Origin of the sequence: Nonomuraea sp. MG754425 (assembly GCF_021699195.1) — a bacterium.
In the GTDB taxonomy this organism is placed as follows: Bacteria; Actinomycetota; Actinomycetes; order Streptosporangiales; family Streptosporangiaceae; genus Nonomuraea.
Map to the genome: position 1 here is coordinate 1 of NZ_SSXE01000061.1, position 46855 is coordinate 46855.

Here is a 46855-nt window from a genome sequence, read left to right on the forward strand (position 1 = left end):
GACCGGCACCAACCTGTCGTACAACGGCAGCCTGGCCACCGGCGCGTCCGTCTCCGTCGGCTTCAACGGCACCTGGACCGGCACCAACCCGAACCCGACGGCCTTCTCCGTCAACAACACCACCTGCGGCGGCGGCACCGGCCCGGTCACCCCTTCGGTGATCACCTCCTCCAGCGCGATCGCGGTGAACGAGGGCGGCACCGCCTCGTTCACGGTCCGGCTCTCCTCCGCGCCCAGCTCGAACGTCACCGTCACCACCGCCCGCACCAGCGGTGACACCGACCTGACCGTCAGCTCGGGCGGCTCGCTCACCTTCACCCCGAGCAACTGGAGCACCGCGCAGACCGTCACCCTGGCCGCGGCCCAGGACGCCGACACCACCGCGGGCACCGCCGCCTTCAGCGTCGGCGGCACCGGGGTCACCGGCGTCACGGTCAACGCCACCGAGGTGGACGACGACGCGACCGTCGAGCAGTCGATCATCGTCTCGCCCACGTCGGTGACCGTGCCCGAAGGCTCGACCGGCACGTACACCGTGCGCCTGGCCGCCCAGCCCAGCTCCAACGTGACCGTCACCTCGACGGCGGGCAGCGGCGACACCAGCATCACGGTCTCCTCCGGCGCCAGCCTCACCTTCACCTCGGCGAACTGGAACACCCCGCAGACGGTCACCCTGGCCGCCGCGCAGGACTCCGACACGACGAACGGCAGCCGCACCATCACCGTGGCCGCCACCGGCCTGACCTCGCGCACGGTCACCGCCACCGAGGCCGACGACGACGGCGGCAGCACGCCCACCCACGTCGAGAACCCGTACGCCGGCGCCACCGGCTACGTGAACCCGAACTGGAGCGCCAAGGCCGCGGCCGAGCCCGGCGGCTCGGCGGTCGCCAACACCTCCACCGCCGTGTGGATGGACCGCATCGCCGCCATCGCCGGCTCCTCCTCCGCCATGGGCCTGCGCGCCCACCTGGACGAGGCCGTCAGGCAGGACGCCGCCAACGGCTCCGCGCCGCTGTCCATCCAGATCGTCATCTACAACCTGCCCAACCGGGACTGCTCGGCGCTGGCCTCCAACGGCGAGCTGCTCATCTCGCAGGACGGCTTCAACCGCTACAAGGCCGAGTACATCGACCCGATCGCGGCCATGATGCGCGAGTCCGCGTACGCGAACCTGCGCATCGTCACGATCATCGAGCCCGACTCGCTGCCGAACCTCGTCACCAACCTCAACAGCTTCGACAAGTGCCGTGAGGCCAACGGCGCCGGCGGCTACCGCGACGGTGTGCGCTACGCGCTCAACGCGCTGCACGCCATCCCGAACGTCTACACCTACGTGGACGCCGCCCACCACGCGTGGCTGGGCTGGGACTCGAACTTCGCCCCGTCCGTGAACCTCTTCTACGAGACCGTCGCCGGCACCACCGCCGGCGTGGACAGCGTGGACGGCTTCATCGTCAACACCGCCAACTACTCGGCCACCACCGAGCCGTACTTCACCATCAACAGCACGGTGAACGGCCAGTCGGTCCGGCAGTCGAAGTGGGTGGACTGGAACTACTACGTCGACGAGCAGACCTTCGCCACGGCCCTGCGCAACGCGCTGGTCGCCAAGGGCTTCCGGTCGGGGCTCGGCATGCTGATCGACACCTCGCGCAACGGCTGGGGCGGCAGCGCCCGTCCGAGCGGGCCGAGCACCTCGACCGTCATGGACGACTTCGTCAACCAGTCGCGCGTCGACCGCCGTATCCACGCCGGCAACTGGTGCAACCAGGACGGCGCCGGCCTGGGCACCCGCCCGACCGCGAGCCCGGCCGCCGGCTTCGACGCCTACGTCTGGATCAAGCCTCCGGGCGAGTCCGACGGCGCCAGCCGGGACATCCCGAACGACGAGGGCAAGAAGTTCGACCGGATGTGCGACCCGACATACACCGGCAACAGCCTGAACGGCAACAACATGTCGGGGGCCAAGGCCGACTCGCCGCTGTCCGGCCAGTGGTTCTCCGCCCAGTTCCGTCAGCTTCTCGCCAACGCCTACCCGCCCGTCAACTGATTGGACCCGGCCGTCCGGGGACCCGCCTGACCCGGGCCCCCGGCCGGCCAGGAGAGGCCCGCCTGACCCGGGCCTCTCGGCTACCGGGAGGGGGTCCGGGCCGCGTGCCCGGGCTCCCTCCTCCGCGTTCCCGGCCGGGTGGCGGGTCCATTAGCGGCGGTCGCGCCGCCACTGCGAGACCACCTCGTCGGCGTCGAACGGCATCAGGTTGAGCGGCGGCCCCGGCAGCCCCGTGCGGATCGCCTCGCGAATCCGGTGGTTGATCTCCTCGACGATGCGCCGGGCCTCGGTCTCGGAACGCGCCCCGCGCGCCTCGGCCAGGGCTGCCTCGGCGTCCCTGCGCAGGGCGAGGGTGGGCGGCAGGGGCATCGACAGCCCCTCGCTCTCGATCTTCTGCCTGAGCCACCACATCTCGTCGAGCGGCCGGCCCTCGCCCGACAGCGGCTTGCCCTTGCCCGGCAGGTCGTCGAACTCGCCGCGCTCCTCCGCCTCCCGGATCTGCCGGTCGATCCAGCTCTCGAAGGGCATCCCGATGGGCTTACGGTCGGTCAAGGATCCTCCTCACGCCAGGTTGTGGCGGGGCGCCGCGGGCTCGCGCCACCCCAGCACGGCCTCCACCATGCGGACGGACGCCACCGTGGCCGCCACGTCGTGCACGCGCAGGATGCGGGCCCCCTTGAGGACGGAGATCACGTTGGCCGCGATCGTCCCCTCCGTGCGCTCCCCCTGGGGCCGGTCGAGCGTCTCGCCGATGAAGTCCTTGTTGGACAGCGCCACCAGGGTCGGATAGCCGATGGCGGTGATCTCCTCCAGCCGCCGCGTCAGCTCCAGCGAGTGGAAGGTGTTCTTGTTGAGGTCGTGCCCGGGATCGATGATGATCTTGTCGGGGGCGATGCCGGCCTTCAGCGCGGCGGACACGCGCTCGCGCAGGAAGTCGGCCACCTCCGAGACCACGTCGGCGTAGCTGGGCCGGAAGACGCGCCGGCCGGGGCCGCCCAGGCTGTGGGTGACCACGACGGACACGCCGGCCTCGGCCGCGAACTCGGCCATGCCCGGCTCGCGCAGCCCGTTGGTGTCGTTGATGACGTCGGCGCCCGCCCCGACGGCCGCCGCGGCCACCTCGGGCCGGTGGGTGTCGACGGAGATCACGGCGTCGGTGGCGGCTCTGACCCTGGCGATGACCGGGACCACCCGGTCGATCTCCTCGGCCGCCTCGATCCGCGACTGGGCGGCGCTGAAGGCGAAGCCGCCGATGTCGACCCAGTCGGCGCCCGCGGCCACGGCCCGCGTCGCCGCGGCGACGGCGCTGTCGAGCTCGAACGTACGGCCCTGGTCGTGGAAGGAGTTGGGCGTCCTGTTGACGATGGCCATGATGGCGACCTGGCGCCCGAAGTCGAACTCCCGCCGCCCGATGCGCCGGACGGGCGAGATGATCTGAGGGGGAAGCTGTTCGCCGCTCACACCTGGAGCCTACCCGGCGGCCCTGGTCAGGCGGTGAAGTGACCGAACGGGCGGCCACCTGGGGCGGTCACCCGGATGCGCCGCAGGCTGTCGGGGGTCTGCGTGCCCGGCCGGCGCGGTAACCGCATGGTGAGCAGGACGGTGGTGCCGCCGGGCCCGGTGCGGAAGTCGGCCACGTCGCACAGCCGGCGGATCAGGTAGATCCCCCGCCCCGTGTACGACGAGTCGGACGGCCGCTCGTCGCCGTTGACGTAGCTCTCGGGGATGCCCGACCCCCGGTCGCTCGTCTCGGAGCGGATGACGCCGTCGATCGTCCACAGCTTGAACCGCCCCCACCCGCCCGCGTGCTCGACGGCGTTGACCACGCTCTCGTGCACGGCGAGCACGAAGTCGTCGAGCCGGGGCCCGCGCAGCCCGCAGTCGGCCGCCTGCTCGGCCACCACGTGGCGCAGCGGGGTCACGTCCTGGAGGGTGAACATCTGGGCGATCAAGGTGGGCATGCGCTTCCTCCGTGTCGTCTCCTCGACACGCAGGCCGCGCTTCTGGACCTCGCGTGGTCATCCTGTTCCCCGAGCGACAGGACCTTACACGCAGTCAACTCATTACGGACGTCCGCCGATGCCCGCGGCCAGTTCCCGTACGCGGGCGACCGGGCCAGCTCTCTCCGGAGCCAGCGGCGCGGTCTCCATGCCCGCGCCCTCGCGCAGCCCGTCCAGCAGCTCTCTGACGGCCTCCTCGGAGGAGTGCCGCGGACGCCAGCCGAGCACCTCCCTGGCCCGTTCGGTCTTCATGACCGGGATGCGCAGGGCGAGTTCCAGCAGTCCCGGCGCGGCGGGCACGAGCCGCAGGTGCCAGCCGGCGGCCATGGCGGCGGTGGCCAGGCCGCGCGGGACCCTGACCGTCCGCGCGCCCACCATCCTGGCCAGGTCGTTCGCGTCGAGCACGGGCTCGGCGGCGATGTTGAACGCGCCCCGCACGGGCTCGGTGACGGCCAGCCGGTACGCCTGCGCCGCGTCGTCGGCGTGCACCACCTGCAACCGCAGCCCGGGAACGTCGGGCACGAACGGGATGCGGCCCGTCCTGAACAGCCGCCGCGGCACCAGCGGCCCGGCGAACAGCCTGCGCTGCTCGCTGGCCGCGGCCCGCTGGAAGACGAACCCGGGCCGCATGCGGACGACCCGGACGGCGGGGTGATCGTGCTCGAAGACGTCGAGCACCCGTTCGACGTACGCCTTCTCCCGCCCGTACGCGGCCCCGGGCCAGCCGTGCGTGGGCCAGCTCTCGTCCACGGGCCGGTCCCTGGGCCCCGGCGAGTACGCCCCCACGGAGGAGGCGTGCACCAGGGCGGGCACCCCGGCCTCGGCGGCGGCGCGGAAGACGCGCATGCTGCCGAGCACGTTCGCCCGCCAGGTGACCGCGGGGTCCCTGGTCGGCTGGAACAGCCAGGCCAGGTGCACCACGGCGTCGGCGCCGTCGAAGATGCGGGTCAGGTCGGCGGTGGCGACGTCGGCCTGCCGCCAGTCGGTGCGGTCGATCCGCCAGCCGGGCAACCGGCGGGCGACCCCGACGATCGAGGTCACTCCGCTGTCGGCGGCCAGCGCGCGTACCAGGCTGGTGCCGACATTGCCGGTTGCCCCCACCACCACGACTCTCATGGCTGCTCCGCTGCCCTGGCCGCCGGTGGTGAAACCCCGCGGATCTCAGGGCCGGAGCAGGATCTTCACGGCCCCGTCCCGCTTCTTCTGGAACATCTCGTACGCCTGGGGCGCCTGGTCCAGCGACAGCCGGTGCGTGGTGAGGTCCATGACCCCGAGCGGGTCGGAGTCGTCGGTCACCAGCGGCATCAGCGCCGGGATCCACCGTTTGACGTGGGCCTGCCCCATGCGCAGCGAGACGCCCTTGTCGAACAGGCGCAGCATCGGCATCGGGTCGGTCATGCCGCCGTACACGCCGATGATCGAGATGACGCCACCGCGCCGGACGGAGTCGATGGCCTGGTTGAGCGCCGCCAGCCGGTCGATCCCGGCGTTCGACATGAGCGGCGCGGCCATCGCGTCGGGCAGCAGCCCGGTGAGCGTCTGGGCGATCTTGGCGGCGGGCGAGCCGTGGGCCTCCATGCCGACGGCGTCGATGACGGAGTCGGTGCCGCGCCCCGAGGTGCGCTGCCTGATCTCCTCGGGCACGTCGTGGACCTCGCTGGCGTCGATGACCTCGATGCCGTGGCGGCGGGCCATCTCCAGGCGGGCGGTGACGCCGTCCACGCCGATCACGCGGTAGCCGAGGTGGTGGGCGATGCGGGCGCTCATCTGGCCGATGGGCCCGAGGCCGAAGACGGCGACGCTGCCGCCCTCGGGGATCTCCGCGTACGCGACGGCCTGCCAGGCGGTCGGCAGCACGTCGGACAGGTAGAGGAAGCGCTCGTCGGGCGGCCCCTCGGGCACCTTGATCGGGCCGAACTGGGCCTCGGGCACCCGCAGGTACTCGGCCTGCCCGCCGGGCACCCGGCCGTAGAGCTTGGTGTAGCCGAACAGGGCGGCGCCCATGCCCTGCTCGCGTACCTGGGTGGTCTCGCACTGCGCGTAGAGCTGCATCCCGCACATGTGGCAGTGGCCACACGAGATGGTGAACGGAATGACCACGCGGTCGCCGGGTTTGAGGTCGCCGACACCGGCCCCGACCTCCTCGACGACGCCCATGGGCTCGTGGCCGAGGATGTCGCCCTCGGCCATGAACGGTCCGAGCACCTCGTACAGGTGCAGGTCGGAGCCGCAGATCCCGGTGCTGGTCACCCTGATGATCGCGTCGTTGGGCTCCTTGACTGCCGGGTCGGGGACCTCCTCGACCCGGACGTCCCGCTTGCCGTGCCAGGTGACTGCCTTCATAAATGCCGCATACCCCCACATAGCGCAACAAACAGGTCGGGGCGTGGTGCCCGTCCTAGACTGCGCTGCATGGAACGCAGAGAGCCCACGCCGCTCACCCCCGACGAAAAGGCGCGCTTCCTCGTCACCATGAGCGAATGGCTGGCCAGGGAACTGCTCGAGAAGGGCTCGGTGCGCCTGGCCGCCGTCGACACCCCCGGTGGCCAGCGCGACTTCCAGGACGTCGCCACCCACGTGAGCGCCCTGTTGCGGCGGCGCGTGATCACCGTGACCAGCAGCCACGGCATGACGTTCGAGCTCCCCGACGAGCAACTGCCTGACCAGGAGCGATCCGCCATAACACCGTGATAGGTGGTTTTTGACACGACCACTCCTCGTATCGGGTCTCGTACGGTGACGACACCCCCCAGTACGAGGAGAGTCGTCAATGCTCCCCAGAAAGACCCTGACGGCGGGCATCACGCTGGCCGCCGTCGCCCTGATCACCGTCCCCGCCGTCGCGCTGGCCGCCGGAGGCGGCCCTGACGGCACCCTGTTCGCCGCGGCCAGGGCGAGCGCGTCCATCACCGCCGACCCCCCGCCCGGCCTCGTCGGCGCGCTCGCCCGCGACCTGGGCGTCACCGCCGAGCAGGCCACCGAACGCCTGGCGAACGAGGCCGCCGCGGCCGGCATCGAGCCCGCGCTCAGGTCGCTGCTCGGCCCGTCGTACGCGGGCACCTGGGTCACCGGCCCCACCTCCACCCCGGTCGCCGCCACCACCGACCCGTCGAAGTCGGCCGCCCTCACGGCCGCCGGCGTCGAGGCCCGCGTGGTCACCCGCTCGCTCGACCGGCTCGACCAGGCCAAGGCCGCCCTCGACCGTGCCGCGGCCAAGGCCCCGGCCACCGCGCCCGTCTGGTACGTGGACGTCGTCGACAACACCGTGGTCGTCCTGACCTCCACCCCCGCCAAGGCCGCCGCCTGGGCACGGGCCGCCGGCGCCGACCCCTCCGCCGTGCGCGTGCTGCGCTCGGACGAGCGTCCGCTCCCCTACTACGACGTACGCGGCGGCGACGCCTACTACATCGGCACCGGCTCGCGCTGCTCGGTCGGCTTCCCGGTGACCAGGGCCGGCTCCCAGGGCGGCTTCGTCACCGCGGGCCACTGCGGCACCACGGGTGCCACCACGTCCGGCGCCAACCAGGTGGCGCAGGGCACCTTCCGCGGCTCCTCCTTCCCGGGCAACGACTACGCCTGGGTCGAGGTCAACACGCAGTGGACGCCCACCGGCGTGGTGAACGGCTACTCCGCCGGCCTGCTGCCGGTGCGCGGCTCGACCGTGACCCAGCCGGGCTCGTCGGTCTGCCGCTCGGGCTCGACCACCCAGTGGCACTGCGGCTCGGTGCAGCAGCTCAACACCAGCGTCACCTACCCGCAGGGCACGGTCAGCGGGGTCACCAGGACCAGCGTGTGCGCCGAGCCCGGCGACTCGGGCGGCTCGTTCATCTCCGGCGACCAGGCCCAGGGCGTGACGTCCGGCGGCTCGGGCAACTGCAGTTCGGGCGGCACGACGTACTTCCAGCCGGTCAACGAGATCCTGTCCACCTACGGGCTGACCCTGGCCACACAGGGCGGCGGTGAGCCGACCGGCTCGCCGACCGTCCCGGGCGGCACGTGGGCCGCCGGCACCGCGTACGCGGCGGGCGCCACCGTCACCTACGGCGGGGCGACGTACCGGTGCCTGCAGGGCCACACCGCGCAGGCGGGCTGGGAGCCGCCGAACGTGCCGGCGCTCTGGCAGCGCGTCTGACGGGATCCGGGCCGGGGAGCCCTCTCCCCGGCCCGGGAATCACCCGCGCTCGTGTTCCTCGGCGATGCGCATGGCCTCCTCGACCAGCGTCTCCACGATCTGCGACTCGGGAACCGTCTTGACCACCTCGCCCTTGACGAAGATCTGGCCCTTGCCGTTGCCCGAGGCCACGCCCAGATCGGCCTCCCTGGCCTCGCCCGGCCCGTTGACCACGCAGCCCATCACCGCCACCCGCAGCGGGTACGGGAACCCGTCGAGCGCCGCGCTCACCCGGTCGGTGAGCGTGTAGACGTCGACCTGGGCCCGCCCGCACGACGGGCAGGAGACGATCTCCAGCCGCCGCTCCCGCAGCCCGAGCGACTCCAGGATCCCGATGCCGACCTTGACCTCCTCCACCGGAGGCGCCGACAGCGACACCCTGATCGTGTCGCCGATCCCCTCGTCGAGCAGCACCCCGAAGGCCACCGCCGACTTGACCGTGCCCTGCATGAGCGGCCCGGCCTCGGTCACGCCCAGGTGCAGCGGGTAGTCGCAGCGCGCGGCCAGCAGCCGGTAGGCGGCGATCATCACCTGCGGGTCGTGGTGCTTGACCGAGATCTTGATGTCGCGGAAGCCGTGCTCCTCGAACAGCGAGCACTCCCACAGCGCCGACTCCACCAGCGCCTGCGGCGTGGCCCTGCCGTGCCTGGCCAGCAGCCGCGGGTCGAGCGAGCCGGCGTTGACCCCGATCCGGACGGACACGCCGCTGCCGGCCGCCGCCCGCGCGATCTCACCCACCCGGTCGTCGAACTTCTTGATGTTGCCGGGGTTGACCCGCACCGCCGCGCAGCCGGCGTCGATCGCGGCGAAGACGTACTTCGGCTGGAAATGGATGTCGGCGATGACCGGGATCTGCGACTTGCGCGCGATGTCGGCGAGCGCGTCGGCGTCGTCCTGCGACGGCACCGCCACCCGGACGATCTGGCATCCGGCCGCGGTCAGCTCGGCGATCTGCCGCAGCGTGGCGTCGACGTCGGCCGTGACGGTGGTGGTCATCGACTGCACGGAGACCGGGGCGTCGCCGCCGACCGGCACGTCCCCCACCATGACCTGCCGGCAGGCGCGCCTCGAACGGCGGGCGGCGGGAAGACCGAGCTCTACAGCGGCCATCGGTTCAGTTCCTTTCTGACGGCGTACGCGATGCCCTGGCCGGTCAGCCCGGCCTCGGCGAGCAGCTCCGAGCGGCTGCCCTGGGGGATGAACTCGCACGGCAGGCCCAGGTTGAGCACGTGCTGACCCGGCGCGCAGACCTGCCGGACCAGGGCGCCGGCCCCGGAGGCGGCGATGCCGTCCTCGACCGTCACGACCAGGCGGCTGCCGCAGACCGCGCGGCGCAGGTCGGCGGAGACCGGGATGACCCAGCGCGGATCGACCACGGTCACGCCGAGGCCCGCGGCCGACAACGTCTCGGCGGCGCTCAGGCACGGCCCGGCCATCGGCCCGACGGCCACGACCAGCACGTCCTGGCCGGTGGCGGAGAGCACGTCCACCTGGCCGATGTTGCCCGCGGGCGGGATCTCCGGCCCGGCCGCGGCCTTGGGGAAGCGCAGCGCCGTGGGGCCGTGGTGCTCCACGGCCTCCTCCAGCAGCTCGGACAGGCGGACCGCGTCGCGCGGTGCGGCCACCCGCATGCCGGGCACGACGGACAGCGCCGCGAGGTCCCACATGCCGTGGTGGCTGGGCCCGTCGGGACCGGTGATCCCGGCCCGGTCGAGCACCAGCGTGACGGGCAGGCGGTGCAGGGCGATGTCCATCAGCACCTGGTCGACCGCGCGGTTGAGGAACGTGGCGTAGACGGCGACCACCGGATGCAGGCCGCTCATGGCCAGGCCCGCGGCCGAGGCCATGGCGTGCTGCTCGGCGATGCCGACGTCGAACATGCGCTCGGGGAAGCGCCGGCCGAACTCGGCCAGCCCGGTCGGGCCCGGCATCGCAGCGGTGACGGCGACCAGGTCGTGGCGGCGCTCGCCCAGCGCGCACAGGTGGCGGGCGAAGGCGTGCGTCCAGGTGTCCCTGGGCACGGCCAGCGGCCGGCCGGTCTCCGGGTCGGTGACCGGGATCGCGTGCAGGTGCTCGTCGAGGTCCCGCTCGGCGGGCTCGTAGCCGAACCCCTTGCGGGTCAGGCAGTGGATCACCACGGGCGCGCGCAGCTCGCGGGCCGCCCGCATGGCACGTTCCAGGGCCTCGATGTCGTGCCCGTCGACCGGGCCGAGGTAACGCAGGCCGAGGTTGTCGAAGACGGTGACACCTGAGGAGGTGCGCAGCCGGCCGAGATGGTCGGCGCAGCCCCCGACCGTCGGCGCGTACGAGCGGCCGTTGTCGTTGAGCACGACGATGACCGGCCGGTGCCGGGCCGCGCCGAGGTTGTTGAGCGCCTCCCAGGCGACCCCGCCGGTGAGCGCGCCGTCGCCGATCACCGCGACCACCGCCCTGGCGTCGCCGCCGGCGATGCCGCGCGCCTTGGCCATGCCGTCGGCGTAGGCGAGCGCGGTGGAGGCGTGGGAGCTGTCCATGTGGTCGTGGACGGACTCCTCGCGGCTGGGGTAGCCGCTCAGGCCGCCCCGGAGGCGCAACCGGTCGAAGGCGTCGCGGCGGCCGGTGAGGATCTTGTGGACGTACGCCTGGTGGCCGGTGTCGAACACGATCGCGTCGCCGGGCGAGTCGAAGACCCGGTGCAGCGCGATCGTGATCTCCACGATGCCGAGGTTGGAGCCGAGGTGACCGCCTCGGGCGCTCACCTTGTCGATGAGGAATTCTCGGATCTCACGGGCCAGCCCCGCAAGCAGCTCGGCGGGGAGTGCGCGCAGGTCATCGGGGGTGGCGAGGTGGGTCAGCAGGGTCTTCATGACATCCCCAGACAGTGGGACTGCTGTGGCAAAAGAAAGCTTGAGCGGCAAAAGACACTTTACACTGTGTGTATTCAGTGAGTAACTAGGGGTAGTGACGGACTGACAGAAGGAGCCGCGCGTATGCCGGTTGGCTTCACCCAGCACTCCCTCGGTTCACGGATCGACCGGAGGCTGAGCGGGTTCCTCGACTCCTGGCGTAACCCCGTATCCGATCCGGGCGTCGAGGCCGCCTTCGGGTTGCTGGCCGAGTTCATCCTCGGCGGCGGCAAGCGCGTACGTCCGCAGCTCTGTTACTGGGGCTGGCGCGGCGCGGGCGGCGACGACTGCGAGGAGATCATCAGCGCCGCCGCGTCCCTGGAGCTGTGCCACGCGGGCCTGCTGATCCACGACGACATCATGGACGGCAGCAACCTGCGCCGCGGCCAGGCCACCGTGCACAGGAGCCTGACGGACCTGCACCAGGGTCCGGGCGCGGAGGCGTTCGGGCGGGCGGGCGGCATCCTGCTCGGCACGCTCGCGCTGGCCTGGTCCGACGCGCTGCTGTCGTCGTGCGGTGTGCTGGCGCCCCGGCTGCGGGCCGCCCACCACCTGTTCGACGCCATGCGCACCGAGGTCATCAGCGGCCAGTACCTCGACGTCCTGGCCCAGCTCCGCGCGGGCGCCACGGAGTCCGAGGCGCTGATGGTGATCCGCTACAAGAGCGCCAAGTACACCGTCGAACGGCCGCTGCAGATCGGCGGCGCGCTGGCCGGCGCCCCGATGGACCTGCTGGACTCGTACTCCGGGTTCGGGGTGCCGCTGGGCGAGGCGTTCCAGCTCCGCGACGACGTGCTCGGCACGTTCGGCTCGTCGTCGGAGACCGGCAAGTCGGCGCTCGACGACCTGCGCGAGGGCAAGCAGACCGTGATGTACGCCTACGCCGTGCAGAGCGCCTCCCCCGCCCAGCTCGGCCACCTCAGGTCCTGGCACGGCAACCCCGCGCTGACCGAGGAGCGCGCGGCCGAGGTGCGGCAGATCCTGATCGACACCGGCGCGCTGGCCCGCGTCGAGGCAATGATCGAAACCCGCGTGCGCGAGGCCATGACGGCGCTGGGCGAGGCCCAGATCAAGCCGGAGGCCGCAGGCGTGCTGGCGCAGATGGCCGACCAGCTCGCGCACCGCACCAAGTAAGGGGCATCCCACCATGGGCCGGGTACTACTCGCGGCCCCGCGCGGCTACTGCGCGGGCGTCGAGCGCGCGATCCTCACCGTGGAAGAGGCGCTCAAGCGCTTCGGAGCACCGGTGTACGTGCGTAAACAGATCGTGCACAACACCTTCGTGGTGGACGACCTGAGCCATCGCGGCGCGGTCTTCGTCGAGGAACTCGACGAGGTCCCCGACGGGGCGCTGGTCGTCTTCTCCGCCCACGGTGTCGCGCCGGCGGTGAAACAGGCGGCGTCGGAGCGCGGGCTGCGCACGATCGACGCCACCTGCCCGCTGGTCACCAAGGTGCACAAAGAGGCCGTGCGGATGGCCGAGGCGGGCTACGAGATCGTCCTCATCGGCCACGCCGAGCACGAGGAGGTCGAGGGCACGCTCGGCGAGGCCCCCGAGCACATCCACGTCATGGACCCGGCCAGGCCCGAGGAGCTGACGGCCGGCGGCTCGGGGCGGGTGAGCTGGCTGTCGCAGACCACCCTGTCCGTGAACGAGGCCATGCGGGCCGTCGGCGAACTGCGCAAGCGCTTCCCCGACCTGGTCGATCCGCCGAGCGACGACATCTGCTACGCCAGCCAGAACCGCCAGGAGGCCATCACCGCGATCGCCCCGCACTGCGAACTGGTGATCGTCGTCGGCTCGGCGAACTCCTCCAACTCCCAGCGGCTGGTCGAGGTCGCGCTGAACGCGGGCGCGGGCGCGGCCCACCTGGTCGACCGGGCGGCCCACGCCGACGAGCGGTGGCTCGACGGCGTGCGGACCGTCGGGGTGAGCTCCGGCGCCTCGGTGCCGGAGGGGCTGGTCTCCGAGTTACTGGACTGGCTCTCCGCCCGCGGCTACGCCGACGTGGAGTCGGTGACCCTGACCGAGGAGACCCTCACCTTCTCGCTCCCACTGGAACTCCGTTCCGACCGCAACCCGGGCTAGAGCCCACATCCGAGAATGGCGGTGCAACAGCATGACCGAAACGACCCACTCGGCGACGCCCGAGAACGGTAACGGGCAGGGGCAGCTCAGCCTCAGCACCGATGCCGCCAAGCAGCTCGCGACGACCACCAAGACGCCGCCGCAGATGCAGGAGATCACCACCCGGTGGCTGCTGAAGCTGCTGCCGTGGGTGCAGTGCTCCGGCGGCGTGTTCCGGGTGAACCGGCGACTGACGTACACGCTGGGCGACGGCCGCATCACCTTCAGCACCACCGGCTCCGAGGTGCGGGTCATCCCCGCCGAGCTGACCGAGCTGCCCATGTTGCGCGGGTTCGACGACATGGAGGTGCTCGAAGCGCTGGCCGGCCGCTTCACCCAGCGTGAGCTGGAGGCGGGCGAGGAGATCGTCGCCGAGGGCGGCGAGGTGAACCAGCTCGTGCTGATCGCGCACGGCCGCGTCGGCAAGGTGGGGCAGGGCGCGTACGGCGACGACCAGAACCTCGGCGTGCTGGCCGACGGCGACTACTTCGGCGAGCAGACGCTGGCGCAGGGCGGCACCCACGACTTCAGCGCGCGGGCCAGGACCGCCACGACCGTGCTCACCCTGTCCAAGCAGGACTTCGACCGCATCGCCGAGCAGTCGCCGACGCTGCGCGAGCACATCGAGAACTGGCGCACCAGCGGCGACCACGAGCAGAACGACTACGGCGAGGCGGCGATCAACCTGTCGTCCGGCCACGTCGGCGAGGCCGTGCTGCCCGGCACGTTCGTGGACTACGAGCAGAGCCCGCGCGAGTACGAGCTGAGCGTGGCCCAGACGGTGCTGCGCGTGCACAGCCGGGTCTCCGACCTGTACAACCAGCCGATGAGCCAGCTCGACCAGCAGCTCCGCCTCACGATCGAGGCCCTGCGCGAGCGGCAGGAGGACGAGCTGGTCAACAACAAGGACTTCGGCCTGCTCTCGAACGCCGACTTCGGCCAGCGCATCCGCACCCGCTCCGGCCCGCCCACCCCCGACGACCTCGACGACCTGCTGGCCAAGGTGTGGAAGGACCCGTCGTTCTTCCTGGCGCACCCGCAGGCCATCGCCGCCTTCGGCCGCGAGTGCAGCAAGCGCGGCGTCTACCCGCAGTCCATCGAGGTCGGCGGGCATCAGGTGCCGGCGTGGCGAGGCGTGCCGATCTTCCCGAGCAACAAGATCCCGGTGTCCGGCACGCGGACGACGTCGATGCTGCTCATGCGGACCGGGCAGGAGAACCAGGGTGTGGTCGGCCTGCACCAGACCGGCATCCCCGACGAGTACCAGCCCGGCTTGTCGGTGCGTTTCATGAACATCAATGAGAAGGCCGTCATCTCCTACCTGGTCAGCGCCTACTACTCGGCCGCCGTCCTGGTGCCCGACGCGCTCGGCGTGCTGGAGGACGTCGAGCTCGGCAGGAACGGCTGACCCGTCCGCTTGCCTGTCGCAGGCCGGCACCGCGAGTTCGTCGGTGCCGGCCCTGCTGTGGGAGGGGGTTCCGCGCGACCGTACCTGTGGAGGAGTGACGATGACCCAGCCGTTCGAACTGCCGGACTTCTACCTGCCGTATCCGGCCCGGCTCAACCCGCATCTCGAAGAGGCCCGCGCGCACTCCAAGCGGTGGGCGCGCGACATGGGCATGCTCGAAGGCTCCGGCGTCTGGGCGGAGGCCGATCTCGACGCCCACGACTACGCGCTGCTGTGCGCCTACACCCATCCCGACTGCGACGGCGCCGAGCTCAGCCTGATCACCGACTGGTACGTGTGGGTGTTCTTCTTCGACGATCACTTCCTGGAGGTCTTCAAGCGCACCGGCGACCTGCGGGGCGGTAAGGAGTACCTCGACCGGCTGGCCGGCTTCATGCCCATGGACTCCGACCTGACCGTGCCCGAGCCGGTGAACCCGGTCGAGGCGGGCCTGGCCGACCTGTGGCCGCGTACGGTGCCCGGCATGTCGCCTGACTGGCGCGCCCGGTTCGCGGAGAGCACCCGCAACCTGCTGAACGAGTCGATGTGGGAGCTGGCCAACATCAACAGCGGCCGGGTGGCCAACCCGGTCGAGTACATCGAGATGCGCCGCAAGGTCGGCGGCGCGCCCTGGTCGGCGGGGCTCGTCGAGCACGCGGTGCGGGCCGAAGTACCGGCCAGGCTGGCGCGTACCCGGCCGATGCGGGTGCTGCGCGACTCCTTCTCCGACGCCGTGCACCTGCGTAACGACCTGTTCTCCTACCAGCGCGAGGTCGGCGACGAGGGTGAGCTGAGCAACGGGGTGCTGGTGCTGGAGCGTTTCCTCGGGTGCGGCACGCAGGAGGCCGCGAACGCGGTCAACGACCTGCTGACCTCGCGGTTGCAGCAGTTCGAGCACACGACGGTCTTCGAGCTGGGGCCGCTGTTCGCGGCGCACGCCATCGACCCGGTCAGCGCGGCCGGGGTGCTGGCGTACGTGAAGGGGTTGCAGGACTGGCAGTCGGGCGGGCACGAGTGGCACATGCGCTCCAGCCGCTACATGAACGAGCGGGCCCGCTCCGGCCGGCCGCTCGGCATGCCGGCGCCGGTGGAGGTGCCGGGGGCCAAGCGGCTGCGCGGCCTGGCGCACGTGCCGTACCAGCGGGTGGGGCCGTCGCGGGTCCCCGAGCTGTACATGCCGTTCGACCTGAGGCTCTCGCCGCACCTGGACGCGGCCCGGCGCGACACCGTGGCCTGGTGCACGGCGATGGGCATGCTCGAACCGCAGCACGGCGTGGTGGGCTCGGCGGTGTGGGACGAGGCCAGGCTGATCGACAACGACCTGCCGCTGTGCGCGGCCGGGCAGCACCCCGACGCCACGCCCGAGGAACTGAACGTGACCTCGTTCTGGCTGGCCTGGGGGACCTACAGCGACGACTACTTCTCCGCCGTCTACGCCCGGTCGCGGAACCTGGCGGCGGCCACGCTGGCGGTGGCCAGGTTGGGGCAGTTCATGCCGCTCGACGGCACGCCCGCACCGCAGCCGGCCAACGCGGTCGAGCGCGGGCTGGGGGACGTGTGGGCGCGCACGATCGGCCCGCTGCCGCCCGGCGACCGGCGCAGGCTGCGCACGGCGGTCGAGGAGATGCTGGAGGGCTGGTTGTGGAAGCTGGCCGCCGAGGTCGCCCGCCACATCCCCGACCCGGTCGACTGCGTGGAGATGCGCAGGACGGGCTTCGGCGCCCCGCTGACGACGATCCTGTCGCGGCTGCGCCGCCCCGAGAGCATCCCGGCCGCGTTCTACGACAGCGGGCCGGTGGTGGCGCTGCGGAACGCGCTGATCGACGCCGGGACGCTGCTCAACGACATGTTCTCCTACCAGAAGGAGGTCGAGTTCGCGGGCGAGGTGCACAACGGCGTCCTGGTGGTGCGCAGCTTCTTCGACTGCGACTACCCGACGGCGGTGAAGATCGTCAACGACCTGTGCGCCTCGCGGGTGCGGCAGTTCGAGCACATCGTCGAGCACGAGGTGCCGATCGTCTGCGACGACCTCGGTCTCGACTCCGACGCGCGCCGCGACGTGGACGCGTTCGTGGCGGGGTTGCGTGACTGGCTGGCCGCGACCCTGAACTGGCATCGGGGCTGCTTCCGCTACGACGAGGCGTCGCTGCTGCGTCACCACCGCCCGGCTCGGTGGCGGCTGGGCGGGCCGAGCGGGCTCGGCACCTCGGCCGCGATCGTCGGCGCTACAGGGGCGCGTGGTGGACCTGGGGCTGGTAGAACCAGCCCATCATGCGCAGCAGCCTCCGCTGGTCCGGCGTGACGTTGTGCAGGCGGATCCAGCGTTGTGAGGGCGGCAGGGTGGGCATGACGAGCACGCGCAGCCCGGAGACGTCGATGAAGGAGAGGGATCCGGTGTCGACCACGATGTAGGTGCCCTGTCGGCAGCTCGCCAGCGTGCTGGCCAGCGCGGGGCTGTTGGAGGCGTCGATCTCGCCGATGAGCGTGACGGCCGGTACCCCCGGCGTCGTCGCCATCGTGATCGTCAGTTGCTCGTCCTGGTAGAGCAGCCGCTCCTGGACGCTCATGCTCCTCGCACCCCCCACACGCGCTCTGGGGGTCGTCTTGCCGGTCAGGGCCGGTCACCGCGGCGATTGACCCGAAAACAAGGCTACACGAGGGATGTATGGTGTTGTAATTTTCGTCGGGAAATGACCGAATTGCGGGGAAAATATGGCGGGCAGCGCTTTCCGAACAGGCCGGCCGTACCCGCGCCGGCTGCGGGCTTGACCGGCGCCGGCCTGTTCGGAAGAGGCGTTCTGCCGCGGGCGGGACGCGCGATGCTCAGGTCCGTCCTGGGGAGTGCTCCGGCAAGGTGCCGCCACGAGGGGTCGTGGCTACCGGGGCGCTCTCAGGCCGGACGCGGGCGGGCGTCGTCCCGCGCCGGACGGGTCAGTTGTTGTCGCCCACGTTCTCCAGGTTGCTGAGGAGACCGAGGTCGATGTCCTGCAGGTGCAGGGCCGAGATGACGTCGATGTACTTCACCGAGTCGTTGAGCGCGTCGTTCAGCAGCGTGGCGTCGTCCAGGAGGCTGAACTGGCTCAGGATCTGGCTGTGCTTGTTGAAGGCGTTGGGGCCGACGTCGGCGGAGGCGGCCGTGGCCGAGAACCCGAACAGGCAGCCCGCGATCGCTGCACCGGCCAGAATGCGACGGATCATTTTTCTACTTCTCCTTCGTCGGAATCAGCGCGGGATGCGCTCGTCGTGAATCACTCGCACAGAGCTGCGGGATTCCATGAATAACAATGTCGTGGGCTGTCGGCGGGCCGCAACCCGAGTGCGCTAAGTCAAAGTCAAATACCCGCCCGAATTTCTTGGTCACCGATTACCGCTGGTCCGGATACGTCCGAATGGCCCGGATTTGTCCGGAGTGGCATGACGGCACATTCTCAGCTTATGGCCATACGCACATCCCGCATCGCCAAAGGGCGTTTTATCCCCATAGAGAAGGAGGAATGTAAGCCACAGGACGACGGGGTTGCGCGCCGCGGCGAGTTCTCGGCGCGGACAGGTGCGGGGAGCGCTGAATATGCCATGAATGGACTACGGCCACTGCTGCTAATAGCTCTCGCGCACGCGATTCTGAGCACACCGCATTCCGCCGCGACGACAGCGGTCAAAACCTGCCCGGGGCAGATGTGCCGGCCGATGCTGGCTCGATCGGCGGCCGGGGCCATCGCGGCGCGGGCGGCCGTCGAGATGATCGGCGTCCCGTACTCGTGGGGCGGCGGCGGGGTGCGCGGGCCCGGGTACGGGATCGGGAAAGGCGCCAAGACCTGGGGCTTCGACTGCTCCGGCCTGAGCGAGTACGCGTGGGCGCGGGCCGGGGTGCTCATCGGCACCACCACCCAGGAGCAGTGGCGTGCGGGCATCCGCGTCGAGAAGGAGCAGATAGCACCCGGGGACCTGGTCTTCTACGACAACGACAGGAACAGCCCGGGGCCGGAGCACGTGGGTGTCGCGGTGGACGCGACGCACATGGTGAACGCCCCTTACACGGGGCAGGCGGTCCGCGTGGAACCGCTGGACCGGCAGACGTTCATGGGGGCGGTACGGCCGAGCGAGAGCGCGGCCAACCTCGATCCGCCCGCGTATTCCACGGGCGCGACAGGCAGGGGATGAACTTCCCGGGGGCCGGCCCCGGGGGACGAACGCCGCCACGCGACCCAGGTCGTCCTGCAGTGATCGACCTGGGCCGCGCGGCGCTTGGGGCTCGGTGCGCACTGAGCCCGAACCGCGGATTCGCGAATTCCGCGGTCGTTGTTGCGGTTCACCTCAAGGCACCAGGAAGGGCGATCTTGGCCGGGCGGGCTCCCGTCATTGCCCGGAAGCCGCCGATCGTCTTTCCTGCCTACGCCACGCGAGGAGTCGTCAGTTGTTGTCGCCCGTGCCTTCCTCGTTGTTCAGGACGTGGGCGTCGATGTCGTTCAGGTGCAGCAGCGTGATGATGTCGATGTACTTGACCGAGTCGTTGAGGACGTCGTTCAGAGCGGTCAGGTCGTCGAGGGCGCTGAGCTGGCTCAGGATGCTCTGCCCGCTGTTGTGCGGGTTGGGGCCGACGTCGGCGGAGGCTCCGGTGGCGGAGAAGCCGAAGGCGACGGCCGCGATTGCTGCACCGGCCAGAATGCGACGGATCATGTTTTCTTTCCTCCATGGATCGGCGCGGAAAACCGGCGCCATAGTCGTTTGTGCAGGGCTGTGAGGTGCCGCAAATAACAATCGCGGCAGGCAGCGGAATCCGCAACTCAGAACGGCATCTTCGCGGTCCATGAGGAACCCCGGTCTCTTGACACTGCGTTTTAACACCCGTGCACGGCGCACGACGCACGGACCAGGCCGACGGCCCGGCGGACCACATTCATTTGGCCAGAACCCGAGAATGGCGGCGTAATCGCCTACCGCCGTTTGGCGGACGATCACCCGAAACTTGGGAATCGCCGGTGCGCCTCCCGGCGTGCCCGGACGGCCGTCCTGAGGCCGATGTCCGGGCCGAACAAAGCAGCGAGATGGCCGCCGGAGTTCCGAGAAAGGAGGTGCTCGGGATGCGACCGCGTATCCGCAAGACGATCGTGGTTATCCACGTCATCGTGCCGGTCTCGCTGCTCGGTGAGGTGGGGGGGCCGGTCGTGCTGAATACGGTGGCGGCCCTGACAAAGGACCTGGCGCCGGCGCACGCGGCCTATCGCCTGATGCCGCTCCTGGTGTTCGCGGGCGGGATCCTCGCATTGACCACCGGCGTCCTGCCGGCCCCGACCCGCCATTGCGGCATTACCGGGTGGCGGCCGACATGGTGCCCGCGCCTGGCACGGAGTGGGACGCCGGGTTCGCCGCCAGGCAGGAGGCGGTACGCCGCACCCTGCTGACCCACGAGCGACTGGTGGCCGTACTGCCTGCCCACGGCTCCGGCTTCATCCTGGCCACCGCCCGCTGAGCCGCAGGCGGGCACCGGATCAAAAGGGGCGCCGCGGGACGGGCGGGCAGGGTTGTGCGCAGGTGCCCGGTGGCGGGACCGGGCCGTCATGGAAGGATAGACGGCATGGCAGAGATCGTCGGCGGGGGACGTCCGGTCAACGACGCCGAACGGCGCGTGATCGCGTATCTCCGTGACCACGCGCCCGCCGACTGGCTGCTGCTGCACAACGTCGAGGTGCCACGCGGCAACGACATCTTCGAGGTCGACCTGATCGTGCTCACCGGCCACGCGCTCGTGGTGGTCGACGTGAAGGGCACCCGGGGGCGCATCGAGGTGTCGGGCACGCGCTGGTTCCCGCCGCGCAGGGAGGCGTTCGGGTCGCCGGTGACCAAGCTGCGGGGCACCGCGAAGGCGCTCAAGGGGCTGCTGGTGTCCAGGGCCACCCAGCTCGAACGCGTCTACGTCGACAGCCTGGTCGTGCTCACCTCGCCCGACGCCTCGCTGGTCGACCCGGTGGGGCGCGACGCGGCCCACGTCACCGACCTGCCGGGGCTGCTGGCCACGCTGGGCGACGTCTCGCGGGTCAGGCGCGGGTGCAGCCCCGACGTCAGGCCGTACCTCACCGCGATCCTCGACGCGCTCAACCAGGCCGTGCGCCGCAGCACCGCGCCGCCCAGGTTCGGCAACTGGGAGGTCGAGGAGCAACTCGGCGGCGACTCCAAGGTCACCGAATACCGCGCGTTCAACGCCACGCTGCCGGGCAGCGAGACCGTGCTGCTGCGGGTCTACCAGGCCGACCCGCTGGCCGACCACGAGTCGCGGGCGGCCGAGCGGCAGCGCATCGCCAACGCGTACCAGACGCTGGCCCGCATCCCGCCGCACCCGTGCGTGGTGCGCTCGCGCGACTTCTTCGCCATCGACGACGAGAGCCGGTTCGTGCTGGTGCTCGACGACGTGCACGGCGAGGCGCTGCACCTGGCGCTGGGCAAGGGCGCGCCGCTCGGCGTGATCCAGGACCTGCTGCGCGGGCTGGCGCACGCGCACGCCAACGGCGTGGTGCACCGGGCGCTCACCCCGGCCGCCGTGCTGGTCACCGACGGCGGCCACGCGGTGCTGACCGGCTTCGACTACGCCAAGCCGGGGCCGCGCAACTACACGGTGGCCCACGAACTGGGCAACGTGCTCGACGCCGCGTACGTGGCGCCCGAGTGCCACGAGCGCCCCGGCCAGATGACGACGGCCTCCGACGTGTACGCGGCCGGGGTCATCTCCTACCAGCTCCTGACCGGGCAGTTGCCGACCAGCGGCGACGCCCAGGGGCCCGAGGTGCCGGAGGTGGTGCGGCACATGCTCGACCACTCCCCCGCCAAGCGGCCCTCGGCGGCCGAGGCGCTCGACATGCTGCGGGCCGCGCCCGTCCAGGTGTCGCGGCTGCGGCGGTTCGTCCGCCGCATCGTGTCGCGGCCGTGATCGTCCGGCCGGGTGCCGGACGGCGCGCGGGCCACCCGGCCTACGCGGGCGTGATCGTGTCGAGGATGTCGATCACGTACAACGTCGGCCGCTCGCCGGGCGACGGCACCGCCACCCGGCTGCCGACCCGCCGACCGGCCAGCTCGACGACCCAGGCCGCCGGCACCGACCCCGCTTCGAGGGTGAACGCGCTGGGGCCGCCTCTCCGGTAGGAGGAGTCCACGACGGTCCGCGCCGGCCAGGACTCGGCCACGTACTGGATGACCACCTTCGACCCCGCGACGACCTCGGGGCCCGACCCGTCGATCAGGGTGCGCGCGGGCCCGGCGGGGGTGAGGTCGGCCGGGACGACGGGCAGCGTGCGGCCGACGAGGCGGGCGTCGGGCGGGTAGCCGCCCAGGATGTCGAAGACGAGCACCAGCGTGTCGGCGGGCGCCAGGCCGGTCAGCGGCACGTTCGGCCCCGTGGCCTCCCTGGCCGGGCTGACCAGCATGACGCGGGTGCCGGCCGGCCGCCCGATGAGCGACTGCCGCCACGTCTCCGACACCTGCCGCCCGTCGAAGACGACCGTCGTGGGCTGGTTGCCGTCGTAGGTGCTCAGGTACGGCCGGTTGCCCGACCAGCGCCGGATGTCCACGTCGGCGAGCACCACGTCGCCGGGCACCGTACGCCGTCCGCTGCCCATCGACAGCACCGTGATGCGCGGTGTGTGCCCCGGCCGGCCGTTGGGAATGGCGACGGTCGGCCTGCTGCCGAATCTTCCCGTCACGACGGGTTGCGTGCCCTCCTCCGCCACCCCGCACGAGGCGGTGAGCAGGAGCAGGGCAGGCCAGAAGAGACGCACGATGTCCTCCAGGGCGATGTCCAGAGGTGTTACTTGCCACAAGAGGCAAAAGGAAAGCGTCCGGACGTGCCATCTCACGACAAACTTGGGACCGTGAGTAAGCCCAACCTGGCGCGTCGGGTCGCGGAGGCGGCCGAGATCGCGCTGACCACCCGCAAGTACGTGACCTTCATCGACGTGGTGACCGGCCTGCGCTGGCTGCACTCCCGGCACGTGGACACCTGGCGGCAGGGCCGGGCGGCCACGCTGTCCGAACTGGCGGCCGTGGACGAGGACCGCCTGCTCGCCGCGGCCGGCCTGCTGCGCGACTGGGCGCGGGACAAGGGGCTCCGGCCGGTGGACACCCCCTACGTGGCCGGCACCCGCGACCGCCGCGAGCTGCGTTTCACGGCCGGGCACGGGCAGGAGCCGTTCCGGATGCACTGGTTGTCGCCCGACCTGAGCGAGGCCAGGGTGCGCCGGCTCACCGAGGCGCAGAGCAAGGCGCCCGACCTGGTGGCGGTGGCCCCGCTGGACGCGTGGACGTGCGCGTCCTGCGGCGACACCGGGCCGTACCTGATCATGGAGGACGACCGGCCCCACTGCCTGACCTGCGCGGACCTGGACCACCTGGTGTTCCTGCCGTCGGGCAACGCGGCGCTCAGCCGCCGGGCCAAGCAGGAGAGCGGGCTGGCTGCCGTGGTCGTGCGGTACAACCGGCGGCGCAAGGTCTACCAGCGGATGGGCCTGCTGGTGGAGGACGCCGCGCTGGCCGCGGCCGAGGAGCGCTGCCTGGCCGACGAGGACGTGCGGGAGTTGCGCCGCGAGCGCGACCGCGTACGCCGGGCGGAGCAGGACGTCGAGTACCAGGCCGCGATGGCCGCGCAGATCGCCCGGCTGTTCCCCGGCTGCCCCGAGCCGCGCGCGCGGGAGATCGCCGAGCACGCCGGCCAGCGCGGCAGCGGCCGGGTGGGCAGGACGGCGGCGGCCAGGGCGCTCGACGAGAACGCCATCACGCTCGCCGTGATCGCCTCGATCCGGCACCTCGACACCGACTACGACAACCTGCTCATGTCCGGCGTCCCGCGGATGGAGGCCCGCGAACGCATCAAGGCCACTATCGAACGCAAGCTCGAAGAGTTCCGCCGGCCGGGTTAGGGTCGGAGGCATGAGCGACTGGCACGACGTGAGGGAAGAGCTGCGCACGTTCGCGCTCGGCCTGCCCGAGACCCACCAGGACCACCCCTGGGGCGAGACGGTCATCAAGGTCGGCAAGAAGGTCTTCCTGTTCCTCGGCCTCGACGAGCCGACCGAGAAGTGGGATCCCACGTTCGGCGTGAAGCTGCTGTCGGAGGCGCACGGCCACGCGCTGACCGTCGAGGGCGCCCGGCCCAGCGGCCACGGGCTGGGGCGGGCGGGCTGGGTGACCGTGCCGCTGGTGTCGGAGCTGCCGGAGACCGAGGTGCTGCTCGACTGGGTCGAGGAGAGCTACCGGGCCATCGCCCCGAAACGAGCGATCAACCAACTCGACCTCACCTGACGGCTCCGACGGTTCTGGCGGCTCAGGTGACGGCTCAGGTGACGGCTCAGGTGACGGCCAGGCGGGTGGTGTAGCGCTCGTCCCGCCACAGCTCCTTGTCCAGCACCTCCAGCAGCGTGGCCGCGGCGTCGTACACGTCGGTGTAGCCGATGTAGAGCGGCGCGAAGCCGAACCTGAGGATGTCGGGCGCGCGGAAGTCCCCGTGCACGCCCCGGTCGATCAGCGCCCGCATCACGGGGTAGCCGTCGGGGTGGCGCAGGGAGAGCTGGCTGCCACGGGCCGCCGGGTCGGCGGGCGAGGCCAGCTCCAGCCGGTCGCCCACCAGCTCCGCGAACAGCTCGCCCAGCGCCATGCTCTTGGCCCTGACCTGCGCCATCGGCACCCGCTCCCACACGTCGAGCGCGGCCTCCAGCGCCGCGAACGACAACACGTGCGGGGTGCCCACCGCGAAGCGCCGCACCCCTTCGGCCGGACGGTAACCCGTCTCGAATGCGAACGGCTCGGCGTGGCCGTGCCAGCCGGGCAGCACGTTCGCGGCGGCGGCCTGGTGGCGCGGGTTGACGTAGAGGAACGCGGGCGCCCCCGGCCCGGCGTTCAGATACTTGTACGTGCACCCGACCGCGAAGTCCGCCCCCGAGACGTCCACCTCCATGGCCCCCACGCTGTGGCACACGTCCCACACGATGAGCGCCCCCGCCGCGTGCGCCGCGGCGGTGACGGCGGGCACGTCCTGGCGGGCTCCGGTGCGGTAGTCCACCTCCGACAGCAGCACCACGGCCGCGTCGTCGAAGCGCCGCTCGGCCAGGTCGCGCAGTTCGTAGTCGCCGAGCAGCCCGGCCAGCCCCTGCACCATGTAGTGGTCGGTGGGGAAGTTGCGGGTGTCGGAGACGATCACGCGCCGCTCCGGCCGCAGCCGCAGCGCCGCGGCCACAGCCTGGAAGACCGCGATCGAGGTGGTGTTGCCCACCACGACCTGGCCGGGGCCCGCGCCGATCAGCGGGGCGATCCGGTCGCCGGCGGTGAGCGGCTGGTCGTACCAGCCCGCGTGGTTCCAGCCGCCGACGAGCTGTCTGCCCCACTCGTCCTCGACGGTCCGGCGCACCCGCTCGGCGGTGCGGCGGGGCAGCGCGCCGAGCGAGTTGCCGACGAGGTAGATCACGCCCTCCGGCAGCTCGAACTCGTCCTTGAACTCCCGCAGCGGGTCCTCGGCGTCGAGGGCTGCGCACTGGTCGCGATCCAAGGTCGGCTCCCGTTCACGGAGGGATGGCTCACGCCATTGTCGTACCCCTGGGCATACCGGTCCCGCACCGGGGGGATCAGGATCGTTCCTGCGGATGGTAGGCGACGGCCTGCATCTCGATGAGGAGGTGCGGGTGCGGGAGCTGGTGCACCGCCACCGTGGCCCTGGTGGGGCCCTCCTCGTCGAAGAACTCGGCGTAGACCTCGTTGTAGCCCTTGAAGTCGTTCATGCTCACCAGGTAAGCGGTGATCTGCACCAGATCGGCCAGCGAGCCGCCGGCGGCCTTGAGGATGTCGCCGATGTTCTCGATGACCGCCCTGGTCTGGGCGCGGATGTCCAGGCTCGGCACGCCGTACGGGTCCACCTCGACGCCCACGAACGTGTCGTCGGTGCGGCGGCAACTCGTGCCCGAGACGTACAGGAAGTCACCGGCCCGCTTGACGTGCGGGAACCTCCCCCTCGGTACGGCCTTGCCGGGCACGCGCATGGCCCTGGGCCTCACTTCCCGAACACCGCCCGCACCGAGCCGAGGCCCTCGATCCGCGCCTCGAACTCGTCACCCGGCTCGACGGGCACCACCGGGCCGAGCGCGCCGGTCAGCACCACGTCGCCGGCCCGCAGCGCGTACTGTGTGCGGCCCAGCCGGGTGGCCAGCCAGACGGCGGCGTTGAGCGGGTGGCCCAGGCACGCCTCGCCCGAACCGGTCGAGACCTCCTCCCCGCCGCGGGTCATCGTCATCCGCGCCGCCCGCAGGTCGAGCCCGGCCAGTGGCACGGGGGTGCCGCCGAGCACGTACGCGCCGGCCGAGGCGTTGTCGGCGATCGTGTCGGTCAGCGTGATGTCCCAGCCGGCGATCCGCGAGTCGGCGATCTCGATGGCCGGCAGCGCGAACTCCACCGCCCTGATCACGTCGGCCACCGTGAACGGCCCGCCCTCCAGGTCGTGGCCGAGCACGAGCGCGATCTCGGCCTCGGCCCGCGGCTGGAGGAGCCGGTCGAGCGGGATCGGCAGCCCGTCGCCGTGGCAGGCGTCGGCGAACAACATGCCGAAGTCCGGCTGGTCGACGCCGAGTTGCCGCTGAACCGCCGGGTTGGTCAGGCCGATCTTCCGGCCGGCGAGCCGCCGCCCGGCGTCGATCGCCGCTCTCGTGTTGATCTCCTGCACGGCGTACGCGTCGGCGACCGTGCCCACCAGGTCCCTGATCGGCGCGCAGGGCCGGCCCGAACGCGCCGCCGTGGCCAGCCGGTCGGCCGCCTGGGCACGCGCGTCCACTGCCTGGGACCATTCGTCATACATCGGGTTGCTCCAGTTTGATGGTGATCGTGGTGGGCTCGGAGTAGAAGTCGAGCGAGCGGGCGCCGCCCTCCCTGCCGATCCCCGACAGTTTCATGCCGCCGAACGGGGTTCGCAGATCCCGCAGGTACCACGTGTTGACCCAGACGAGCCCGGCCTCCAGCCGCTGCGCCACCCGGTGGGCGCGGTCGAGGTTCGTGGTCCACAACGTGGCGGCCAGGCCGTAGTCGCTGCCGTTGGCCAGGTCGAGGGCCTCGGCCTCGCTGTCGAAGGGCGTGACATGGCACACGGGACCGAAAATCTCTTCTCTATTGAACCTCGACCATTCCGACAAGCCTGTCACTACTGTCGGTTCCACGAAATATCCAGAATCGCGATGGTCACCGAACACGGGGACACCGCCGCCTGCGAGCACCTTGGCCCCCTCCGAGCGGGCCAAGGCGAAGTACGAGAGCACCCTCTCGCGATGCTCCGCCGAGATCATGGGCTGGGGCTCCACCTCCTGCGCGCGGACGGCCAGCCGGGCGCAGAAGTCCTCGAAGATCGAGCGGTGCACGTACAGGCGCTCGGTGCACAGGCACACCTGGCCGCCGTTGGTGAAGGCCGACTTGACCGTGCCCTCCACCGCCTTGTCGATCTGGCAGTCCTCGAAGACCAGGCCGGCGTTCTTGCCGCCCAGCTCGAACGAGATCGGCTTGACCCGGTCGGCCACCGTCCGCATGATCGCCGCGCCCGTCTGGGTGGAGCCGGTGAACGTCACGGCGTCCACACCGGGGTGCTCGACCAGGAGCTGCCCGGAGGCCCCGTACCCGAAGATGATGTTGACCACGCCGGGCGGAAGGCCGGCCTCGGCGCAGATCTCCGCGAACACGGCGGCCGAGCTGGGCGTCTGCTCCGACGGCTTGACCACGACCGTGTTGCCCGAGACGAGGGCGGGGGCCAGCTTCCAGGTCATCAGCAGGAACGGCAGGTTCCACGGGACGATCGCCGCGACCACGCCGAGCGGCCTGCGCACGGTGTAGCTGAGCAGGCCCGACAGGTGGAAGGCGTCCTCGGGGCGCTGGGCGGCGATCTCGGCGAAGGCGCGGAAGTTGGCGATGCCCCGGGGGATGTCGAGGGTGCGGGTCAGGTCGAGCGGCTTGCCCGTGTCGGCGACCTCGGCCGCCACCAGGTCGTCGAAGCGGGCCTCGACGCCCTCGGCCAGGCGTCGCATCCACCCGGCGCGCTCACCGACCGTCAGCGCCGCCCAGTCGCGCGCCGCCTCCCGCGCCGCCCGCACCGCCCGGTCCACCACCTCCGGGTCGGCCTCGTGGACCTGCTGGACCACCGCGCCCGTGACCGGATCGTGGACGGGGAACACCTTGCCCGCGGCCACCGGCTGGCCACCGATGAAATGGGTCAACACCACAGTCTCCTCATCTCTGCCTCGCTTCCCGGTATAGATCGCGACCAGGTCGCTGTACAGATCGTTGTGCCGCTCGGAGACGATCGGGTGTTCCGGGGACACGGAACCTCCGATCGCGTCGTCGCGCCCGATCGCGGCGTGCGCCATGCGCGATGCTGGTGGACATGCGAACCCGTACAGACCGAATCACCGCCCACGACGGCACCTTCGACGTGCACGTATGGCTGCCCGACTCCGGCTCCGGCCCCGGCGTCCTGCTGGTGCAGGAGATCTACGGCGTGGGCCCGTACCTGGACAAGGTCGCCGCCGACCTGGCCTCCCGCGGCTATGTGGTGGCCGCGCCCGACCTGTTCTGGCGGCTGCGTCCGAACTGGGTGGCCGAGCACACGCCGGAGGGCACGCGGGCCGCGCTCGAGTTTTCGGAGGACTTCGACCTCGCGCACGGGGTGGCCGACTGCGCGCTCACGGTGGCCCACCTGAGCGCGCTGCCCGAGGTGAGCGGTCCGGCGGGCGGGGGCCGGGTCGGGGCGCTGGGCTTCTGCCTGGGCGGCTCGGTGGCCTACATGCTGGCCACCCAGCTCGAACTGGCCGCGGTGCTGTCGTTCTACGGCTCGGCGGTGCCCGACGCGACGGGGCTGATGGAGCGCATCCAGGCGCCGCTGCTGCTGGTGTTCGGGGGGAGCGATCCGTACATCCCGCGCGAGCGGGTGGCCGTCGTCGAGAAGGCCGCCGAGCACCGGCCGAACGTGGTCATGTACGTCGAGGAGGAGGCCGGGCACGCCTTCCACAACAGTGAGTCGCCGATGTTCCACCAGCCGGAGCCGGCGCGGCGGGCCTGGGAGGTGGCCACCGCGTTCCTGGACGAGCACCTGCCCGCCCGGTGAGACCTGTCCGATCGGACAGCTTCCGGTACCCCTAGATCGACCGCCATCATGAGCGGATGGCGCGGACGTGGGAATTGTGGGGAAACGTCATTATTGCTGGTACTTTTGCAGCCCCGGTGGCCTTGCTAGCAATCTTGCTCCTCACTCGCCACCGCGCTCGCGCCGGCTATCCGGCGCCCCTGCGCGCCTCCATCGCCGACGTCGGCATCGTGGCCGGGACCGCTCCGTGGATCTGGATGATCCTCACCCCGGCGGACGGCCCGGCCGGCGTGAACCTGATCCCGTTCGCCGACCTCGCGGACCTGGCGCGAGCGCCGTGGGAAACGGTGTTGGTGCAGGTCGGAGGCAACTTGCTGGTGTTCGCCGCCCTGGGCGCGCTGCTGCCGGTGCGCAGCCCGGCCATGTCCTCGATCGGCCGCGTTGCGGCGCTCTCGGCGGCATTTTCGGTCCTGGTCGAGGTGCTGCAGCACGTACTCCGCCTGGGCCGTTTCTCGTCCGTGGACGACGTCCTGCTCAACACGACAGGTGCGGTGATCTTCGCTTTGGTTACTCGCCGCTGGTGGGCCCGGAACGGTAGCGGCCACGATCGTTCCACGGTTACGGCCCGCTAAAACGCTGCGGAATTCACCACACAGGCACGATCCTCTCAAAATCTGCCCACGACCATGGCTTGCTTCTGTGCGATCGTGGACAAGACGGGGCAAGTTCTCTGGAGACGCCACAACCTGGTTGGTGACAGAGGGTGATCAAAGTTGTCTGAATCCCCGGTACCCCATGAGCCCCCTATCTATCGACGCATCGCCGACGGTCTCCGCGCCCGGATTCAGTCCGGCGAGTTGCGCGACGGGGACCGACTACCGGGCGAGAACGCGCTTATGGCCGAATACGCAATCGCACGAGCCACCGCCAGGCAGGCGCTTGCCGTACTGATCAACGAAGGGCTGGCGGTGCCCAGACGAGGCTCGGGGGTTTACGTGCGGCTGTTCAAACCGATCCGCAGGCACGGCTCACGCCGTCTGTCACGAGAACAGTGGGGTCAGGGACAGGCCATCTGGGACGCCGACACGCGCGGCCGTCCCTTCACGGTGGACGCATTAGAGGTGACGCTGGAGCGGGCCGCCGAGGACGTGGCCGCCGTGCTGGAGAGCGGCGAGGTCTGGGTACGCCGGCGTCGCTACTCGGTCGACACCAGGCCCGTGCAACTGGCCACCTCCTACTTCCCGGCCCGGCTCGTCGAGGGGAGCGCGATCACCGTCCCCGACACCGGCCCTGGTGGCGTCTACGCCAGGCTCGGCGACCTGGGGCTGCCTCCGGCCCACTTCACCGAGGAGGTGAGAGCCCGCATGCCGCAACCGCGCGAGAGCGCGCTGCTCGACCTGCCGGCCGGCACGCCCGTGATCGTCATCGCACGCACCGCGTACACGTCGGGCGGGCTGCCGGTCGAGCTCAACGAGATGGTGCTGGACTCGGCGGCGTACGTACTCCAGTACGACTTCGACGCGTGATTCAAGTGGATCTGTCAAGCGATAGGTTGACCTGTCCATCGCGATCATTGTGTTCTCTAGAGAAGTACCGCATCGTCTAAGGAGATGGAACCTTGCCTGGGGGCCCGGGAGAGGCGGACAGCGATGTTCTTTGATCGGCATCTGGCCGAGATCGCCCGGGAGCACCCCCTGTGGACCATCTGGCGGAGCGACGCGGGCCGCTGGTGGGCCACGAGGCACCATCCGCTGAGCGCGGCGCAGTGCGACGCCGGATGTGCGATGACCATCGACGCGGACGACCCGGACGGCCTGCGCGACCGACTCCGGGACCAGGAAAGACGGACCGGCGAGCCGTTCCCGTGGCGAGCCGGTCCCGCACCACCCTGACGCGGGGTCGTGGAGCGTTCCCCGATCCCGCGTCCACAGACAGCCCGGTGCCGGGTCCAGCGTCTCGGCGGCCCCGGCACCGGGCCTCCAAATCCAGGAGGGGCCACGAACGCGGAAGCCTCCGACCCTATCGGGGGCGGGGGCTTCCGCCCACCCGCCCGGCCGCCCCACGGGGCCGGCCCGTGGCGGGTGGCATCGCTCGGCTCCGCCCTGGTGGCCGAGGTCACGACGACGCCGACCTCGGCCGGAAACGTTCAGGAGGGGGACGCCAGGGCGGCGCGGCCAGCCGGTCGCGCCGTCTTCTGGCGTACCGCGCGAGTCACGGCGCTCGCATCGGGCGGGCCGGACACACGACGGGGCCCGCCATGACGGCGGACCCCGGCAGGTGCGGAAACGGCCTGGCTCGGCCGAGTACTACTTGTGGGCCTCCGAGAGCCGGACGATGTTCACATCCGTGTCGTCCGAAACGACGCCCTCCCGCTTCGGCGCCGGCTCGGCCGCGTCGTCCTTGACGATGACGCGCACGGTCCGCTCGGGGTCCTCGATCTCCTGCGGCGCCACCGGCTCGGGCTGAGCCGCCGCTTCGGGCTGGTCGGGCTGCTCCGGGGCTTCCGCAGGCTCGGCAGGAACAGCGGGGGCGGCCGGTCCGCCCTGCTGGGGCGGTGCGATCGCCTCGGGGACCAGCGGACCGGCGTTCGACTCGGCCCGCATGAGGTCGCCGAGCACCGATCCGATCTCCGTCAGCCGCCGCACCACCTCGGTGTGCGTGTTGCTGAGGTACTCGACCCGTCGTCCCGCCTGCTCGTCGAGCGCGGCGGTGCGCTGGCGGGCGGTGGTCAGCATGGTCTCGGCCTCGTTGTGCGCTCCGCCGAGCACCTGCTCGGCCTGCACGCTCGCGGACTGCATCAACTGCTCGGCCTCGGTCCGGGCGCCGGTGACCATGCGCTCGGCCTCGGCCCTGGCCTCCCTGACGGTCTCCTCGGCCTCGGCGCGGGCGGAGGAGAGCTGCTCCTCGGAGTCGCTGCCGGCCTGGGCCAGCATGCGCTCGGCGGCCTGCGTGGCCTCGCCCACCCGCCGTTCGGCCTCGGCCTGGGAGGAGGTGAGGATCTTGTCGGCGGTCTCGCGGGCTGAGGTGACGAGCCGTTCGGACTCGTTCTTGGCGCTCTCGCGCACACCGGCGGCCTCGGTCTCGGCGTCCTCGCGCTTGGCCGCGGCCTCCTCCTCTCCGAGCCGGAGGATCTGCGCGAGCCGAGGGCTGAGGTCTTCGTAGCTCTGCGGCGTCTCGACCATGCGCCGCCTGGCCTCGGCCAGCTCGATGCGGCCCTGCTCTGCCTGCTCGATGGCCCGTGCCAGCCGCTCTTCCAGGTCCCTTGTCTGGTTACGGGTGCGGATGATGTAGTCGTGAACCTGGCGGCGGTTGTAGCCGCGCATCACGACCTCGAAGGTGTCCTCTTGCATCAGATCGGGAATGCTCTCGTGCTGGTTCATCATGGCGATTACCTAGGGGTCTTTGCGTGAGGCGGGGGAAAACTGCGGTTGGTGAGGGTCTGGCAACGGGACGTCAGGAAACGACTTTCCTGCCATCTGCCCACGTCCGCAACCCGAACGCCATACCCCGAGCGGGAATTACGATGTCTCGAATGTACATAGCAGCGTTGGACAACGGCGCGGTCCCGGACATACACCCCGAAGCGTACATAGCTCCTGGCGCCGTCGTGGTCGGCGACGTGCGGATCGGCCGGGCGTCCAGCATCTGGTACGGCTCCGTGCTCCGCGGTGACGACGAACGGATCGAGATCGGCGCGGAGTGCAACGTGCAGGACCTGTCGTGCCTGCACGCCGACCCGGGCGAGCCCGCGATCCTGGAGGACCGCGTCAGCCTGGGCCACAAGGCCATGGTCCACGGCGCCCACGTGGAGTCCGGCGCGCTGATCGGCATCGGGGCGATCGTGCTCGGCGGCGCCCGCGTCGGCGCGGGCACGCTGGTGGCCGCCGGAGCCCTCGTGGGCCCCGGCAAGAAGATCCCGGCGGGCGTGCTGGTCGCGGGCGTGCCGGGCAAGATCGTGCGCGAGCTGACCGACGACGACCGCGACTCCTTCGCGCGCACGCCGGACAACTACATGGCCAAGGCGCTCAGGCACCGGCAGGCGTCATCGCTTTGATCAGGACCTCGTCCGACACCGACGCCGTGTTGAGCGGGTCGGCGTACTCGGGCAGCTCCGGCCTCAGGAAGCGGACGAAGTCGACCGTGAGCTTGAGGTCGGGCGTGCCCTTGACCTGCTTGGCGTTGCCCTTGGTGGCGTCCTTCTTGAGCGTGTTGTAGCTGTCCCAGTCGGTGTAGGCGGTCACGCCCCACTGGAGCACGTCGGGCAGGTTGGACGGCCAGCGCTGGCCCACCTTCCAGGTGCCCTTGTCCTCCTTGTACATGGCCACGAACACCCGGCCGACCCGGGCCAGCGCGAGATCCACCCAGCCGCTCTTGACGGTGATCTCCTTGGGCTTGGAGCTGCCGTCCTGGGTGTACTTCGCCTCCACCTGGCCGCTCTTGTCTGCCGTGCCGGTGGTGACCGAGACCCAGTTGGGCTTGGCGTACGAGCCGGGCTGGCGGGCCATCAGCCCGCCGAGCGAGAACTTCCGCTTGGGCCGGCCCCCACTCCTGCCCTCGACCTTGACCCGGGCGTGCATGACGATGTCGCCCGCGAGCTCCTGGTACACGAAGGGCCCGCGGAAGCCGTCGAACCAGGCCGATACGTTGGGCTCCAGGTACATCGAGCCCTTGACGGTGTCGTTCACGTCGAACGTGCTGAGCCGGTCGACGTCCTTCTCGGTCTGGCTGAGCTTGGTCCACATCTTCAGGTCGGCCGCGTCGTCGAACTCGGTGGACGCCTCGCCCACCTCCCCGCCGGGCACGGGCGGGGTGGCGTTCTGCAGCGTGAGCACGCCGGGTCCAGTGGGCACCGGCTGCGCCACGGGTGTCGTACCGCAACCGGAGAGCACGCTTACGACCACCAACGTCCCTGCTGCCTTCGCCCTCATAGCGGATATTCTGCCGTGAAATGGCGATGGATGATCCGAGTACGCCCAGTACGATGACCGCCGTGCCACCCTGGGATGCGTTCACCGCCGCAGAGGCGGAGGTCCGCGCGATGGTCGCGGACCCGCGCTGGGCCGGGCTTTCCCTGCCCGATCGTGCCCACGTCCTGGCCGCCCGAATTCTGGTGACCCCAGATGGCGATCGCTGGCTCTACGGCAGGCACGCGCGCTGGCACCTGCTCGACCCCGCCGACGGCCGCTGGCGGCCGGCGCCGCCGCCGCGGGCCGAGCGGGCCCGCCGTGGCGCGCACGCCGCGCCCGCCCTGCCGGAGGCCGTCGTGCCGCCCGGCCACGACTTCCACGCCGAGCCGGGCTCCACCCAGTCGTTCATCGGCCCCGACGTACCCGAGCGCCTCACCGAGCAGGTCAGGCAGCTCGTCCGCGCCGGCGGGCGCAAGTCGGAGCTGGACTACCCGCTGACGGCCTTCGGCGAGATCTTCGCCACCGACGTGCCGAGCACGGTGGCGGCCGTCTGGGGCACGATCATGTGGTGCGCGTACGCGCCCGCCTTCGACGGCAACGAGCGGCTGATCACCATCTTCGGCGAGTACCTGCGCCGCTCGCTGCCGGGCGACGAGTGGGTGCGCTGGCTGCCCGCGCCGCCGCTGCTCGACCTCGTCACGCTGGTGGCCGAGCGGCTGCGGGCCGGTCAGCCGCGGGCCGCGCTCAGGCTGGCCGCCGTGCTGGCGGACACCGCGCAGATCCTGCTCCTCGACACCCGGTTCAGGCCGCGCGCGCTGGCGCTGCTGACGATGGTGGAGCCCATGCTGCGCCGCTCCGCGTTCGAGGACCCGCGGGTGGAGGACGCGGCGATGCGCCAGGAGTGGCTGGAGCGCTGCCCGGCCCGCCTGCGCCTGGCCCTGCTCGTGGAGAACGACCCCGAGGGGCACTTCACCCACACCCTCTACGACCTCGTGGAGGCCCTGTCGTTCATGCCGGACCCGCGGGCGGCCGCGGCCTCGTTCCTGGCCGACCTGTCCGACTCCGGAGGGGCGCTGCCGGGGCGGCTGGACCACCGGCTGCGGATGGCGTACGAGGAGTTGCGGCACGCCGGGCTCACGGGGACGTCCGCGGCCGAGACGACGCAGCCCGAGGGCTTCCCCGTCCGGACGAGCGAGGCCCTGCCGACGCTGGAGGTGGCGCCGCCGGACCGGGGCAGCGCGGCGGCGGTGCTCGGGGCCGCGTACGCGACGGGGCTGGCGTGGGGCCGGCTGACGGGGGCCAGGATGCCGGAGCGGGGGCTCGCGGGGCAGTCGGCACTCGTGCGTAAGATCGTTCATGAACGCGACGATCGCCACACAGGCCACGCGTAAACCACTAATACCGCTATTTCCCTCTTACCCCTCCTATAGCGTTCCAACGCTCTAGATAACAGTAAATTCGCTGAATTGTGATCTCGGGTTCGGGAAATGATCCCGGCGGGGCCCCCGAGGCGCGCAAAGGAATGACTCCGATGGGCCATGTCGCCGGATGGACCTCCGCCGTAACCTCGTAGAGGGTGTGGGCTGCGGAAGGAAGGACGACGCGGTGGGGCACGATGACCTGGACTCTCGGGTCCACGACCGTGTCGCGTTGGACGAGATTGCGCTCTACGCCGAGGTGCTCACCGCCGTGGCAGTCAGCGAGCGGCGGCTGACCTTGGACGAACTCGACGACGCGCTCGGATTGCGGACTTCGGCGAGTCGCTGAAGAACCGACTCGATTACCAAGACCCCGGGGACCTAGTTCCCGGGGTTTCACATAACTAGTCAATCCGCGACTGGATCATCCGACCAACGGATGAGGGGCCGCGAGAAGCGGGCTAGCCTCCGGCCGCCCCGCACGTGGCTCAGGAGCGCACCAGGCGGGCGATCGCGGCCGACGCCTCCTTCACCTTCGCCTCGGCCTCGGGGCCGCCGGTGTTGATCGCGTCGGCGACGCAGTGGGAGATGTGCTCCTCCAGCAGGCCCAGCGCGACCGCCTGGAGGGCCCGGGTCGCCGCGGAGACCTGGGTGAGCACGTCGATGCAGTAGGCATCGTCGTCGACCATGCGCTGCAGACCCCTGATCTGGCCCTCGATTCGCCGCAGGCGCGTCAGATATGCCTGCTTGTCTCCGCTGTACCCATGCATGGCTCTACGGTACCCGTAAGGAGTATGACCGGCCCCGGCCGACGGACGGCGGAAAGCTAGCGGAGATCGGCGATGAGCTTCTCCCACTGCTCGGCCACCTCGTCGGCCGAGTGCCGCACCGCGGTGTCGAGCGCGCCGGCCGCCAGCGAGCGCCGCCTGCGCTCGTCGTCGATCAGCGCCAGCAGCGCCGCCGCGAACAGGTGCGGGTCGCCCTCCGACTCGGGCACCAGCACCCCGTTGTAGCCCGTCGCCACGAAGTCCCTGGGCCCTTTGGCGCTCTCGGAGGCCACCACGGGCACCCCGCACCCCATGGCCTCCAGCAGCGTCATGCCCAGGTCCTCGCTGCGCGAGGTGGTGGCCACGATCGAAGCCTTGGCGAACTCCCCCGCCAGGTCGGACGTGGTGCCCATGAAGTAGACGTGGTTGTGCAGGTTGAGGTCGCGCACGAGCGAGCGCAGGCGGCGCTCCTCGGGGCCGCCGCCGTACAGGCGCAGCCGCCAGTCGGGCCGCTTGTCCGCCACGATCGCGAACGACCTGATCAGCCGGTCGTACGCCTTCACCGGCACCCACCGGCCACCGGCGGCCACGATCCGGTTGTCCATCCGCGAGCGCGGCCACGGGCCGCCCGGCAGCGCGTCCAGCACGCTGTGCACGACGGGCGCGCCCCCGAGCAGGGTGCTCCACTCCTCCTGCGCCGTCTCCGTGGCCGTCACGACGGCGCTCAGGCGCGGGTAGAAGCGCTTGACCGGCCCCGGCACGATCGGCCGGCTCCACTCGCGGGCGATCCTGATGGTGTCGCGCGGCGCGTGCCTGGCCGCCTGGACGCCGATCCCCGGCCTGGTCGTGATGAGGACGTCGGAGGTGAGGTTGCGCAGCACCCGCCACAGAGCCACCTCGGTGCGCACCTGCCCGCGCGGCAGCAGGTGCCTGACCCCGGGCCGGGCGTCGACCACGCTGCGCATGCTCACCTTGGGGCCGACGGGGAAGAACGGTTTCTCCTTCTGCCGCCTGACGCTGATCACCTCGACGTCGTGCCGCTCGGCGAGCGCGGTGGCCAGGTTCAGCGTGGCCCGCACGTCGCCCCGCATGGCGTACGCCGAGGCGAGGACCAGGCTGACCTTCATCCCCCGACCTCGATCCGCAACTCGTCGTCGGCGGTGTAGCAGGGTTTGATCAGCACGCCGTCCACCCGGGCCGAGGGATAGTGCAGCCGGCGTCGCTTGCCGTCGACGTCGTCGAGCCGCGAGCCCAGCCGCAGCGACGTGGCCACGCCCTCCACCCGCAGCGCGGGCTCCCACGTGCCGGCGCCCTCCGGGTCGGCGGCGAGCACGTCCACGAGCGACACGGCGGCGTGGAAACGCACCCCCTGCACGGTGGCGGTGGCCCGCAGGCGGGCTCCGGTCTGCCGGCGCTCCAGGGTCAGCGCGGCCTCGTGGCGCGAGTCGTCGTCGTCGAGGCCGGTGTAGGCCAGCAGGCCCATCACCTCGAAGCGGCCCTCCCTGAACCAGATGGAGCGCACCTCGGCCACCGGCTCGGCGTCGGAGATCTTCAGCGCGAGGAAGCCGTTGCGGGTGCGGTACGAGCGGTAGGCCAGCGTGCGCCGGCACAATGCATACGCGTCGAGATGGTCGAGCGAGAACCCCGGATCGACGCTGCGCAGCCGGCTGCGCTTGCCGTCGTGGCGCAGATAGGCGTCCCAGCGGCCGGCGCTGAGCTCCAGCGGCGCGAGCGAGACCGCCAGCGTGGCTTCGCGGGCCCGTACGCCTGAACTGCCTAGCAGCACGTCGCGTTCCACCCCCGTGGTGCGATGCCGGAGAACGAGTTCGGTGCCGTCCGCCAATGCTTCGTCGATGGCGAGTCGGAGGGAGAGCACATCGGCCAGGGTGACTTCGGCGTCCATGACGACGACGCCCATCACGAGCCCCCTCCCCGTCGAATAAGGCCATGCGACGTTGAGGTTACCGTGATTTTCCCGTTATGTGGATGCTGGATTTCTTCCGATCACACCCGTTGACAGGCGAAACTCCTCCACAACGGGTGTGGAGGAGTCCGACATCTCCTGTCAGGACCCGCCCTTGACGGACTTGATCAGAAGCTGGGCCACGTCCACGACTTCGAGCGACTCCTTGGCCTCGCCGTTGTTCTTCTTCTCGTTGATGGCGTCGCCCAGCATCACCATGCAGAACGGGCAGGCGGTGGAGACGGTGTCGGGATCGGTGGTCAGCGCCTCGTCCACGCGCTCGGTGTTGATGCGCTTGCCGATGCGCTCCTCCATCCACATGCGCGCGCCGCCGGCGCCGCAGCAGAAGCCGCGGTCCTTGTGGCGGTGCATCTCCTGCGTCTGCACGCCGGGGACCTTCGACATGATGTCGCGCGGCTGGGAGTACACCTTGTTGTGGCGGCCGAGGAAACACGGGTCGTGGTAGGTGATCTTCTCCTCGATCGGCGTGATCGGGGTGAGCAGGCCCTCGTCCACCAGCTTCGACAGGAGCTGGGTGTGGTGCACGACCTCGTACGTGCCGCCGAGCTGCGGATACTCGTTCGCCAGCGTGTTGAAGCAGTGGGGGCAGGTGGCCACGATCTTCTTGACGCCGGCCTCGTTGAGCGTCTCGATGTTCTGCTGGGCCAGCATGTTGAACAGGTACTCCATGCCCAGGCGGCGCGCCGGGTCGCCGGTGCACGCCTCCATCGGGCCGAGCACCGCGAACTTCACGCCCGCGATGTGCAGCAGCTCCGCGACGGCCTTCGTGGTGCGCTTGGCCCGGTCTTCGAGCGCGCCCGCGCAGCCCACCCAGAACAGGTACTCGGTGCCCTCGGGCATCTTGTCCTCGACGAGCTCGACCTCGAAGTCGAGCTCCTCGATCCAGTCGGCCCGCTTCATCTCGGACACGCCCCACGGGTTGCCCTTGTTCTCCAGGTTCTTCACCATCACCCCCGCCTCGGACGGGAACGACGACTCCACCATGACCTGGTAGCGGCGCATGTCGAGGATGTGGTCGATGTGCTCGATGTCCACCGGGCACTGCTCGACGCAGGCGCCGCAGTTGGTGCACGACCACAGCACGTCGGGGTGGATCACGCCGTCCTCGCCGACCAGCGGCTTGTCCAGGAGCGCGAGCACGTCGGTGTCCTTGTGCTCGACGCCCGCCTGCGCCGCCAGCAGGTACGGGGCCACCTTGAAGGCGTGGTCGCGCTGGTCGAGGATGAGCATCTTCGGCGACAGCGGCTTGTCGGTGTTCCAGGCCGGGCACTGCGACTGGCAGCGTCCGCACTCGGTGCAGGAGTAGAAGTCGAGGAAGCCCTTCCAGGTGGTGTCGGCGATCTTGCCGCGGCCGAGCCGCTCGGGGTCGAGGTCCTCGTCCTCGAAGTCGACCGTCTTGCCGTCCACCCGCATCTCGGACGCGGCCCCCAGGCCGTCGGGGCGGCGCGAGAAGAGCACGTTGAGCGGGGCGGTGAAGATGTGCAGGTGCTTGGAGTTCACCACGATGACCAGGAACACCAGCATGAAGCCGATGTGCAGGAGCAGCGCGATCTCCTCCAGCACCGTGCTGTGCGGCAGCACGTCGCCGATCGCCAGCGAGACGAACGCGCCCGAGGAGTACGGGAAGTTGCCGTTGGCCGCCGCCGCGCCCCTGGCCAGGAACAACGTCCAGATGATGTTGAAGATCATGAACAGGACGAGCCACGCGCCGCCGAGGTGCGAGCCGGAGAAGCGCGAGTCGCGGCCCAGCGACTTGGGCGAGTTCTTGACGCGGATGACGGCGAAGGCGACCAGGCCGAGCAGGCACGCCACCGCGATGAAGTCCTGGAGGAAGCCGAGCACGGCCCAGGTGCCGACGATCGGGATGTGGAAGTCGGGCGTGCCGGTGATCGCCCCCTGGACGATCGCGCCGTACGCCTCGATGTAGACGGTCAGCAGGATGAAGAACGCCCACATGACGAAGAAGTGCGCGATGCCCGACGGCGTCCACTTGAGCAGCTTCTTCTGCCCGAGCACCTCGACGAGCTGTGCCTTGATCTCGTCTCCGGCGTGAGTTCTGGCATATTCGGTCCGCTCGGGCGCGGGCGGGCCGACGGTGGCGAGCTTGTACAGGAACATGGCCCTGCGGCCGGCCACGGCCACCGCGGCGACGGTCATGACGAGCCCGATGACGGCTACCCAGAGCACGGGGTCCTCCCACAGACGACGTTGCTGTCAGCGTACGGTCACCCGTTGCGCAGGCATGCAAGACAATCCTACCCACGAGTAACTTTACTGGGTTACGCGACATACCCTATGGTCATCGCCATCTCCAGAACAATGCTCTATCCCGTGAAGTACCTCTGGACCGTGGGCGCCAGCAGCTCCACCAACTCCTCGGGGCTCGCGCTGGCCAGCGGCTCCAGCTTCAGCACGTAACGTGCCATGACCACGCCGAACATCTGCGCGAAGGCCGCCTCGATCCGCAGATACGGCACCTCGAGCCGGTCGGCCACCTGGTAGAGCAGCGCGTTGGTGAGGAACTCCCGGAACATCCCGACCACCTGGTCGTTGGTCATGGCCGAGCGGATCAGCGCCACCAGCGGCTCGCGGGTCTCCGCCGAGGCCGTGACCCGCAGGATCAGCCGCACCAGCCGCTCGCCGATCTCCTCGCGCGGCCCGTCGACCAGCAGCGGGACGATATCCCGCGGCCCCAACGGCAGCTCCATGGCCGCGACGAACATGCCCTCCTTGGTGTCGAAGTAGTGGTGCACCAGAGCCGGATCGACCTGCGCCTCCCGCGCGATGCCGCGCACGGTCGCCTTGTCGAACCCCTTCTCCGCGAACTCCCGCCGCGCCGCCGTGAGGATCTCACCACGCGTGTCGGCCGAGCCCGGCCTGCGCCCAGGCCGTCTCTTCACCGTCACCTACCCACCGCCAGGTAGACCCGCAGCGGCACCGACAGCAGCCCCTCGGGAAACGCCGCGCGCAACTCGGCCCGCCGCGCCCGCACCACCTCGTCCGCACGCTCCGGCGACAGCGCCGCCATGTACGAGTGGGAGCGCAGGTCGAGCAGGAAGTCCTCGATGCCGATCAAGCGCGTCCAGGGGATCCAGCGCTCCTCGATCACCTCGAAGGCCGCGGCGATCGGCGGCACCGACCACTGCTCCACGGCCGGGCCCCAGTAGCCGGGCACCTCCGCCGCCAGCCGGGCCTCGTGGGCGGCCAGCCAGTCGGCCTGCGCCGCGTGGTTGAGGTTCCAGCAGCCCGCGATGACGCCCCCCGGCCGCAGCACCCGCCGGGCCTCACCGATCGAGGACGCCGGGTCGAGCCAGTGCCACGACTGGGCGTAGGTCACCAGGTCGGCCACCCCGTCGGCCAGCGGCAGCGCGTTGCCGTCGGCCAGCACGGCCCCGAGGCGCGGGCCGCCGGGGCCCGTGGTCTTGGCGACCAGGCGGGCCAGCATCGCCTCCCCCGGGTCCACCGCGATGACGTGGGAGCCGCGCGCCCGCAGCGCGTGGGTCAGGATGCCGGTGCCCGCGCCGACGTCCACCGTGGTCGCGCCGTCGAGGTCGATGCCGGACACCTCGGTCAGCGCGCGGTACACGTCGTCGGGATAGCTGGGCCGGGCCGCGTCGTAGGCGTCGGCGACGCGGTCGAAGCCCCTGCCCAGGTCCTTGATGGGTCCGGTGCTCATGTGGACGCCGCCAGGTGCAGCCGGGCGAAGGCCAGCCCCTCCGCCAGATCGTCGATGCGCTCGGTCCTGCTGGCCGCCTTGCGGGTGTTGACCTCCAGCACCACCAGCCCGGAGTAGCCGGTGCCGGCCAGGCGTTCCAGTATCGGCGCGCACGGCTGGTTGCCCCGGCCCGGCACCAGATGCTCGTCCTTGTTGGACACGCCCAGACCGTCGGCCAGGTGCAGGTGCGCGAGCCGGTCGCCGAGCTTGACGGCCATCTCCATGGCGTCGGAGCCCGACACGGCGGTGTGCGACAGGTCCAGCGTCACCTGCGGGAAGGCGTGGTCGACCGGGTTCCAGTCAGGTGAGTAGGGCACCACGTCGTTGCCCCTGGCCCGCAGCGGGAACATGTTCTCCACCGCGAACGTGACATCGGTCTCATCCCGCATCCTGGCAAGTCCGTTCTCGAAGTCACGGGCGTAGTCACGCTGCCAGCGGAACGGCGGATGGACCACGACCGTGGACGCGCCCAGGCGTTCGGCCGCCTTCTGGGCCTTGACCAGCTTTGCCCACGGGTCGCGGCCCCAAACCCGCTGGGTGACCAGCAGGCAGGGCGCGTGGATGGCCAGCACCGGCACCTGGTAGTGGCCGGACAGACGCTCGATCACGTCGATGTCCTGGCTCACCGGGTCGGCGCCGACCATGATCTCGACGCCGTCGTAACCCAGGCGCGCGGCCAGCTCGAACGCGTCAGGAGTGCGTTCCGGATATACCGAGGCGGTGGACAATGCGATCTTCGCATTGGGCACGCGGATGACATCAGCCACGCTGCCAGCCTAAGCCGGGGAAGCCGATATGGCGCGTCAGCCCCTAGCGTTGGGACATGACACGGATAGCGAAAGGTGCCATCCCAAGCCCGAACATCTGGAACACGCCCCAGATCTACGAGCTGGAGAACCGCGCCGTCGACCCCGACGGCGCGGCCGACGCGGCGATGCGCGCCCTGCGCCCCTGGGACGGCGCCACCGTGCTCGACATCGGCTGCGGCACCGGCTACCACCTGCCGGTCCTGGCCGCCGAGGCGTCCCGCGTGATCGGCGTGGAACCGCACGGCGACCTGGCCGGCCTGGCCCGCCGCCGCTGCGCGGGGCTGCCCAACGTGACCGTGCACGCCGCCGCGGCCCAGGACCTGCCGCTTCCCGACGCCGCGGTGGACGTCGCCATGGCGCGCTGGGCGTACTTCTTCGGGCCCGGCTGCGAGCCCGGCCTGCGCGAGCTGTCACGGGTCGTACGGCGCGGCGGCGCGGCCTTCGTCGTGGACCTCGACGCCACGCGGGGCTCGTTCGGCCGGTGGTTCTCGCACACCGTGCCGACGTACTCGGCCCGCGAGGTGGAGGCGTTCTGGGACCGGCACGGGTGGCAGCGCAAGGAGCTTGACCTGCGCATGACCTTCCGGCAGCGGGCCGACCTGGAGGCGGTGCTGCGCATCGAGTTCACGCCCGAGGTCGCCGAGCGGGCCATCGCCGAGACGCCCGGCCTGGAGCTGCCGTACCCGAACGTGCTGCGCTGGCGGCACTTCTGAGCCCGCGCTTGACCTTGACATGGGCGTCAACGTTTACCTTGGACGCATGCGCATCGGTGAGCTGGCGGAACGCACCGGAGTGAGCACCCGCTCGCTCCGGTACTACGAACAGCACGGGTTGCTACGGGCCGGCCGCGCCTCCAACGGCTACCGCACCTACGGCGAGGACGACGTCAGGCTGGTCTCCGAGATCCGGGCCCTGCTCCAGATCGGCTTCACGCTGGAGGAGACCCGCCCGTTCGTCGACTGCCTGCGCCGGGGGCACAGCACGGGCGGCTCCTGCGCCGAGTCGGTCGAGGTCTACGAGCGCAAGCTCGGCGAGATCGACCGGGAGATCCGCACGCTGCTCGCCCGCCGCGCCGAGGTCGCCGCCCAGCTCGCCCAGGCGTGCCCAGGCTGCTTTGTGAAGGGATGATCATGATCACGTTGACGACCGGCAACTTCGAGGAGCAGGTGCTCAAGAGCGACAAGCCGATCCTGGTCGACTTCTGGGCCGAGTGGTGCGGGCCGTGCCGGATGGTGGCCCCCGTGCTGGAACAGATCGAGTCCGAGTACGACCTGACGATCGGCAAGCTGAACACCGACGAGAACCCCGAGATCATGGCCCGCTACGGGGTGATGGGGATCCCGACGCTGCTGCTGTTCGAGAACGGCGAGCCGGTCAAGCAGGTCGTGGGCGCCAAGCCGAAGCGGCTGCTGGTCTCGGCGCTCGGCCTGGAGTAGGTCCCGCCGTCCGGATTCCCCGCGCGGTGCGACCGCCGCGTCTCGAGGATTGTCGGCCCCGGACGCTAGCCTGCTCCGCATGGCCAAGACTGCCCAGAAGCCTGGATACCGCTGCACCGAATGCGGATGGCGCACCACCAAATGGGTCGGCAGGTGCGGAGAGTGCCAGACGTGGGGCACGGTCGACGAAGAGGGCGCCCGCGCGGGCGTCAACGTCGTGCAGGCGGGGGCCACCACCGCGCCGGCCCTGCCCATCGGCCAGGTCAAGGCCGAGGTGGCGACCGCCCGCACCACGGGGGTCTCCGAGCTCGACCGGGTGCTCGGCGGCGGCCTGGTGCCGGGCGCGGTGGTGCTGCTCGCGGGCGAGCCGGGCATCGGCAAGTCCACGCTGTTGCTGGAGGCCGCGGCGCGCATCGCCGAGCGCGCGACCGTCCTCTACGTCACCGGCGAGGAGTCGGCGGCCCAGGTGCGCCTGCGGGCCGACCGCATCGGCGCGATCCAGGACCAGCTCTACCTCGCGGCGGAGACCGAGCTGTCGGCCCTGGTGGGCCACGTGGAGAAGGTCCAGCCGCGGCTGCTCGTCGTCGACTCCGTCCAGACGATCGGCTCGGCGCAGGCCACCGGCGTGCCCGGCGGGGTCACTCAGGTGCGCGAGGTGGCGGCCAACCTCGTGCGCCTGGCCAAGGAGCGCAACATGGCCACCGTCCTCGTCGGTCACGTCACCAAGGAAGGCTCCATCGCCGGCCCCCGCACGCTGGAGCACCTGGTCGACGTCGTGCTCAGCTTCGAGGGCGACCGCCACTCCAGGCTCCGGATGGTCCGCGCGATCAAGAACCGGTTCGGCCCCACCGACGAGATCGGCTGCTTCGACCTGCACGAGCGCGGCATCGAGGGCATCACCGACCCGAGCGGGCTGTTCGTCTCCCGGCGCAGCGAGCCGGTGCCCGGCACCTGCGTCACCGTCACCGTCGAGGGCACCCGGCCGCTGCCCGCCGAGGTGCAGGCCCTGGTCGCCCGCACCGACGCGCAGCAGCCCCGGCGCACCTCCTCCGGCCTCGACACCTACCGCGTGCAGATGGTCCTCGCGGTCCTGGAGCGCCGGCTCAACGCCCGCCTCGGCGGCTGCGACGTGTTCACCGCCACCGTCGGCGGCATCAAGCTGGCCGATCCGGCCGTCGATCTTTCCGTCATGCTCGCCGTCGCCAGCGCCGCCGGCGACAAACCGCTGCCCCCGGGGCTGGTGGCGCTGGGCGAAGTGGGCCTGGCGGGCGAGTTGCGGCCGGTGAAAGACGTGCGCCGGCGGCTCACCGAGGCGGCCAGGCTGGGCTTCAAGCGCGCCCTCGTGCCCGCCGGATCGCTCGAGGAGCCCGGCCGCAGACGCGGCGGCCAGCGCGCCCTGGTGCCGGTGGGGCCGGTGGCGTTCGCACCCGGCTTCGAGGTGCTGCAGGCGGAGAACGTCTGGGACGCTCTCACACACGTAACATAGCGCGGCTAAGCTGAGGTGACCGATCGACACGGGGGTCAGGTGGATAGGAGTCTTGACGACCGCCGTCGCGAAGCCCTGGCCGCTGTGGCGCCGGGCACACCTCTGCGCGACGGCCTGGAGCGGATCCTGCGCGGGCAGACCGGCGGGCTCATCGTGCTCGGCTACAACAAGGTCGTCGAAGAGGTCTGCAGCGGCGGCTTCACGCTCGACGTCGACTTCTCGGCCACCCGCCTGCGCGAACTGGCCAAGATGGACGGCGCCATCGTGCTGAGCGGCGACCACAAGATCGTCCGCGCCGCCGTGCACCTCGTCCCCGACCCCGCCATCCCCACCGACGAGTCCGGCACCCGCCACCGCACCGCCCAGCGCGTGGCCAGGCAGACCGGCCTGCCGATCATCGCCATCAGCAAGTCGATGCGCATCATCGCCCTCTACCTCGACGGCATCCGCTACGTCATGGAGGAGTCGGCGGCCATCCTGTCCAAGGCCAACCAGGCGCTGGCCACCCTCGAGCGCTACAAGCACCGCCTCGACGAGGTGTCCGGCACCCTGTCGGCGCTGGAGATCGAAGACCTCGTCACGGTCAGGGATGTCGCCGCCGTCGCGCAGCGCCTGGAAATGGTCCGCCGCATCTCCGACGAGATCAAGGGCTACGTCGTCGAACTCGGCACCGACGGCCGCCTGCTGTCCCTGCAACTGGACGAACTGGTCGCCGGCGTCGACTCCGAGCGCGAACTCGTCATCCGCGACTACCTCCCGGCCCCGGCCGGCCGCCGCCAGCGACGCCTCCTGGAGGCCCTGCACGAGCTGGACGAACTCTCGGGCAACCAACTCCTCGACCTGGCGGCGGTGGCCCATGTCCTGGGCCACAACGGCGCCGACCAGCTCGACATCCCGGTCAGCCCGCGGGGTTTCCGCCTGCTGGCCAAGGTGCCCCGCCTGCCCGCCACGGTCGTCGACCGGCTCGTCAACCACTTCGGCGGCCTGCAGAAACTCCTGGCGGCCAGCATCGACGACCTGCAGGCGGTGGGCGGGGTCGGCGAGTCCCGCGCCCGCAGCGTCCGCGAGGGCCTGTCCCGCCTCGCCGAATCGTCCATCCTCGAACGTTACGTCTGACCCCGAGCCTCTAACGCAGGTGGAAGACGCCCTTGTCGGTGCGCATCTTCCCCATGCGCGCCGCGACCACGTACGTCCCGGGCAGCGCCGCCGTACGGGTGGAGCGGCAGTCGGAGCTGGAACGCCGCCGGTCCCACTCCAGCGACCGCACGTACGGCACCCCTCGCTGCAGTTGCCTGACGTCCGTCCCCTCGCCGCTCACGCAGTCGGCCGTGGACCAGATGCGGTCGGCGCCCGACGTGATCCGGATCTCCATGGCCCGCGGCCCCACGTCGGCCGTGCACATCACCGAACCCGTGTTCACCAGCGTGACCAGGAACGTGGGATGGGAGCCGCCCGCGTAGATCTGCGCCTTGCCGCCCTGGAGGCTGAGGACGAGGTCCTGCTGGGTGCACGGCTCCCCCGGGCGCTTGGGGCGCGGCGAGGGGGTGCTCTTCGGGGAGGGGG

General features: G+C 70.9%; 47 protein-coding genes and 1 pseudogene. 23 read left to right on the forward strand and 25 right to left on the reverse strand.

Features of this window, described 5'->3' with window-relative positions; all coding sequences use genetic code 11:
- Window positions 1–2053, forward strand: a 2053-nt coding sequence (locus FAF44_RS21660; protein ID WP_237105045.1) for a glycoside hydrolase family 6 protein, incomplete at its 5' end; no start/stop codon positions are given.
- A gap of 150 nt (window positions 2054–2203) precedes the next feature.
- On the opposite strand, the gene FAF44_RS21665 is transcribed toward FAF44_RS21660, so the two are convergent.
- The 5 genes from FAF44_RS21665 to FAF44_RS21685 form a co-directional block, all read right to left on the reverse strand.
- Window positions 2204–2605 carry a DUF1992 domain-containing protein gene (locus FAF44_RS21665; RefSeq protein ID WP_237105046.1) on the reverse strand — a complete coding sequence of 134 codons (402 nt, stop codon included), beginning with the start codon at window positions 2603–2605 and terminating at the stop codon, window positions 2204–2206.
- Between the two features lie 9 nt (window positions 2606–2614).
- Window positions 2615–3514, reverse strand: coding sequence for a dihydropteroate synthase (gene folP, locus FAF44_RS21670; protein WP_237105047.1), 900 nt, complete (start codon window positions 3512–3514; stop codon window positions 2615–2617).
- A gap of 26 nt (window positions 3515–3540) precedes the next feature.
- Window positions 3541–4014 carry an ATP-binding protein gene (locus FAF44_RS21675; RefSeq protein WP_237105048.1) on the reverse strand — a complete coding sequence of 158 codons (474 nt, stop codon included), beginning with the start codon at window positions 4012–4014 and terminating at the stop codon, window positions 3541–3543.
- A gap of 102 nt (window positions 4015–4116) precedes the next feature.
- On the reverse strand, window positions 4117–5169 hold the full coding sequence (locus FAF44_RS21680; RefSeq protein WP_237105049.1) for an NAD-dependent epimerase/dehydratase family protein: 1053 nt from the start codon (window positions 5167–5169) through the stop codon (window positions 4117–4119).
- 45 nt (window positions 5170–5214) lie between these two features.
- Window positions 5215–6396 carry a zinc-dependent alcohol dehydrogenase gene (locus tag FAF44_RS21685; protein WP_237105050.1) on the reverse strand — a complete coding sequence of 394 codons (1182 nt, stop codon included), beginning with the start codon at window positions 6394–6396 and terminating at the stop codon, window positions 5215–5217.
- A gap of 69 nt (window positions 6397–6465) precedes the next feature.
- Here FAF44_RS21685 and FAF44_RS21690 point away from each other — a divergent pair, with 69 nt between their 5' ends.
- Together FAF44_RS21690 and FAF44_RS21695 are read left to right on the forward strand one after the other, a co-directional pair.
- On the forward strand, window positions 6466–6744 hold the full coding sequence (locus tag FAF44_RS21690) for a hypothetical protein (protein WP_237105051.1): 279 nt from the start codon (window positions 6466–6468) through the stop codon (window positions 6742–6744).
- Window positions 6745–6823: 79 nt separating this feature from the next.
- Window positions 6824–8185: a carbohydrate-binding protein gene (locus tag FAF44_RS21695; RefSeq protein WP_237105052.1), complete on the forward strand. Its 1362-nt coding sequence runs from the start codon at window positions 6824–6826 to the stop codon at window positions 8183–8185.
- Window positions 8186–8224: 39 nt separating this feature from the next.
- Here FAF44_RS21695 and ispG read toward each other — a convergent pair whose 3' ends face one another.
- Together ispG and FAF44_RS21705 are read right to left on the reverse strand one after the other, a co-directional pair.
- The gene (ispG, locus tag FAF44_RS21700) at window positions 8225–9334 is read right to left on the reverse strand and encodes a flavodoxin-dependent (E)-4-hydroxy-3-methylbut-2-enyl-diphosphate synthase (protein ID WP_237105053.1); all 1110 of its coding nucleotides are present in this window, start codon (window positions 9332–9334) and stop codon (window positions 8225–8227) included.
- Window positions 9322–11070, reverse strand: a complete 1749-nt coding sequence (locus FAF44_RS21705) for a 1-deoxy-D-xylulose-5-phosphate synthase (protein ID WP_308193356.1) — start codon at window positions 11068–11070, stop codon at window positions 9322–9324. The genes ispG and FAF44_RS21705 overlap by 13 nt, the downstream gene beginning before the upstream one ends.
- Window positions 11071–11193: 123 nt before the next feature.
- On the opposite strand from FAF44_RS21705, the gene FAF44_RS21710 reads away from it, so the two are divergent.
- The 4 genes from FAF44_RS21710 (at window position 11194) to FAF44_RS21725 (ending at window position 16986) form a co-directional block, all read left to right on the forward strand.
- A complete protein-coding gene (locus FAF44_RS21710; RefSeq protein ID WP_237105054.1) occupies window positions 11194–12243 on the forward strand; it encodes a polyprenyl synthetase family protein in 1050 nt (349 codons plus the stop codon).
- A gap of 13 nt (window positions 12244–12256) precedes the next feature.
- The gene (locus FAF44_RS21715) at window positions 12257–13198 is read left to right on the forward strand and encodes a 4-hydroxy-3-methylbut-2-enyl diphosphate reductase (protein WP_237105055.1); all 942 of its coding nucleotides are present in this window, start codon (window positions 12257–12259) and stop codon (window positions 13196–13198) included.
- 31 nt (window positions 13199–13229) lie between these two features.
- The gene (locus FAF44_RS21720) at window positions 13230–14645 is read left to right on the forward strand and encodes a family 2B encapsulin nanocompartment shell protein (protein WP_237105056.1); all 1416 of its coding nucleotides are present in this window, start codon (window positions 13230–13232) and stop codon (window positions 14643–14645) included.
- Between the two features lie 100 nt (window positions 14646–14745).
- Complete coding sequence (locus tag FAF44_RS21725; protein WP_237105057.1) at window positions 14746–16986, forward strand: terpene synthase family protein; 2241 nt, start codon at window positions 14746–14748, stop codon at window positions 16984–16986.
- Here the strand turns inward: FAF44_RS21725 and FAF44_RS21730 are convergent.
- Complete coding sequence (locus FAF44_RS21730) at window positions 16910–17251, reverse strand: STAS domain-containing protein (protein WP_237105058.1); 342 nt, start codon at window positions 17249–17251, stop codon at window positions 16910–16912. The genes FAF44_RS21725 and FAF44_RS21730 overlap by 77 nt on opposite strands.
- A gap of 364 nt (window positions 17252–17615) precedes the next feature.
- Complete coding sequence (locus FAF44_RS21735) at window positions 17616–17882, reverse strand: hypothetical protein (protein WP_237105059.1); 267 nt, start codon at window positions 17880–17882, stop codon at window positions 17616–17618.
- Between the two features lie 489 nt (window positions 17883–18371).
- Here FAF44_RS21735 and FAF44_RS21740 point away from each other — a divergent pair, with 489 nt between their 5' ends.
- A complete protein-coding gene (locus tag FAF44_RS21740) occupies window positions 18372–18845 on the forward strand; it encodes a C40 family peptidase (protein WP_237105060.1) in 474 nt (157 codons plus the stop codon).
- 249 nt (window positions 18846–19094) lie between these two features.
- Here the strand turns inward: FAF44_RS21740 and FAF44_RS21745 are convergent, their stop codons facing one another.
- Entirely contained in the window at window positions 19095–19361 is a 267-nt protein-coding gene (locus FAF44_RS21745) for a hypothetical protein (protein ID WP_237105061.1), read from the reverse strand.
- 649 nt (window positions 19362–20010) lie between these two features.
- Between FAF44_RS21745 and FAF44_RS21750 the strand changes: the two genes are divergently transcribed.
- Complete coding sequence (locus FAF44_RS21750) at window positions 20011–20154, forward strand: hypothetical protein (protein WP_237105062.1); 144 nt, start codon at window positions 20011–20013, stop codon at window positions 20152–20154.
- Window positions 20155–20259: 105 nt separating this feature from the next.
- A complete protein-coding gene (locus FAF44_RS21755; RefSeq protein WP_237105063.1) occupies window positions 20260–21606 on the forward strand; it encodes an NERD domain-containing protein kinase family protein in 1347 nt (448 codons plus the stop codon).
- 40 nt (window positions 21607–21646) lie between these two features.
- On the opposite strand, the gene FAF44_RS55870 is transcribed toward FAF44_RS21755, so the two are convergent.
- Window positions 21647–22450: an FKBP-type peptidyl-prolyl cis-trans isomerase gene (locus tag FAF44_RS55870; protein WP_237105064.1), complete on the reverse strand. Its 804-nt coding sequence runs from the start codon at window positions 22448–22450 to the stop codon at window positions 21647–21649.
- 93 nt (window positions 22451–22543) lie between these two features.
- Here FAF44_RS55870 and FAF44_RS21765 point away from each other — a divergent pair, with 93 nt between their 5' ends.
- The gene (locus FAF44_RS21765; RefSeq protein ID WP_237105065.1) at window positions 22544–23587 is read left to right on the forward strand and encodes a DUF2293 domain-containing protein; all 1044 of its coding nucleotides are present in this window, start codon (window positions 22544–22546) and stop codon (window positions 23585–23587) included.
- Window positions 23588–23597: 10 nt separating this feature from the next.
- Window positions 23598–23969 (forward strand): MmcQ/YjbR family DNA-binding protein, encoded by a 372-nt coding sequence (locus tag FAF44_RS21770; RefSeq protein ID WP_237105066.1) that lies wholly within the window; start codon window positions 23598–23600, stop codon window positions 23967–23969.
- A 46-nt stretch (window positions 23970–24015) separates the two neighbouring features.
- On the opposite strand, the gene kynU is transcribed toward FAF44_RS21770, so the two are convergent.
- The 4 genes from kynU to FAF44_RS21790 all read right to left on the reverse strand — a co-directional run bounded on the left by kynU (window position 24016) and on the right by FAF44_RS21790 (window position 27907).
- Complete coding sequence (gene kynU, locus FAF44_RS21775; protein ID WP_237105067.1) at window positions 24016–25209, reverse strand: kynureninase; 1194 nt, start codon at window positions 25207–25209, stop codon at window positions 24016–24018.
- A 76-nt stretch (window positions 25210–25285) separates the two neighbouring features.
- On the reverse strand, window positions 25286–25711 hold the full coding sequence (locus tag FAF44_RS21780; protein ID WP_237105068.1) for a RidA family protein: 426 nt from the start codon (window positions 25709–25711) through the stop codon (window positions 25286–25288).
- Window positions 25708–26505, reverse strand: coding sequence for a 2-keto-4-pentenoate hydratase (locus FAF44_RS21785; RefSeq protein ID WP_237105069.1), 798 nt, complete (start codon window positions 26503–26505; stop codon window positions 25708–25710). Before FAF44_RS21785 ends, FAF44_RS21780 begins: the two co-directional genes overlap by 4 nt.
- Window positions 26498–27907, reverse strand: coding sequence for an aldehyde dehydrogenase family protein (locus tag FAF44_RS21790; protein WP_237105070.1), 1410 nt, complete (start codon window positions 27905–27907; stop codon window positions 26498–26500). The genes FAF44_RS21785 and FAF44_RS21790 overlap by 8 nt, the downstream gene beginning before the upstream one ends.
- A 164-nt stretch (window positions 27908–28071) precedes the next feature.
- On the opposite strand from FAF44_RS21790, the gene FAF44_RS21795 reads away from it, so the two are divergent.
- The 4 genes from FAF44_RS21795 (at window position 28072) to FAF44_RS21810 (ending at window position 30662) form a co-directional block, all read left to right on the forward strand.
- Window positions 28072–28791 carry a dienelactone hydrolase family protein gene (locus FAF44_RS21795; protein WP_237105071.1) on the forward strand — a complete coding sequence of 240 codons (720 nt, stop codon included), beginning with the start codon at window positions 28072–28074 and terminating at the stop codon, window positions 28789–28791.
- A 56-nt stretch (window positions 28792–28847) separates the two neighbouring features.
- The gene (locus FAF44_RS21800) at window positions 28848–29402 is read left to right on the forward strand and encodes a VanZ family protein (RefSeq protein ID WP_237105072.1); all 555 of its coding nucleotides are present in this window, start codon (window positions 28848–28850) and stop codon (window positions 29400–29402) included.
- A 141-nt stretch (window positions 29403–29543) separates the two neighbouring features.
- A complete protein-coding gene (locus tag FAF44_RS21805; protein ID WP_237105073.1) occupies window positions 29544–30296 on the forward strand; it encodes a GntR family transcriptional regulator in 753 nt (250 codons plus the stop codon).
- Between the two features lie 123 nt (window positions 30297–30419).
- Entirely contained in the window at window positions 30420–30662 is a 243-nt protein-coding gene (locus FAF44_RS21810; RefSeq protein ID WP_237105074.1) for a hypothetical protein, read from the forward strand.
- A gap of 414 nt (window positions 30663–31076) precedes the next feature.
- Here FAF44_RS21810 and FAF44_RS21815 read toward each other — a convergent pair whose 3' ends face one another.
- Window positions 31077–32153 (reverse strand): hypothetical protein, encoded by a 1077-nt coding sequence (locus FAF44_RS21815; protein WP_237105075.1) that lies wholly within the window; start codon window positions 32151–32153, stop codon window positions 31077–31079.
- A gap of 140 nt (window positions 32154–32293) precedes the next feature.
- On the opposite strand from FAF44_RS21815, the gene FAF44_RS21820 reads away from it, so the two are divergent.
- Window positions 32294–32824 carry a gamma carbonic anhydrase family protein gene (locus FAF44_RS21820; RefSeq protein WP_237105076.1) on the forward strand — a complete coding sequence of 177 codons (531 nt, stop codon included), beginning with the start codon at window positions 32294–32296 and terminating at the stop codon, window positions 32822–32824.
- Here the strand turns inward: FAF44_RS21820 and FAF44_RS21825 are convergent.
- Window positions 32796–33620 (reverse strand): hypothetical protein, encoded by an 825-nt coding sequence (locus tag FAF44_RS21825; protein WP_237105077.1) that lies wholly within the window; start codon window positions 33618–33620, stop codon window positions 32796–32798. The genes FAF44_RS21820 and FAF44_RS21825 overlap by 29 nt on opposite strands.
- Window positions 33621–33751: 131 nt before the next feature.
- On the opposite strand from FAF44_RS21825, the gene FAF44_RS21830 reads away from it, so the two are divergent.
- Complete coding sequence (locus tag FAF44_RS21830) at window positions 33752–35068, forward strand: hypothetical protein (protein ID WP_237105078.1); 1317 nt, start codon at window positions 33752–33754, stop codon at window positions 35066–35068.
- A 515-nt stretch (window positions 35069–35583) separates the two neighbouring features.
- Here the strand turns inward: FAF44_RS21830 and FAF44_RS21835 are convergent.
- The 7 genes from FAF44_RS21835 to FAF44_RS21865 form a co-directional block, all read right to left on the reverse strand.
- A complete protein-coding gene (locus tag FAF44_RS21835) occupies window positions 35584–35865 on the reverse strand; it encodes a metal-sensitive transcriptional regulator (protein ID WP_080044376.1) in 282 nt (93 codons plus the stop codon).
- 56 nt (window positions 35866–35921) lie between these two features.
- Window positions 35922–36989 (reverse strand): glycosyltransferase, encoded by a 1068-nt coding sequence (locus FAF44_RS21840; protein WP_237105079.1) that lies wholly within the window; start codon window positions 36987–36989, stop codon window positions 35922–35924.
- Window positions 36986–37780, reverse strand: coding sequence for a hypothetical protein (locus FAF44_RS21845; RefSeq protein WP_237105089.1), 795 nt, complete (start codon window positions 37778–37780; stop codon window positions 36986–36988). Before FAF44_RS21845 ends, FAF44_RS21840 begins: the two co-directional genes overlap by 4 nt.
- A gap of 147 nt (window positions 37781–37927) precedes the next feature.
- On the reverse strand, window positions 37928–40033 hold the full coding sequence (locus FAF44_RS21850) for a (Fe-S)-binding protein (RefSeq protein WP_237105080.1): 2106 nt from the start codon (window positions 40031–40033) through the stop codon (window positions 37928–37930).
- Between the two features lie 137 nt (window positions 40034–40170).
- Entirely contained in the window at window positions 40171–40752 is a 582-nt protein-coding gene (locus FAF44_RS21855; protein ID WP_237105081.1) for a TetR family transcriptional regulator, read from the reverse strand.
- Window positions 40749–41522 (reverse strand): class I SAM-dependent methyltransferase, encoded by a 774-nt coding sequence (locus tag FAF44_RS21860; RefSeq protein WP_237105082.1) that lies wholly within the window; start codon window positions 41520–41522, stop codon window positions 40749–40751. The genes FAF44_RS21855 and FAF44_RS21860 overlap by 4 nt, the downstream gene beginning before the upstream one ends.
- The gene (locus FAF44_RS21865) at window positions 41519–42328 is read right to left on the reverse strand and encodes a sugar phosphate isomerase/epimerase (RefSeq protein WP_237105083.1); all 810 of its coding nucleotides are present in this window, start codon (window positions 42326–42328) and stop codon (window positions 41519–41521) included. The genes FAF44_RS21860 and FAF44_RS21865 overlap by 4 nt, the downstream gene beginning before the upstream one ends.
- 56 nt (window positions 42329–42384) lie before the next feature.
- Between FAF44_RS21865 and FAF44_RS21870 the strand changes: the two genes are divergently transcribed.
- From FAF44_RS21870 to disA, 5 genes are all read left to right on the forward strand, one after another.
- Window positions 42385–43083 (forward strand): class I SAM-dependent methyltransferase, encoded by a 699-nt coding sequence (locus FAF44_RS21870; RefSeq protein WP_237105084.1) that lies wholly within the window; start codon window positions 42385–42387, stop codon window positions 43081–43083.
- Between the two features lie 46 nt (window positions 43084–43129).
- Window positions 43130–43498: a MerR family transcriptional regulator gene (locus tag FAF44_RS21875; RefSeq protein ID WP_237105085.1), complete on the forward strand. Its 369-nt coding sequence runs from the start codon at window positions 43130–43132 to the stop codon at window positions 43496–43498.
- A 2-nt stretch (window positions 43499–43500) separates the two neighbouring features.
- Window positions 43501–43806 carry a thioredoxin gene (gene trxA, locus FAF44_RS21880; RefSeq protein WP_237105086.1) on the forward strand — a complete coding sequence of 102 codons (306 nt, stop codon included), beginning with the start codon at window positions 43501–43503 and terminating at the stop codon, window positions 43804–43806.
- A gap of 79 nt (window positions 43807–43885) precedes the next feature.
- A complete protein-coding gene (radA, locus tag FAF44_RS21885; RefSeq protein WP_237105087.1) occupies window positions 43886–45292 on the forward strand; it encodes a DNA repair protein RadA in 1407 nt (468 codons plus the stop codon).
- Window positions 45293–45331: 39 nt separating this feature from the next.
- Complete coding sequence (disA, locus tag FAF44_RS21890) at window positions 45332–46408, forward strand: DNA integrity scanning diadenylate cyclase DisA (protein WP_237105088.1); 1077 nt, start codon at window positions 45332–45334, stop codon at window positions 46406–46408.
- Window positions 46409–46418: 10 nt separating this feature from the next.
- Here the strand turns inward: disA and FAF44_RS21895 are convergent.
- Window positions 46419–46855 (reverse strand): annotated as a pseudogene (locus FAF44_RS21895) (hypothetical protein); the annotation flags it as partial.

What these genes read in the sequence shown, in the direction of transcription:
- trxA (WP_237105086.1), top strand. Translation starts at nt 43,501, where the DNA reads ATGATCACGTTGACGACCGGCAACTTCGAGGAGCAGGTGCTCAAGAGC.
- FAF44_RS21730 (WP_237105058.1), bottom strand. Translation starts at nt 17,251, where the DNA reads ATGAGCGTCCAGGAGCGGCTGCTCTACCAGGACGAGCAACTGACGATC.
- FAF44_RS21695 (WP_237105052.1), top strand. Translation starts at nt 6,824, where the DNA reads ATGCTCCCCAGAAAGACCCTGACGGCGGGCATCACGCTGGCCGCCGTC.
- FAF44_RS21685 (WP_237105050.1), bottom strand. Translation starts at nt 6,396, where the DNA reads ATGAAGGCAGTCACCTGGCACGGCAAGCGGGACGTCCGGGTCGAGGAG.
- FAF44_RS21740 (WP_237105060.1), top strand. Translation starts at nt 18,372, where the DNA reads ATGCTGGCTCGATCGGCGGCCGGGGCCATCGCGGCGCGGGCGGCCGTC.
- FAF44_RS21785 (WP_237105069.1), bottom strand. Translation starts at nt 26,505, where the DNA reads ATGTATGACGAATGGTCCCAGGCAGTGGACGCGCGTGCCCAGGCGGCC.
- FAF44_RS21680 (WP_237105049.1), bottom strand. Translation starts at nt 5,169, where the DNA reads ATGAGAGTCGTGGTGGTGGGGGCAACCGGCAATGTCGGCACCAGCCTG.
- FAF44_RS21870 (WP_237105084.1), top strand. Translation starts at nt 42,385, where the DNA reads ATGACACGGATAGCGAAAGGTGCCATCCCAAGCCCGAACATCTGGAAC.
- FAF44_RS21800 (WP_237105072.1), top strand. Translation starts at nt 28,848, where the DNA reads ATGGCGCGGACGTGGGAATTGTGGGGAAACGTCATTATTGCTGGTACT.
- FAF44_RS21745 (WP_237105061.1), bottom strand. Translation starts at nt 19,361, where the DNA reads ATGATCCGTCGCATTCTGGCCGGTGCAGCAATCGCGGCCGTCGCCTTC.
- FAF44_RS21705 (WP_308193356.1), bottom strand. Translation starts at nt 11,070, where the DNA reads ATGAAGACCCTGCTGACCCACCTCGCCACCCCCGATGACCTGCGCGCA.
- FAF44_RS21840 (WP_237105079.1), bottom strand. Translation starts at nt 36,989, where the DNA reads ATGAAGGTCAGCCTGGTCCTCGCCTCGGCGTACGCCATGCGGGGCGAC.
- radA (WP_237105087.1), top strand. Translation starts at nt 43,886, where the DNA reads ATGGCCAAGACTGCCCAGAAGCCTGGATACCGCTGCACCGAATGCGGA.
- FAF44_RS21720 (WP_237105056.1), top strand. Translation starts at nt 13,230, where the DNA reads ATGACCGAAACGACCCACTCGGCGACGCCCGAGAACGGTAACGGGCAG.
- FAF44_RS21770 (WP_237105066.1), top strand. Translation starts at nt 23,598, where the DNA reads ATGAGCGACTGGCACGACGTGAGGGAAGAGCTGCGCACGTTCGCGCTC.
- FAF44_RS21675 (WP_237105048.1), bottom strand. Translation starts at nt 4,014, where the DNA reads ATGCCCACCTTGATCGCCCAGATGTTCACCCTCCAGGACGTGACCCCG.
- FAF44_RS21830 (WP_237105078.1), top strand. Translation starts at nt 33,752, where the DNA reads ATGACCGCCGTGCCACCCTGGGATGCGTTCACCGCCGCAGAGGCGGAG.
- FAF44_RS21820 (WP_237105076.1), top strand. Translation starts at nt 32,294, where the DNA reads ATGTCTCGAATGTACATAGCAGCGTTGGACAACGGCGCGGTCCCGGAC.
- FAF44_RS21795 (WP_237105071.1), top strand. Translation starts at nt 28,072, where the DNA reads ATGCGAACCCGTACAGACCGAATCACCGCCCACGACGGCACCTTCGAC.
- FAF44_RS21750 (WP_237105062.1), top strand. Translation starts at nt 20,011, where the DNA reads ATGGTGCCCGCGCCTGGCACGGAGTGGGACGCCGGGTTCGCCGCCAGG.
- FAF44_RS21690 (WP_237105051.1), top strand. Translation starts at nt 6,466, where the DNA reads ATGGAACGCAGAGAGCCCACGCCGCTCACCCCCGACGAAAAGGCGCGC.
- FAF44_RS21810 (WP_237105074.1), top strand. Translation starts at nt 30,420, where the DNA reads ATGTTCTTTGATCGGCATCTGGCCGAGATCGCCCGGGAGCACCCCCTG.
- FAF44_RS21835 (WP_080044376.1), bottom strand. Translation starts at nt 35,865, where the DNA reads ATGCATGGGTACAGCGGAGACAAGCAGGCATATCTGACGCGCCTGCGG.
- FAF44_RS21755 (WP_237105063.1), top strand. Translation starts at nt 20,260, where the DNA reads ATGGCAGAGATCGTCGGCGGGGGACGTCCGGTCAACGACGCCGAACGG.
- FAF44_RS21860 (WP_237105082.1), bottom strand. Translation starts at nt 41,522, where the DNA reads ATGAGCACCGGACCCATCAAGGACCTGGGCAGGGGCTTCGACCGCGTC.
- FAF44_RS21725 (WP_237105057.1), top strand. Translation starts at nt 14,746, where the DNA reads ATGACCCAGCCGTTCGAACTGCCGGACTTCTACCTGCCGTATCCGGCC.
- FAF44_RS21710 (WP_237105054.1), top strand. Translation starts at nt 11,194, where the DNA reads ATGCCGGTTGGCTTCACCCAGCACTCCCTCGGTTCACGGATCGACCGG.
- FAF44_RS21815 (WP_237105075.1), bottom strand. Translation starts at nt 32,153, where the DNA reads ATGATGAACCAGCACGAGAGCATTCCCGATCTGATGCAAGAGGACACC.
- FAF44_RS21715 (WP_237105055.1), top strand. Translation starts at nt 12,257, where the DNA reads ATGGGCCGGGTACTACTCGCGGCCCCGCGCGGCTACTGCGCGGGCGTC.
- ispG (WP_237105053.1), bottom strand. Translation starts at nt 9,334, where the DNA reads ATGGCCGCTGTAGAGCTCGGTCTTCCCGCCGCCCGCCGTTCGAGGCGC.
- FAF44_RS21735 (WP_237105059.1), bottom strand. Translation starts at nt 17,882, where the DNA reads ATGATCCGTCGCATTCTGGCCGGTGCAGCGATCGCGGGCTGCCTGTTC.
- FAF44_RS21845 (WP_237105089.1), bottom strand. Translation starts at nt 37,780, where the DNA reads ATGGGCGTCGTCGTCATGGACGCCGAAGTCACCCTGGCCGATGTGCTC.
- FAF44_RS21875 (WP_237105085.1), top strand. Translation starts at nt 43,130, where the DNA reads ATGCGCATCGGTGAGCTGGCGGAACGCACCGGAGTGAGCACCCGCTCG.